Source organism: Embleya scabrispora DSM 41855, from assembly GCF_000372745.1.
GTDB lineage: Bacteria > Actinomycetota > Actinomycetes > Streptomycetales > Streptomycetaceae > Embleya > Embleya scabrispora.
On the sequence record NZ_KB889713.1, the window covers coordinates 1 to 44,907 of the forward strand.

Sequence of the window (44,907 nt, forward strand, 5' to 3'; positions counted from 1 at the left end):
CGCCCCCGGCCGGCTCCGGAGGAAGGAACGTGACGCCCACCGTTCGCGGCCACGGCGAGGCCGACCCGGCCGGGCCGGGTCGGGTCGGGTCGGGTCGGGTCGGCCGGGTCGGTCGGGTCGGCCGGGTCGGTCGGGTCGGGTCGGGTCGGGTCGGCCGGGTCGGTCGGGTCGGGTCGGGTCGGCCGGGTCGGTCGGGTCGGTCGGGTCGGGTCGGGAACCCGGGGTCTCAAAATGGCGGGTCGTCGGCGAACCCCTTGGGGCCTCCCCACAAATCGGGGAACGTGGGGGGTTCGACGAGGTCGAACATCTGGTTCAGGGTGTGCGCCAGTCCGGCGCCGAAGTAGGGATCGATCTGCTGCAGCCAGGGCACCTCGGCCATCACGCGGACGAGTTCGTCCGTAACCAGCTCGTCCAGGACGGCGCGCAGGTCCTCGGGGGCGGGGTCGTCGACCAGGCACAGCCATCCCAGCGCGGCGGCGACCCTGACCTCGGGCGGGCGTGTGGGGTCGGACCAGCACGCGCGGGTGAAGCCGGCGGCGTCCTCGTGGCGGTGTTCCCTCGCCAGTTGCGCGATCGCCAGGACCAGCCCGGCGCGGAGGCGGGGAACCTCCTCGACGCGGAACCGCTCGTGGAACGCGGCGGAGATCTCCCACGCGCGGCCGGACGACGCCGCCAGGACGCACGCCGCCTCCTCCCGCACAGCCGGGTCCGGGTCGTCCAGAAGGGCGATCGGGACGTGCGCGTCCGCCGCGATCGCGTCCCGCGCTGCCCGCACCGACCAGTTCTGCGGATAACCGCCCACGTCGAAGCGCACGTCGTCGTCGGCATCGGCGACCCGCAACAAGGCGGCGCGCGACCCGTCGCCCCAGTGGTTGCGACACGCCACCGCGGCGACCAGGCCCAGCGCATCGACACGCTCGTGCACGGCCGGGTCCGCGGCGATCCGCAGCAGGAACGGCACCGTCAACGGCGCCACCGAACCCGTCGTGCCCTGATGACAGACGGAGTTGCCCAACGACGAGCACGCCGCCCGCGCCGCGGCCGCGTCCGCGGAACGCATCCGCTCCAGGTAGCCGGGAACGTCCTCGCCCGAGCCGTACGCGTGGGAAAACCGGCCCCAGGGCACCTGATCGAGAAGAAACCCGTCCCTGACGCGCCTCGACATCCCCGCCGTCACCACACGCACATCCAGCGCGGTCCCCTCGTACACCTCGACCCCGTGCACACGCACCCGCTCGAAGTCGAACACGAGATCCTCGGACGTCACGGTCGCCTCCTGTGGCTGTCACCGGCCGAAAGACCCCTGCCTACCACCGGACACCGACACCACTTGAACGAACAGCCGAACACGGGATCGTCGTCCGGCGCCCGTAGCCTCCCCGAGGGCGTGCGCCGATCAACAGCGCGGCCGGGAATCGTCGCACGAACACAGCGGGGGTCGGCGTGGGGGCGGGCGTGTGGGGCGTGGTGGAGGAGTCGCAGCGCGCGGTGTGGTCGTTCGCGCCGTTCGAGCAGGTGGGCCCGTTGAGGTTCGGCATGACCCACGATCGGGCGATGGCCGCGGTCGACGGCGTTGTGGCGGGGTGATGGGAGGAGGGCCGGGGGTCGGCGTGAGTCGCGCCGCCGTATGCCACGCGACCGGTTCGGCGGGCACACGGGGATCGGCGTCGACGCGGACCTCGACCGCGCACTCCGGGGTGCCGTACCTACGCCGCAGGAAACACCCGACACCGTCCGAGGTGATCGACGGGAGTTCGTCCACGACGCCCGGGAATCGCCGCGGACGCGCAACCCGCCTTCGCCTCCCACCTGTTGTCTATTCAAACTAGCCATGATTGACTAGCTCGGATAGACAAGAATGAGGGCCGCCCCTTCGCGCTCGCCGGCGCGCCCCGCGTTCCCGAGAGGATCGATCGCATGTCCACGGACGCCCTGTTCGACCGGCCCGACGTCACCGACGCCGACCCCGACGGCCCGGCCCCCCTGCCCTCGTACACCGGATACGCCACCCGCGTCGGCAACACGTGGGTCGTCGAGATCCGGGATCTCCCCGACGACCGAACCGCCACCGCCCAGGGCCGAACCTGGCGCGAGGCGAAAACGGCGACCGGAAACGCCATCGGCGAACACCTGCCGGCCGGGCACGACGGGTTCGGCATCCAACTCGCCCCCGCCGACCCCGACGCCGACGCCGCGATCACCGCCCTGATCGAGGCCCGCATCGCACTCGTGTACGCCGAACAGGCCGTACGCGACGCCGCACGCCACGCCGCACGCACCCTCATCGACCAGGGATGGAACAACCGCGACACCGGCGCCGCCCTCGGCCTGTCCCACCAACGCGTCTCCCAGATCGCCCCCCGCGGCGCGTGACCCCCCACCCTCCGATACTCGAACGGCCCGATCGCCCCACGCGAAGACCCCGATGCGCCATCCCACCCGCCCCTCGATCCGCCCCACTCGCACCGGCGTCGCCGCGCTGCGCCCGCACCAACGCGACGCGCTCGCCGCGATCGTCCGCGAACTGGAGAACCCCGACCCCGAGGCGGTCGGCAGCGCGCCCCACGGAGGGCGCCGGGCCACCGCGGTAATGGCCTGCGGGACCGGGAAGACGTGGGTGGCGGCCGGGGCGGCCGCGACGCTGGCCGCGCGCGGGCGGGTGCTGGTCCTGGTGCCGACCCTCGACCTCCTCGAGCAGACCGTAACCGCCTGGCAACGCGCCGGGCGCACCGGCGGCGTCCAGGTGGCGGTGTGCTCGCTCGGCGGCGACGCGGCGTTGGCCGCCGCAGGGGTGCGGGCGACCACCAGCACCCCGCGACTCGCCCTGTGGACGGGGGCGGTCGAGGGGCCGGTGACGGTGTACGCCACCTACCAGTCGCTGGAGACGATCCTCGCCGCCCACCGGGGCATGGTCGGGCTGCGCCTTCCCCCATGGCGGCTGGTGGTCGTGGACGAGGGGCACCGTTCCAGCGGACGGCTCGGCCGCCCCTGGACCGCCGTGCACGACGACCGGGTCCTGCCCGCGCTGGGGCGCCTGTATCTGACCGCGACCCCGCGGGTGTGGGAACCGGCCGACGTCAGCGCCTACGGCGAGGGCACCGGCCGCGGCGACACCGGCAGCCTGCCCCTCGACGCCGACGACGACGTCTGGGACGACCCCGACACCACCGCAACCGACGGCCTCGAGAACGACGGGGCCGACCGGGACGACGAGGACGAGGACTTCGACAACCGGAACGACCCGGCGAGCGTCGACGAGTTGGCCCGCGCGGTGCGGTGCGCCGCCGACGCGTTCGCCGGAGGCTGACGCCGGAGAGAGGACGGAACGCTCTCTCGTCGTCGCGCGCCACCCCACCGTCACCCGGCATCGCGGACGGGCGACCCGCCGCGGACGCCTCGCTCCCCGTCGTGACCACCACACCGAATCATCCGTGGCCCGCGACCACCGCACGATCCTTTCGAGTTCACACACCTCGCCTGGATCACGTGGCGGCCGCTCCGGTTCCCGCAAGCTCGGACCAGGATCGGCGAGTGCGTCCGGAGTTCTAGCCCCGGAAAGTGTCGGCGACCGTGCGGTTCGGGTTGCGGGTGACCCATTCCAGCACTCTGGAACCGTCCAGACGTTCGAGGACGAACCTGTCGTCGCGGTACCAGATCGCCTCGGCGACCCGGCGCCCCGCGGGGTAGGTCCGCGTGATCTCCACTTCGCGGGAGGACTCGTGGGACACGGTTTTCGTCGTTTCGACCCTCAACTGCTGGCTCATGGTCGTGCTCAACGACGCGCCGAAACCCCTGAACCCGAAGCTGGCCTCGGCCGAGACGGATATGCCGGTGGTGTGCTCGACCGTCGTGGAGTTGGTCGTGGTCAGACCCACCCGGGTGGTCTCCCGATGCGTGTACTCCGAGGCCCCGCCGTGATCGTAGAAGAACACCTTCGTCCAGAACCCGAACTTGCGCAGGATGTAGTAGGGATTCTCCCGAGCCTGACGCTCGCGGGAGTACGCGGGGTCGCGGACCAGCGGGAACGGGTAGGCCATCGATCCGGCCAGGACAGGGGTCGTGCTCGCGGGCTTGGGGTCGGCGAAGCTGGTCATCCGGTTGACGTCACCGATGCTGTCGTTCCCCGGCTGCAGGTCGAGGACGGGCCTGTACTCGCGTTCGACCAGGAACGCCCACCTTTGGGAGAGGAAATCCGAGCCGCTTGCCCTGGTGAACTGCTCGACGCGCGCCGACGCCTGCCGGCTGAACCCGACGACGTTGAGGTTCAATTGGCTCTCGGCGTTGATGACCTCGTACTCGTCGAAGCTTCCGGCGACATGGCGTAACACCCACTCCTGGGTGGGCCGGTCCTGAGGCGCCTGAAGGTGGAACTGCTCGGCGGGGGCGGACGGACGTGTGCTGTTCGAGACGATGTTGACGACGAAACCGCTGGACATGTTCACCAGGAGGTAGCGCCCGAAGTCCAGGGGGAAGACGTGCCATGTGTAGCTCATCCGGTTGGCCTGAGACACTGGGAACTGCTCCAGCCTGGCCGACTCCGCGTTGCTGTGGGCAACGACGTTCAGGAGCAGGTGGCTCTGAACGTTCAAAAGGCGGTAGGCCCTGCCTGCCGGGATGGGTCTCAAGGGACGCCTCGTTTCCTGGAAGGTGACCGGGCGCGCCACGGGCCGGGCAGCCGATGACTACGGCACTCGCTCGGTCCCGTCCAGTACAGCCGACCCGAGCAGGGACCGGCCGGTCATCGCGGATCGATGGACGAAAATCACGCACGAATGGCGCAAACGGCCACCACGCCCGGGCCGATCGGGGCAGCCGTCGACACCGCGTCGAAACACCCACGAACCCGTGACAGCGGCGCCGTGCGATGCCGGCGAGCCGCCTCGGCAGATCGAGGCGACCTCGATCAACTCCCCGGGACGTGTGGGACGAAAGGGATCCGACCCACGATGAGCGGCAACGAGGCCGAGGTCAACGACATGGTGTTTTCACGGCTCGTACTCCGCGGCCCACGTCATGGGGCGCTTCGTGCGCAGGTGGCACGAACTACCGGTGGAGATGGCCGGACAACGCGACGTCTGCGACCTGGCGGGCACGTACGAGGACGCGACCGGTGTCCCGCTCGCCGACCTCACCCTGGTCGGCACGGGACTGTGGGCATCCGCCTATCAGGGCAGATGGGTCGTCCCCCCGGAGTACTTCACGACCACCGACATCACCCGCGAGCACCTGGAGCGCGTGCTCGCACTGATCGCGACGGACGTTTCCCCGTCTGCGGGCCGACGTACGGGCGGAGACGAGCCCGACGGAGTGGTCGTTCGAGATGTTCCGCCGCTCCCCGGTGGTCCGCCTCGCAGACGGCAGGCTCCTCGTCCTCGACCAAGAGCTGCTGATCGACAGGGTCTTCGGGTGGTGGCCGATGCTCGACATCAAGAAGCCACCGAACGGGCGCCCTGCGGACAAGGCGCGGTCGGACGCGGCGGAGGGCTGTCTGCGTCACCTGACGGAGGTGGCCGTCACCGAGGTGCTGTCCTCGATCGCCGGCGCCGGCACGGCGCGCCGCATGTACGGGGACGCCGAACTGCGCGCGGCCTTTCCCGGCCAGGGCCAGAAGATCACGGACGCCGTCATCGACTACGGGGACGCCTGGGTCCTCGTCGAGGTGACCGCGGTGCGTCTGCGGCAGAACTCCGTGAACGCCGCATCGGAGCAGGCCCAGATCGACGACATGGACAAACTCGTCAAAAAGGCCCGCCAGATCGACGCCACGATTCGCGCACTGAAGAAACGCGAGCATCAGCTCACGGGATTAAGGCCTGCCCACCGGAAAACCTTCTATCCCGTGTTGGTGATGGCGGAGGGTTTTCCCGCGAATCCGGTGACGTTGACGGTGCTGCGGGAGCGCGTGAGGAAGGCCGGCCTTCTCACCGGCGCGGGAATCACGCCGCTGGAAATCCTCGACGCGGAAGAGGTCGAGATGATCGAGGCACTTCAGGGAACGGGCGGGCCGGGACTGCGCGAGATCCTCGAGGGGAAGAGAAACGCCGACCTCTACCGGGCCAGCGTCCGCGACTACATCATCCGCGAACGCGGACTGAACCCCCGGCGGCCCCGTCGGCTGGAACCGCTGTGGGAAAGCATCCTCGACGCAGCTGCCCGACGGCACCAGGCGATCGCATCCCAGGATGAGACGGACGCCTGAGAAAACTCGTGGCACCACGGCAACCGTCGGAGCCCTTGCCGCCACCCCAAGTCCGACGGCCCCGTTCGGCCCGCGGGCCACAATGGTCGATCGTGGCGGACTGTCCCAATGCCGCACCGTGCCTGCTGTGCGGGTGGCCCGAATCACGACTCCGCTCAAGCGTGTCGTCGAGCGACCGGCGCCAAGTGAGTGCGGTCGGGGCGCGTCGGAGGGAACGCGGTGGCCGGACTGCCCCGCCCGGCATTCAGTGCCCGTTCGGCCCATTTCCTTCGTATCTCCCGGTGGCGGGCTCGACTCAGGGTGCCACGGGCGTGTTCATCGTCTTCGAAACCAGGCGAGTACGCCTCGGCGGGTGGGGCGCTGGGGCACTTCGGGCACTGTCGGCGCCGCAGGTGCCGATCGGGGAGGTGGTGAATCCGGGCGCGGTGGGGGTGTCGACGGTCGCGGTGGGGTCGGTGGAGCGGACGCCCCGCTCGGTGCCGGTTCGACGTGCGGCCCGCTCGTGGACGCGTGCGCGGCCGCACTGTCGTCGCCCGCGGGTGTCGAAGGCGGCTCCTGTCGAGGTGGGGTCCGGCGGGCGCGGGCGCCGGCGTCCGGGGCGGAGCGCGGGCGGGGCGGGGCGGCCCGTGGCGGTGGGAGGGGGTCGGGGCAGGAAGGTTCGGTGGGGAGGCCGAACTCGTCCACGCTCCAGTAGGCAACCTGCCAGTGGACGCTCGGCCACAGGCGAATCTGGGCGGCGCCGCGCTCGGGCCGCCACATGGCCCACGGCACGTCCGGGGCGCCCAGGCCTAGGACGTGGATTCCGGGAATGAGGGGTTCGAGCAGTCGCGGGTCTCGGCTGCGCAGATAGACGGCCGCGTTCGCGCGCGTGCTGCCGGTCGCGCCGGTGGGTGTCCGGGCGGCGAGACGACACCAGGCCTTGCCGGCCTTGACGCCGGCGTCCTCGACGATGCCGAGCACAGCCTTGGGGTGGCGTCGGGCGGTGGAATCGTCCAGGCTCCGGTGCAGACGGGCCATGTCTGCGGGGTTCGCGGCGTCGTGGCAGACGTCGGTCCACGGCACGATCCGGGTTCCGAACGGGTCGGGGACGCGGACAGTGAAGCGGGCGACGGTGTCGCGGTCGTGGTCGTGCAGGGCCAGGAATCGCGCGATGCGCACCGCGGTGGTGACCACCGGCGGCAGAAGGGGCCCCACGGTGTGCACGCGATGGGCGACCCGCTCGGCCGGTGGCGTCCGGACCGGCGCACCGACGGGAGGTTGCGATTCGTGGCCGGTGTCGGTGGTGGCGGGAACGACCAGGCGCAGCGTCAGAATCTCGTCCCAGACTTCGGCAAGCCCCGGCGCACCACGGGCGATCGACTCGATTACCTCGTCCGTGCGCAGGGCACAACCGGGCAGGTGTGCGGCGGGGCCCGCGCCCTTGTGGTGAGCAAGCCGAAAATGGGCGGCGACGGTGAACACCGTGCCCTTGGAGGAGGTACTCGGGTAGGACCTCGTCGCGTGGACCTCGTGGTCGCAGTAGGCGCAGCGCAGCGGCCGCACGAACTGTTCGACGGCGTCGTCGATTTCCCGCGCGGACACCACGCGCGCGGTAGCGTCACGGGCCTGTCGCATCGAGGGGGCCCTCTTGTCGGCCATCGCACCGCCTCCCATCTCACGTAGTCGCAAACATACTGTCCGTCGTCGTTCGGTTTCCCCGGAGCGCCGTCGGGGCCGTCGGATGGCGGCTGGCAATCCGCGTCCTGCACGACGAGACTCACCGCGGAGCCAATCGCACGAAGCCTGTACCCGTGACGAGGAAGGCCTGGCCAACGGGCGGCCGTTCGTCGTGATCGGCCCGAGTGGGCTGAGGCTCGCGGCGGCAGGGCATGGGATGCCGCGCCTGTCGCGATCGTTGCTCCTCTGCCGGGCTCGGTGCTGTCGTTGCACGCCTCACCTCTGCCGGTCAGCCCGGATCGTCGACCACTTCGGTGCCACGGACTCCGCTCGGGGCATGCCGTTCGACAAGCCGTCCACGCACGTGTTCCGGAGAGTCGTCCAACGGGGGAACCGGCCGTCGCACCGGCGGCAATCGCTGGATCGGCGCTCGAACAAGCAACGAAGGGCGGCGCCTGTATCACGCTCGCCGGCGGCGAGAGTTCGCCCTCGCACTGCGGATGCCGGCAATACCCCGGAACGTAGGGCCCTGTCTGTTCTCCTCTGGAATCATCGAGGTATGGCCTTGACCGCCCCGCTCTTCATCCCGCGTGTCCCGCCGTTCTTCCCTCCGCCCGCACCGCGTCGCCGCTTCGTGCACATCGACCGAACCCGCGCGCGGAACCTGATGAGGGACGTCGGAAACGGACCGCTGCCCGAACATGTGCAACTCGTGCAGGCCCAGACACGGGAGCGACTGAGGGTATTCCTGGCCGAAGCGGGGTTTCGTCATCACCGGCTCTATGTCCTCGAAGTCGCCAGCCGGCACCCCCGCGTCAAGATCGGCGTCAGTAAGGAGCCGTACGATCGAATCGCCCGCCACATCTCCGAGTACAACCGGTGGCAGCACGCACTCATCCGAGTCCACGTGACCGATCCGCTTCCCGACCGACTCACAGCCCGGAGAGCGGAGGTCCAGGCCCACACCTGGATGGACAAGCACTTCACTGCGCCACACTCTCGCGAGGAATTCATGGACGGCGACTACGTTTTCGGCAAGATCTGCGCCGACACGGCCGTGTCGGTCCTCACCCAGGATTCAGACGTTCGCTGCTGACGCCGCAGCGCCGTTCGGGCACACCGGCAAACCATGGGTCGCAGGTGCACACCCTCGCCACGAATCGGTCCTGTTGCCGTCACCGTCGTCGTTCGGGTTACACGGAGGCCGTAGCGCCGACGTGTTGTCGCAACCCTGCGAAGCGACTGGTGGGCGGAGGTAGGCGGTCAACGGCCCGGTGCCGGCCGCGTGAAGGGTCCATCCCTTCGAGTACCGCAAGGCGCCACGACCGCATCGGCCCCGGCGCCCTCCCGCCCGCCGTTCGGACCTGTTCCCCGTGGGTCGATGCTCGGCCGCCGAGACCGCGTTCGTTGGGAGAGGAGCGCCCGGCGGCCGTGCAACGCGGGTGTGCCGCCCCGGGTGTGGCGGCACACTGCGGTTCACGCGTCCAGGTCTCCGCTGTCGAGGAGCGCGTTCCGCAACAGCGCGCGGTCGGTTTCCGACACGTGGGGGGTGTCTGCGGCGAGGAGTGCGCGGGCGTGGTCGCGGACGCGTTCGGTGTGCCAGTGGGTGGGGTGCACGCGCTGGAGGAGTGCGGTGAGCAGGGTGAACGCGGCGGGGCTGTCGGGGTGTTCGGCGGCGCGGGCGTGCGCGAACGCCCCGGCGCCGGCGACGCTTTCGGCGGGCAGGTCGGTGTCGAGGGCGGTGCGCCACAGGTCCAGGGCGACGTCGACGAGTTGGTCGTTCGCGTCGTCGGGCAGGGCCCGGGCGGTCTCCTCCAGTAGATCGGACACGGCCCTGGGACCGCCCGGCCCGGCGGCGAGAGTCGTGAGGAAGACGTCGAGGGGCGCAAGGACACCGGGGTCGTACAGGTGGGCGACGGCGACGTGTCGGGCGACGTGTTCCAGGGGTACGCGCACTGCCGCAGCGAGTTCGTCGCCGTCGACGCGCGCGAGCAGGGCCGGCACGGGCGGGCCCCATTGCAGGTGGGTGCGCACGGGGTGCGGGCCGCGGGGGTCGGGGAGGGTCAACAGGACGTCGGCGTGCTCGTCGACCCACTGCGGGGCGCGCTCGTGCAGGACGGCCAGGTACGCGCCGATCAGCGCGTGGAGGGCGGCGCGGGCCTGCGGCTGTTGCCGGGGTTCGCGCAGATGGGCGTGCAGAACGTCGGTGAGGCGCGTGGGCGGTGCGGGGTCCGCGTCGCCGTGGGGCAGGCGCAGTCCCCACTCAAGGAGCGCGCGCAGGGCGCGGGCGGCGGGGTGGTTGAGCGCGTGGAAGTACGCGTCGTCTCCCCAGGGCGCGTCCGTCACGGAGTCGGGGTCGGGGTCGGCGTGCGGGTCGGTGGGGTCGAGCGGGTCGGCCTCGGCGGCGTCCAGGGTGGTGTGTGTGGTCTCGGTCAGGCGGGTGAGGATCGTGTCCGACCAGCCGGTGGTGTCGATGTCGTCGCGGTCGAGGGCGACCAGCGCGAGTTCCGCGAGCGGGTCGCGGCCGGTCGCGGGGGTCGGGAGCGCGGCGGCCGCGGTGAGGGCGGCGCTCAGGGTGTCGGGGCGGTGTGGTCGGCGAGGGCGAGCAGGTAGGCGCGGCGGGTCGTGTCGTCGGGCAACGCGTCGACGACGGCGGCCGGCTCCTGGGCCCAGGGTCCGGGCTCGGTCAGCACGAGCCGGTGGATCAGGCTTTCGCGTTCGTCCCACGGGGTGGCCGCGACGGCCCGCGCGCACTCGGGCGCGCCGCGGGTCGTGGCGAGGTCGGTCGGTTCGCGCAGCTCGGGGCCGAGGACGGCCGGGGTGAAGGGTGTGGGGTCGAACGGTACGCGGGGATCGGGGGCGGGTCGTCCGACGCGTTCCTCCATGACGGTCAGTACCTTGCGCCAGGGGGCGAGGACGGGGTCGGGCAGGACGGCGGACCAGTCCCAGGCGAGCAGCCACGCGGACGGCGGACGCCCGGAGGCGTCCCACTGGCCTGCTCGGCGGTCGGCTGCCCGAACAGGGCGAGGGCGCGGATCTGCGGGGCGCGGTGCGGCAACGCAACGAACACCTGGCGGATGGCGGCGACCGACGCGTCGAACATCCGCACGGCCTCGGCGTGGGTGCAGGAGCCGCCGTGCACGACGGCGGAGGCATCGCTGTAGAGCTTCGACCACACTCGCACGGCCGCACGTTCGGCGTCCCCCGGCGCCATCCGCGCCGTCTTCTCGACCAGCAGCAGCACCTTGCGGTCGCGATACCCCCGGGCACGGCGCGCTCGGCGCACAACCGCGCGAACGCCGCCTCAAGATCCCGTAGATCGTCACCCGGGAGCGCAGCCGTCGGCACGCTGGAATTCGCCGGCGTGTCCCGGGCAGCCAGGAATTTCGCGACGGCCGTCTCGAGTCCGGTCCGTGCCGCCTCCAGGCCCTCCGTCTTGGTCCGTCAGGATCTCCAGCGCCGCCCGGCAGCACGCCAGCGCCGCCACGTCGGGGCGTTCCAGGACACCGCCGTCGGTCAGCAGCCGCGCGGCGTCGCGCAACAACGCCAACGTACTCGCGCCCTTGGGGCCCAGGACGTCAACCCTTCGGCGAACTCCTCGTCCAACAGCACCGGTTCGCTCCGCGCGTCACCCGATTCCGTTTCCACGGCGCCCACCGTAGCCCCGTTTCCGGGCCCGTACGTCGTCGGCGGCCCGGGCCGGGCGGCGGGGCTACCCGGTCGGCAGGCGGGTGGCCCGCTCACACGCCCGACACCTGCGGCGGCCCCGGGAGAGACGACACAGGCGCAAAGACCCGTGCTCTCGGATCGAGGATTCCCCCGCGGGGCGCCTCGGCCGTACCGTGAGTCCGTGTCCGTGTCCGTGTCCGCACGGACCGTGACGGCCCGTGAAGCGGGTCGCCGAGGAGCAACCGGGAGGAGACACGCATGGGCGAGCACCGCGATCCCAGTACCGACGACGGGAACCATCCCGGCTGGCCGATCCCGCCGGACAAGCCACCGAACCCCGGCACTCCCACTAAGAATCGGGACGCCTCGGTCGATTGCCTGCACCGGGGCCGTGCACCCACCCCGGCCGCCTGCGGTCGGTCGGGGTGCACGCCTGTCGGCCTGCGGCCCGGTACGCGGCCACCGCGGTCGCGTCCCGGGCCGAGACGGTGTACCCGACCCGGTGCGCCGCTTGCGGTGGGCCGGCCGAGGTGGCCCGGGGGCGAGGAGCCTCGGGGCTGCGGCGGTCACCGTGGCGTTCCACGAATCGTTCGCGTGGATGTGCCAGGGAAGCAGCGGATCAGGTCCGGGACTTATCAGTGCCGAGGGTGGTCGCGGCCTCGCGGAGGGCCTCGCGGACGATCCCGGTCGGGGTGAGGTGGTCGCCGGCCGCGGGCGGCTGCAGCCACGTCACCATGGTGTTCTGGTCGCCGGTGGGCAGCACGACCCACGCGCCGACCCCGACCTGACGCGGGCCGCGGCGCAGTTCGACCTCGGGGACGGGTTCGTCGCGCTGAGGCGGCACCAGGAAGCCGATACGGCGCCACCGGTGGTCGAGGATCACCGGGCCGAGCGGCACGTCCCGCCCGCGCAGCAGCCGCAACGCCGCCTGGCCCAGGGGCACGTCGACCGCGATCACGTCGAACGTGACGCCGGTGGCGGCCAGGCGCGGACCCCACCCGAAGGCGTTGTGCAGACCGGCTTGCCCCGATGACGTGCTCGCCGCGGTCGTCTCGTCGCCCGTGGCGCGGGAGGGGTTGACGAGACCGCGGGTGGCGCTGGCGGTGGTCATGGCGGAAACCTCGCGATCCACGTCCGGGTGAGGAGATCTATATCAACCCCACGATGCTCATAAGATAATTATGAACCTTCGCACCCCGAAGCGCCAGCCCCCTCCAGGATGGATCCGACGGGAGTCCGCATGGCGACCGGGACCACTGCTCGCGGGATCCCGTGCGATGGCACCTCGGCCGTTCGGCTCCGGCGTTTCCGCCGGCCTCCGAGTCCCGGTCCGTGTGTCGATCCGGGTGGTCGCACTCGGCGAGGGCATCCCCACGTGGACACCGTTCCGGCCGGCCGACGCAGGCACGGAACGCGGTCGGCGGTCGGCCCGTGTGCGGGCCGACCGCCGACTTCGGCCGCGGGCGGTCAACGGGCCGCGTGGATGCAGGCGGTGCGGGGCGATCCACTCCCGATGCGAGGCGGCGGGGCCGATGAGAAGGCGCTCTCGGCCTCGGGGCATCCGGACCGGAAGGCACAATCGGTGTTCATGTCGAGGGTCCGGCGGGGTCGCCTCCCAGCGCCGGTGCATCTCGCCCCGCGTCCGGTCGGTACAGATCCGGCGCGGCCCGTAGCAAAGCCCGGGTGTATGGATGCCGGGCTGCGGTGAAGATCGTCTCGGCCGCGCCTTCTTCCACCACACGGCCCGCATACATCACCGCGACCCGGTCACAGAGCGTTCGGACGATGCCCAGGTCGTGCGAGATGAAGACGATCGTGAGCCCGAGTTCGGCGCGCAGGTCGGCCAGCAGGTTGACCACGGTGGCCTGGGCCGAGACGTCCAGAGCCGATACCGCCTCGTCTGCGACCAGCACTTCGGGTTGCACCGCGAGGGCGCGTGCGATGGCGACTCGTTGGCGTTGTCCCCCCGACAGTTCGCGCGGCCGTGCCTCCAGGACGCGCGGGGGCAGGTTGACCATCTCCATGAGCGAGTTGAGGGCGGAGGTCATCCCGGCCTCCGGGACGAGACCGTGATAGTCGATGAGTTCGGCCAGCACGGAGCGGACCCGTCGACGGGGGTTGAGCGAGGCGACCGGGTCCTGGAAGACCATCTGGATACTGCGGCGCACGTCCTTGGAACGCCGGGTGTCGACGTCCCTTCCGTCGTAGCGGACCCGTCCGGCCGTCGGTTCCGTCAGCCCGATGAGTACGCCGGCCAGCGTCGACTTGCCGCAGCCGGATTCGCCGACCACGCCCAGGCACTGGGACCGCTCGACGGCGAGGCTGACACCGTCGACGGCCCGCAACGTCACCGGTGCCGCGGATCGCCGGGCCCGGACCTTGAAGTGGACCTCGATGTCGTCCAGTTCGATGAGCGCACTCATGACTGCCCTCCATCATTCAATTCGGCCTGCCGCAGACACGCGCTGGCTCGGTGCGGGCCGATGCTCAACAGGGGCGGGTCCACTTCCCTGCAGGCATCGACGACGAACGGGCAGCGTGGGGCGAAGCGACAACCCGAGGGGAGTCGACCGGCGGTCGGCGGGGATCCGCTGATGGCCTTCAGCCGTACCGGCGGCCCGTGCAACTGCGGCATCGACTCGATGAGCCCGCGGGTGTACGGGTGTCGGGGATTCTCGATCAGAGCGCGCGTCGGCCCCTGTTCGATGATGCGGCCGGCGTACATCACGGCCGTGCGGCCGGCGACGCGTGCGATGACCGACAGGTCGTGGCTGACGAAGATCAGGGCCAGACCCCGCTCGGCCCGCAGCCGTTCGACGAGAGTCAGGATCTGGTCCTGGACGGTGGCGTCCAGCGCGGTCGTCGGTTCGTCGCAGAGGAGAAGCCGAGGCTCCACCGACAGCGCCATCGCGATCATCACCCGTTGGCGCAAGCCTCCCGAGAGTTGGTGGGGCCATGCCCGGACCCGTTGCTCCGGGTCGGGCACGCCGACTTCGCGCAGCAGGCTCAGGGCCTGGTCGGCCGCGGCGCGGCGCGACACGCCTTGGGCGCGGGGGCCGGCGGCGACCAGGTCGCCGATGCGCATTGTCGGGTTCAACGAGCTCATCGGTTCCTGGAAGATCATCGAGACGCCGTGGCCGCGCAGGTCGCGCGGGTCGACGGGCCGTGGTTCCTCGTCCTCTCGGCCGCGGAAGCGCATGGTCCCCCGGGTCCGGATCAGCGTGGGCGGCAGCAGCCCCAGTACGGAGCGCAGCGTGAGACTTTTGCCCGATCCGGACTCGCCCACGATTCCCAGGCATTCACCGGCGTCGACGTGCAGGGACACGTCGTCCACCAGGGTGACGCCGTCGCGCCCGGCGGCGATCACCAGGTTCGCGATCTCGATGACGGGTTCGGTGCCGGTCATGATTTGATCCGATCGTCCAGGCCGTCCCCGATCAGCGCCAGGCCCATTCCGGCCAGTGCGATCGCGGCTCCAGGCGCGGCGATCAACCACCAGTTGGTTTGCATGACGGTGCGGGCGGACTGGATCATTGCGCCCCATTCGGGGGTTCCGACGGGTATGCCGACGCCCAGGAAGGACAGCGTGGAGATCGCCACGACGGCCAGTCCGATGTCGACGAAGAAGTAGACGATGCTCTGGCCGATCGCGTTCGGCACGATGTGCCCGACGATCACCCGCCATCGGGGCAAGCCTCCCGACTGTGCGGCGCGGACGTAGTCCATGGAGCGGACCCGCCGTACCTCTGCGCGCATCAGGCGCGCGTAGACGACCCAGGAGATGAGGGTGAAACCGATGATGAGCGGCAACTCGCCGGGCCCGAGGAAGAGGAATCCGTTGCCGGGGCCGAGCAGCCCGACCAGTGCGATGAAGAAGATGAACAGCGGGAGCGAGACGACGACATCGGAGATGCGCATGATCGCGGTGTCCAGCCACTTGGCGCCGAGACCCGCGATGATCCCGATGAGGCTGCCGAGGATCGCCGGAATGAGTGAGGCGAGTATTGCCACGCGCAGGTCGACCCGAATCGCGTAGACCAGCCGGGTCCATTCGTCACGGCCGAGTTGATCGGTGCCCAGCAGATGCGCGGACGAGGGATCGGCGAGCCGGTTCAACAGATCCTGTTCGGCCGGGTCTCCCGTGGTGATGAGCGGTGCGAAGAGCGCGGCCAGGATGAACAATCCGAAGATGACGGCCCCGGCGGCCATCTTGCCGTTGCCACGCCGGAGTGACCGGGGCGTGTGTTCCTTGTCGTCCTTGATCAGGGACAGGTCGCTCATGCGCTCACCGTTCTCGGATCGAGCAGCGAGACGACGGTCTCGCCGAGGACGTTGGCGACCACGACTCCCGTGGCGAAGACCAGCGTGATGCCTTGGACCACGTAGACGTCGCGTTTGGCGGATGCGTCGACCAGCGCGCTGCCCAGGCCCGGGATGTCGAAGGTGGCCTCCAGGATGACGACGCCGAAGAAGAGGTAGCCGACGTTGAGCGCGAGCAGCGTGAGGACCGGGCCGAGGGCGTTGCGCAGCACGTGCCGGACGATCAGGGCGCTTCCCCCCACCCCGAGTGACCGGGCGACCGCGACGTACTCGGAGTCGAGCACGTCGACCAGGCTCGACCGCAGACTTCGCACGAGGACGGGAGCGAGGATGATCGCTCCGGTGACGGAGGGCAGCACCAGCGACCTGACCAGTTCCGCCGGGCCCGACCCCAGTCCCGAGACCGGGAACCACCCGGTGGGGATGGCTATCAGCCTGATGAGCAGGAACCCCACCCAGAACGCGGGCAGGAAAAGCGCGAGCAGAATGCCCAGCCGTATCGCGTGGTCGATGAATCGGTCCCGGAACCAGGCGGCGGTCGACGCCAGGACCAGTGCCGCCGACATCGCGAGCACCAAGGTGCCGAGCAGCAGCCACAGCGTGTCGCCGATGCCTTGGCCGATGATGTCGCCGACGCGCCGGCCGTCGATCGATGTGCCGAAGTCACCGTGCAGGACCCGATTCAAATAGTCCAGGTACTGCTGCGGCAGACTGCGATCGAGCCCCAGTTGATGGCGCAGCTCGCGCACCGCCTCGTCCGAGGCCCGTGGACCCAACCGGAGCCGGGCCGCGTCGCCCGGCGCGATCTGGGTCAGCACGAATACCACCAGCGTGACCGAGAGCAGAACGAGCACCAACTGGAGCAGCCGGGCGAACAGGATTCTTGTCGCGGTCACAAAGCCGCCTCCTTGCCGTTGACGGTGCCGGATACGTCCCGTCAACTCTTGACGCTCAATTCGTCGGCGCAGTAGGCCAGGTAGGGCGTCGGAACGAATCCCTCCACTCGGCCGGCGACCGCGTAGAGCGCGTTGGGCACCGCCAGTGGGATCACGGCGCCACTGGCGTTGGCGGCCTTCTCGAAGGTCTGCACGGCGGTGGTCACGTCGTAGGGAGTGCTCGCCGCGTGAACCGCGGTCAAAGCCGCGTTCGCCGGCCCGGGGTCGGACTGGGAGAACACGACGCCGGTCGATTCGAGAAAGCCGAGAGGGTCGATCGGGCTGGGCGCGAGCGCACTGTAGGTGGTCATCGCGAGCTGGAAGTTGCCGTTGGTCAGCTTGTCGATCAGCGAGCTGGTCGGGAGCGGGACGACGGTGACCTTGATGCCCGCCTGGGCCAGCATCGGTGCCAGGGCCTGTGCCGCGAGTTCCTCCGCGTCGCCGCTGGGCACGATCAACTCGAGATTCTGACCGGCATAGCCCGACTTGGCAACCAGGCTTTTCGCGGCAGCCGCATCGGTCGTGGACCAGGTGCACGTGGAGCACGGGGAGATGCCGGGGACGTTCTGCGGCAGCAGTGACGTCGCCACGGTCGCCTGGCCGGCGTAGCCACCCGCCACGAGTTTGCGGTAGTCGACGGCCGATGCCATCGCCTTCCTGAGATCGACGTTGGCCAGGGGCCCCGACTTCGTGTTGATGGTCAGGACGCTGACCCCCGACGACGGCACGCCGACGATCTTGCCCTTCGGGTACTGGCCGGCCACACCCAGCTCGACGCCGTTGACGATGTCCAGGGAACCGTCTTGGAACTGCAGGAGTCGCTGGCTACTGTCCGTGACGACCTTGTATTCGACCTTGTCCAGGTGGGGCAGGCCGGCCCGGTAGTAGTAGGGGTTGCGGGTGAGGGAGATGGACCGTCCCACGGTCTGGTTGCCGATGCCGAACGGCCCGGCTCCCGTGGGCTTCTTCCAGAAGTCGGCTTCTGTTTGACCGCCGTAGTTGTCGGGGAAGATCGCGGCGTTGCTGGTCGACAGGATCGCGAGCAGGGTCTCGTCGGGCTGGGTCAGCGTGAAGACCACGCTCTGCGGCGAGGGCGTCTCCACGGACTTGATGGAGGAGAAGTAGCCGCCGTACAACTTGCCCTTGCTCCAGAGTCCTTCCGAGAATTTCACGTCGGCGGACGTGACCTGTCTGCCGTTGCTGAATTTCGCGCCCGGATCCAGGGTGAACGTCAGCGTCTTGGCTACCGGATCCGCCTTGTAGGACGAGGCCAGGGCCGGCAGCAGACCTTTGCCGTCCGGGGTGGAGCGCAGGAGCGACGCATACACCTGAGGAAAGACGCTGAAGCTGTGGGTCGACAGCGCCTCCTGCGGGTTCCACGTGTCGATCGCGCTGCCGAGGGACATCGTGGCTGAGCCGCCCTGCTTGGGGGGCTCCGACGAGGCGGGTTTGACCGAGGTCGATCCACCGGAGCACCCGCTGAGGAGGCCCGCGGCGACCGTCAACGATGCGACATACGCCATGACCTTGGCTAGGGTCATAAGTTCCCTCGCAGTTTCATAAATTTTCTAGCAACTGGGGTTTCTGGATTTTACGGCGGGCGCATAGCGGCTGTCTAGAGGTGCACAAAGCAGTCATCTCTAGTGTTTTCGTACCCTGCTGCATGTCCACCGCACTCGGCCGTCTCCGGCGAGACGGCCGGCGGCACGGCCGAGGGGGCGGCATGGGGGGAACGGAAATCCCGGAAGACCGGGAGAACACCGATGAACCGGATTTCGCGGCCGCTTGGTTCGTTGCGGGCCGAGCGGCGGCTACCGAAGATCCGGACCGGGCCGCGCCGTCGGGCGAGCGACGATCGTCGGTCGCTGCGACGCGCCGCGCAACCTCTTATGGCCTCGTCTTACCACCTCGTCGCACGACCCCCGCCGCCGATCCCTGCATCGTTGCGATGGCCCGGGAGCCGGTTGCGGGGACGGGGCGCGCCCTCGGCCGCTCAGCCGAAGTCGCCGGGACGACCGTCGCCCTCGTCCCGGAACGGGTCGGCGAAGGGCAGTCGGGGACGGCCGTCTTCAGCTATCCGATATGTCTGCGGATCCTTCGCCCGAACGTGCCCGGACGCTGGCGCCGAGGGCCGGGAGAGGCATTGCCTGGTCACGGAGAAGGTGGTGGCCCCGTCCGAAGGGTCCGTGCGAACGCTGTGTCTCCCGGCTGGTGCTCCGCCTCGGCGCCGACGCCGTCAGGCTCCGTCGCCGGGTGCGCCCGTAGCGTCGGGCCGAGCGGGGTTGCTCTCCTTGACGTGACGCACCATCCAGTCGACCAGCGCCTCGTTCTGTGCTCGTCGCGCCGGCACCGGGCCCGAGATCGATCCTTCGTGGGAGGCGTCCGGCAGCATCAGCATCTCGGCGACGCACCCGGCGCGCCGCAGCACCGAGTAGAACTGCTTGCTCTGCTCGGGCGGGCAGCGATGGTCGCGTTCGCCCTGGATCAACAACGTCGGAGTGGTGCAGGTGTGGGCCGTGGTGATCGGTGAGAGTTTCCGGTAGCGGTCGAAGTCCGTCTCGGGTAGTGCGCCCAGTACATCGGGCAGAAAACCCAGCCCGACGTCGCTCGTTCCGTACATGCTGGAGAAATTGGTCACCGGATTCTCGATGACGGCGGCCTTGAACCGGTCGGTGTGGCTGACGATCCAGCTCGACATGTACCCGCCGTACGACAGGCCGGCGACCCCGAGGCGGGCGGGGTCGGCCCAGCCCTCGTCCACCGCGAAGTCCACCGCCGCCATCAGGTCGTCCAGGTCGTCGTGGCCCCAGGCGCCGTTGATGGCGTCGGCGAATTCCACGCCGTAGCCGCGCGAGCCGCGGGGGTTGACCATGAGCACCCCGAAGCCCACGCCACACAGGATGTGGGCGTCGGTGACGAAGACCTCCCCGTAGGCCGCCTTGGGGCCGCCGTGAATGAGCAGCACGGTCGGCAGCGCTCCGACGGCGTCGGCGGGTCGCAGGAGCTTGGCCTGCACCAGCGGCCCGTTCTTCGCACGGACTCGGAATTCGGTGGCCGTGCACGGGATGGTGCAGGCCCGATTGCGGGTCGCGGTGTCGCTGATCCGCGAGTCCTCGCCCGTGTCCATGTCGCGGACCCAGAGGTCGGGCGGGCTGGTGAGAGTGCCGGTGGCGTACAGCAGGCGCTGCCCGGCCACCGCCAGCGGATAGAAGCAGCCCGGGCCTGCCAGCACCGGCGTCGTACGAGGTTCGCCCTCGAGCGCGACGCGGTGCACCTCCAGGCGGTCCTCGACGTGCACCCGCAGGAGAGCGTCGCCCCCGTGCAGAAGCAGTCTCGGGTCGGGGTCCACGAACGGGATGGCCACGTCGCCCAGCACATCGCCGTTGAGATCCACGTTCAGGCCGGCGCCGCGATCGGTCAGGCGCCACGACTCGGCTGCCGCCGCGGAGTCGTCGGCCGGGTCCACGACGAACAATTGACCCGGCGAGTGCGATGTGGCGCCGGAGGAGGTCACCGCGATCCGGCCGTCGCCCGATGCCACGAGGGAGAAGAGGTCGAGATCCCGTATGTGCTCGGTGACCGTGCCGGACCCGTCGGCTGCGACGGAGCGAACGGCGGCGGTGTCGTGTTGCCATTCGTCCGGCCCGCATCCGGCGAGGAAGGCGATGCGTGCGGTTCCGGCCCGCCCCGATTCCGCTTCCGTCCCGCCGGGGCCCGGCCGCCCGGGCGACGCCAGCCACGTCGGTTGGCTGTTGACCCAGGCGTCATCGGTGAGCCGCGCGTGCGTCCGGGTGCCGAGGTCGTAGACGAAGATGTCGGCGGTGACGTCGTCGACGAGGTCCAGCCCGTCCACCCAACCGATCGCCCGGGTGATCCGATACGGCGCTTCCGGCACGCGCGTCCGCAGCGTCGCGGCGTAGGCGATTCGGCGGCCGTCGGGGCCCCAGACCGGTTTCCCCGAGACCGAACGGTTCGGTTCCGCCGGGTCAACGAGCACCTCGAACCCGAAGTCGGGCGCATCCGCGAGCCGGACGAGGACGATGTGCGTGACCGGGCCGTCGTCGGAAAGGAACGCCAGCCGGCTGCCGTCCGGCGAGAAGGAGGGGGTGTGGGCGCCGTCGCCGAACGCCACGGCGACAGCAGCCGCAGCAGGCTCGCCCACACGGCTCAGGCACAGGCTGTGGCGCTCGACATCCCCCTCGATGCGGGAGACGGACCAGGCGACGAGTGCGCCGTCCGGGCTCAGGTCGGCGCTGTGGAGCAGTTCCATCGCATCGACACGTTCGGTGACCGTTGGGTCGTACTCGATGTCAGGCGTGGGCATGGGAACTCCTTCGCTCGGATCCGTAAGTCGTTTGCCGGATACGTAAGTCATGAGGTGGGCTGTTCGCGGCGCCCCGATGCTTCGGACCCCTTGCCCGTTGTGCTGGGGTTCGACCACGGCACGGGTTCCCGACGACCGGATCGAGCCGGTCGTGCGACCGGGAGATTCCTCCCATCGAACGCGCCCCGAGCGGGTGGGATCGGGTCGTCCGCATCCCCCCGGGGCGGACGACCCTCGATGCCCCCGCATCCTGCCCACCCGCTGCGGACCCTCAAGGCGCCGGGCATCACGTGTCGCGGGCGAAGAGGTCCGCGAGCGTCTCGCGGCGAACGACCTCGCGCGCCTTCCCGTCGGCACAGAAGACGACCGATGCCTTGAGCGCTCCGTTCCGGCGTGCACACCCGCCCAGGTGGAGCTATGCGCTCGCGCTGATCCGCTTGATCGCCCGGGGGACCCGAGCCGACGGCAATCCGGCCCTCCTCGACCGTCGTCCCCTCGGGAGGCAACCCCAGGATGTCGGGGCTCACGTCCACGAGAGCATCACGTGCTTGATCCGGGTGTACGCCTCCAGACCGTAGAGGGACAGGTCCTTGCCCTCACCGGTCTGCTTGAAGCCCCCGTGCGGCATCTCGGCCGCCGTCGTGACGTGGGTGTTGACCCAGGTGATGCCGAAGTCGAGCGCAGCGGTGACGCGCATGGCGCGACCGACGTCACGCGTCCACACGCTGGACGCCAGCCCGTGGCGGACGTCGTTGGCCATCTCGATCGCCTCCTCCTCGTCGGTGAAGGTCTGCACGGTCAGCACCGGGCCGAAGATCTCCTCCTGGACGAGTTCGTCGCTCTGGCCGACTCCGGTGACGATCGTCGGCGGAAAGAAGAAGCCGGGACCCTCCTCCGCCTTTCCGCCGGTCACGATCCGGGCGGTCCCGCTGCGGCGCTCGACGAGTCCCGACACGCGTTGCAACTGGGATCGGCTAATCAGTGGGCTCCGGCCGTCCCTGGCATCGGCAGGGTCGATCAGGGCGAACGATCGGGCGTGTTCCACCAGTTCCCGTACCAGGTCGTCGTGGACGTCCGCATGCGCCAGGATGCGCGACGGCGCGGTGCAGTCCTGGCCGGCGTTGTAGAAGGCGGCGTCGGCGATCAGCTTCGCGCAGCCGGCCACGTCCGCGTCGGCGAACACCAGGACCGGGCCGTTGCCGCCCAGTTCGAGGTGGGTCCGGCGCACGTCGTCGGCGGCGGCCCGAACCACTTCGGTGCCGGCCCTGGTCGATCCGGTGATGGCCACCATGTCCGCGTGCCGGTGACCGGCCACCAGCTTGCCGGTCTCCCGGTCCCCGCAGACCAGGTTCACGCAGCCGGGCGGCAGATGCCGTCCGCAGATCTCGGCAAGCAGCAGCGCACTGGAGGGAGTGGCCGCGTCCGGTTTGAAGACCACCGTGTTGCCGGCCGCGACGGCCGGCGCCAGCTTCCAGACCGCGGTCATCAGCGGGTAGTTCCACGGCGCGATCGAGGCGATCACGCCGACGGGCTCGCGGCGGATCATGGATGTGTGACCGGGCACGTACTCCGCCGCCGCGCGCCCCTCCAACATGCGAGCCGCGCCGGCGAAGAACCGGAGCTGGTCGATGATCGGCAACAATTCCTCGGACCGGAAGAGTTCGGTCGGCTTACCGGTGTCCCCGCATTCGGCGGCCACGAATTCGTCCGCCCGCGCCTCCATCTCGGCCGCGATCGCCAGCAGCGCGGCCTGACGCTCCCCCGGCGCCGTGCGCCGCCACGACGCGAAGGCCGTGCGCGCCGCATCGAACGCGGCGTCCACCTCGGCGTCGCGCGAGAGCACGCTGGAGCCGTGGATCCCACCGGTGCGGGGGTCGACCAGAGACAGTCGGCCGGGGGCGGCGCTGCGGACCCCGTTGATGAAGTTGGCGACGTGCCCGGTCATGCGGGAACTCCGGTCGTCCGCCGGGCGATGGGCGCCCCGTGCCGTCGGAACGCCACAGCCGCAGAGTTATGTAGCAATCTCACGAGCATCATAGAATTATTATGAACCTTGGGCTTCCGGAGCGCCAGCCCTTCGCGAGCTATTCGACGGAAGTCCGCGCGGCGCCAGGAGCGAACGCCCGCGCGCCCCGGCGCGCAGGTCGTGACCCTGGATCGTAAGTAACTTACGATCTCCGAATGCAGGGTACGATTACCGCATGGTGGACACCCCTGAAGACGACGCGACGGAGCCGACGCGCACGCGCTCGACCAACCCCCCGGCCGCTCAACGCCGGCATCGACCCCGCGAGGAGACCCGCGCCCTGCTGCTGGCCGCAGCGGCGAACCTCGCCATCGAGCGAACCCGTCCCACGGCATCGAGTCCGCACAACCCGCTGGCGGACATTCGCATGGCGGACGTTCTCGTCGAGGTGAATCGACGCAACCCCGACGGGAGGAAACTGACGACCGGGGCCTTCTACCAGATCTGGTCGGACCAGGCCGCTTTCCAACTGGAACTGATGCGCCATGTGATGGACAAGATCGCCACCCCGGGAGCACGGCAGATCGAAGCTCTCGCCTTCGGACTGGTCGCCGACGGAGAGGCGGCCGAGGAGATCTTCCGTCAGATCAGCGAGGCCGACTTCCGGTGGACGAGCGCGTCCCCGGAGCTGTACCTGGCTCTCGGCCTGGGAGCTCTGGCGCCAGTCGACATGGTGCGTGATGCCCAAGCCGGAGCCAATGAGCGCTACGTCGACGAGACCGATCACCTGTTGAGCGTCCTACTGCGCTACGCCCGCCGCCGGCTCCGACCCGACCGCACCATGGAGGACCTCATCTGGGCCGTCGAGGCGTTGTCCGTGGGCTACCTCCTGCGCTCACGCACCCATCCCGCCATTCCCGAACGCACGGATCGCAACGGCTGGAGCGCCCAGGCGAGCGCCTACCTCGGTGTCGTCCATGCGTTCACCGAACCGCTCCCCAACGACGCGGAAGCATCCGAGGAGACTTCGTGAACTCGGTCGCACACAGCGGAGCAGGTGCAGCAGCCGACCCGAGGAAGTGAATCGAGCACACATCGGGGCGGGGCACGGCCTTCCCCGACGAGAGGGCACGCCTCGCAGGGGGGCGAAACGATGGGCCGTCGACCGGCAACGCCTTTTCGCGCGCGTACGCATCGACCTCGAGGCCGAACGAAGCCCGGCCGAGTTCACGCCCGACCACACCATCGTCGGCGAACCCACCGAACGGTGGCCAAAGCGGCGGAAGACGAGCCGGGCCGGATCCACTCCGGTCGGCGGAAGGCGTTGACCGGGTTCGGAGTTCGACGGGCCGCAGAACGAAGGCGTTCGAGGGGCCTGCCGCGGACGACCGTGTCGAACTCCTCGCGCCGGTCTGCGGGAAAAGACCTGCGGATACCGCCCAACGTCGCGGGCGGGGTCCCGACTTCCCCCGCACGACGTGCGTCCGATCCGGGCACCGGTTGGGCAAGCCGTGACTGCGTTCGACTTTCGCCGGCCCGCAGTACGCGTCCCGCGCCCGACCCCTCCGCGCGATGATCGAAGCCGCCCGACCATGGATTTCATCATCCACGATCGGGCGGCTTCGGTGTGTCGCGGGCGCGATGGGCGATGTTCCCCGCCGAGGGCGGCAGTTCGCGCAGCATCCGGGTGAGGGGCCGCGGTCGGAGCGGGCGAGATCGCCTTCCGCGTCCCGCAGAGCGGGCATCAGCATCATCCCGGCGTTACGTCGGACGTAGGGCATCTCCTTCGTCTCGTCCGTGCCGCCGAGTCCGCTCCCGAACGCAGGACTCGACGCGTTCGAAAGGAAGCCGAACCGATCGCGGTCCTCGGGACGGATCGTCACGACGAGCCGTCGCCTCGCCGATCGAGCACCCGTGGCCGGTGCGGCTCGGGGAGTTCCGCCGCGCATGGTGGCACGGATCGGCACGACGCGAACGGCGCCGGCACGTTGTCCACGGCTCCCGGAACCCGGCACGGTTCGATCGCATTCGCCGCCGACACCCCACCGGTCGTGCTGGTTACCCAAACGAAACCTCGGCGTCGCTAGATTCCGAGCCGTCCGAAACCGTCCAACTCATCTGAATGGAGCGTGACTTCGTGAGTGTCGGAGATTGGTTGGTGAGAACGCGCCGCAGCGTCGTGCCGGCGGTCTGTGTGTCCGTCGCCTTGGGATTAACGGTGGTTCCCGCCGCGGCGGAGGATTCGGGGCTTGCCTCCTTCCTGGGGCAGCGGGTGTCCTGGGCGCCGTGCGTTCCCGGCCCGCCTCCGGACGACGTGCCGCAGGAGGAATGGAACAGGCGGTGGGCCAAGATGGACTGCGCCACACTCACCGTCCCGATGAACTACCGCCGTCCCGGAGACGGCCGGCTCGACATCGCGGTGAGCCGTCGCAAGGCCAACAATCCGGACAAGCGGAAGGGTGTCCTGCTGCTGAATCCGGGTGGGCCCGGCGGCGAGGGGCTGAGGTTGCCGACCGAACTGGCCGGCGAGGCGATCGCCGACCGTTTCGACCTGATCGGCTTCGATCCGCGTGGGGTGGGCCGGTCCACCCCGCTGCACTGCGACGCCGTGGAACAGGATCCACCGCACCCGACCCGCCCGACGGACGCGCAGTTCGCCGCGCTGGCGGCCGCCGCGCGCGAACGCGAACAGGCCTGTCGACGAGCGGGCGGCTTCATGCGGCCGTTCGTGAGCACCGCGAACACCGCGCGGGACATGGACGTGATCCGGGCCGCGCTGGGCGAGAAGAAGATCAACTACCTCGGCTTCTCCTACGGAACCTACCTCGGCGCCGTCTACGGCACGCTGTTCCCCGGAAGGCTCGACCGCAGCGTGCTCGACTCGTCGATGCACCCGGACTGGCTCTACTACGAGCAGTTCAAGCAACAGGCGGTCGCATCCCGACAGAACGTCGAAGCCTGGGCCGCCTGGGTCGCCGAACGCAACAACACCTACCACCTGGGCGACTCGCTCGCGCAGGTGATGGCCACCCTCGACGCGATCGGCGAGCAACTGGCCCTCAAGCCGGTGCCATCGCCCGGGCATCCCGAAGACCCGAAGATAGACCGCAACTACTTCGACGCCATGCTGGGCTACGAGACCGTTGCCCGCTCCGTCTGGGCGTTGGAGGCCGAACTGGTCGTCGAGATCAGGAAGGCGATCGGTGGAACATTGTCCGTCGACGCGGGCAATGCCCTGGCGGCGCTCGCCAAACGGTCCAACCCGGCCACGGTCAACGGCACCTACCAGGCGGTGACCTGCGAGGCCGACTGGCCCACCGACCTGGACGAGTACTACGAGCAGATGCACATATTCCGCGACCGGTACCCCTACGGGAGGGGCGCGTCGGCGACCGAGCCGACCGAGTGCACCTTCCGCTCGTTCACACCCCCGGAGCGGATCACCGACCTGAAACGCAAGGGATACCCGACCGGAGTCGTGGTGCAGGCCGAGTTCGACCCGGCCACCCAATACGAGGGCGGGCCCGCGATGGCGAACAGGCTGAACAACAACCTGATTTCCGTCACCGACGAGGGCACACACAGCCTGTACGGCCGCAACGACTGCGTCACCGGGAAGATCAACGACTATCTCATCAACGGCGTACTGCCCGGCTCACGCGCGAGCTGTTCCGGCCCTCCGCGGCCAGACGTACCCACCGACGCGGCCACCGCCCGGTCCACACCCCCGCCGAACCGATCGCTGGAGGAACGCGCCCTCGAACTGATCAAGGCCAACAAGCTGAACCGCCGATTCTGAACCCCTGTCCGCCGACGAACAGACGCCACTGACCAAGGGCAATCGGCAACGGAGGCTCCGCCCTCGGCCCGGCCACCACCCATGGGCCGAGGGCGAACTCTCTCCGGGACGTGCGTGGTGGGCACCCCGTGCGGCGAAAATCGACGGGCGGGACGCGCCCACGGCCACGGCGCCGGAAGCGGCTGAACCGACCGAGCACTGCACCTGTTCCATCCCGAACAGGTGCAGGTTCGGTTCGATGTACAGACCCTCAGCGGCTGACGCCTCGGAGTGCGGCGTGGCTGGCGGTGGTGCAGATGGCGAGGGCCTTGGTGCTGATGTTGGTGATGCTGTCGCCGGAGGCGTGGTAATTGGGGTCGAAGGGTTGGCCGACGGTGCCGCCGAACAGTGCGGCATCACGGGCGTTCTTGAGGGCGGCGGGTGCGCTGCGGACGGTGTCGATCCCGGCGACGGGGATCCCGGCGTCGAGGAAGGGGACTTGGTCGGACATCCCGTCGACGGGTCCTTCGAGCCAGGGTTGGCCGATGGCGGTGAGGTGGTCGGTGAAATGGCGTTGCGGCCCGTTGCCGTAGACGCCGATGACGTAGTTGGGCGCGGCGACCATGTCCATGTTGAAGTAGCCGCGGATCAGCTGGAGTGCTTCGGTCTTGACGAACTGGCGGGAGCCGCGCATGCCGTCCTCCTCACCGCCCCACCAGCAGAACTGCACGGAATTGCCAGCGGGCTTGGCGGCGAAGGATTGGGCGAGGTGGAGGAGCAACGCGGAGCACATGATCACGGACTTACAGTCCGTCACCACCGGATATGAGGCAGACCCGTTAGTTTTTACAGTCCCGACCGCAAGCCACGAGGCCGGTCCGACTCGCGCTGATGTGCTGGGGCTTGTCCTGGCCGCGTCCGGGCATGTTATGGCCACATGACGGGGACTTCGGCGCGTCCGGCTCGTGTTTCGGGACGTCGACGCGGGAGCCGTCCTTGACTGTGTCCAGTCCTCTGGCGATTTTGCGGATCTGGCTCAGGGCTTTGCCGAGACACGCCCAGGAGTGACAGGGCGGTGTCCCCGCAGTCCATGGAGAAGTCGAAATCCTTCGGGCTGCGGCCGGCCGAGGTTGGGCCGTGAGTCGTCGGATGTCCCGGCAACGGGCCTCTTGCATCGGGGTGGCGGCCGGGGAGGTGCTCGGGTGAGTCTTCTTGACGATGTGGCCGAGCGCGACGGCCGGCGGTGCTGGGTGTGCAACGAGCCGGTCGACCCCGACGAGTCGCTGAACGACCCGCGGGGGCCCAGTGTCGACACCCGGACTGCCGACCGGAAGGCCAAGGTCGCCGAGCGGCTCGCGCACCGCGGGTGCAACACCCGCAAGGGCGCGGTCAAGGTGGTCATCGCCTGGCCGGACCGCCTGTACGTGGTCGAACCCGCGCCGTTGATCACCGTTGCCGGGAGGCTGGAGCGCAAGGGCGGCCGCGAGATGGTGGGCCGTTGTCCGACCAGGAAAGACGCCCAGAAGGCGGCGGATTGGTTGGTGGACCGGTTCTCCCGACTGGTACGGGGGCTGCCGGTGACCGCCGACATCGAGGCGGGCGGCGGTCGGTTCCTCGTCGTCCCGGCACGCGTACCACTCGCCCGTCTACACGGCGATAACCCCGGCGGCCTACGCCGCGTGGGACGAGGTGGAGGCGGCGAGCGGTGAGCGGCTGGTCATCCGGACCGGAGGGCTCGACCTCGCTCGCGAAGGGACCGGGGGACACGAGATCCTGAGCGCCTACCACCGCTCGCTCGACGCGGCGGCGATCGCGTACGACGTCCTCGACGTCGCGCAACTACGGGCGGGCTGGCCGCAGTGGAACGTTCCGAACGACACCGTGGCCTTGCACCAGGCCGATGCCGGCCTGGTCGACATCCGCCGGGCGACCGCGGCGCACACCCGGTTGGCCCGGCAGCACGGGGTGGACGTCCTGTCCGACTGCACGGTCCTCGGCATCGATTCGACCGCCGGCGGCGTCCGCGTCAAGACCGGACGGGGCGAGTTCTCGGCGGGGTCGCTCGTGGTCTGCGCGGGTTCGTGGCTCGGCGGCCTGCTGGACAAACTCGGCGATCCCTTCCGGATCGAGCTCACCCAGGAGCAGGTGCAGTACTTCCACTGCACGGACCCGGACGCCTTTACCCCCGACCGCTTCCCGGTGTGGATCTGGCACGGCGACAGCGACTTCTACGGTCTTCCGGTGTACGGCGAACGCGCGGTCAAGGTCGCACGTGACATGACCGGCCGGTTCGTGACCTCCCAGACGCGCAGTTTCGACGCCGATCCGGCCGAGACGGAACTCGTTCGCTCGTTCCTGCGTTTGCGGCTCCCCGCCTGGGCGGGCCCGACCGCACTCGCCAAGACCTGCGTCTACGATCTGCCGCGCGACCGGGAACTTGTGATCGGCGACCTGCCCGGCCATCCTCGGGTGTTCGTGGCCGTCGGCGCGGGGCACGCGGGCAAGTTCGCCGCGCTCATCGGCCGCGTTCTCGCGGACCTGGTGCTCGACGGCAGGACGCCGTTCCCGATCGACGCGTTCCGCGCGGACCGGCCCTCACTGCGCGCCGACGCACCGGCTCTTTATCGCCTCGGAACCGGATCCGACCATTCCGTTGGTCCCCTTTGAGCGGAGGGGAACCGGAATGGACGAGAAATCGCCCATGGCACCGATCCGATTCCTCCGGCCCGCCGGACCACGCTCCGCCCGGAGCCCGAGGACGCACTCGACCGGTGAACGCGCCCTGACCTCTACCCAGTGACATCTCGTACGGAGGCAGCAATGCATGCGCATCCTCAGCACGCCCGGGCCTCCGGGCCCTCGCGGCGGTCCGTACTCCGCGGGGCCGGGGCGGCCGGGCTCCTGCTCGGCGTCGGTGGGCTCACCGCGTGTGATCGTCGGGAATCGACGGCCGCCGCGCAGGCAGGGCCACCACGGCGCGGTGGGCGGCTGCGCATCGGAATGGTCGGCGCGGGCAAGTCGGAGTCGTTCAATCCCTCCGGGGCGGCGAGCGCGTTGATCAACGTGGCCCAGGTCACGGCGGTGTTCGACTCGCTCGTGGCGATCGGGCCCGACCTGAGCCTGCGACCCATGCTGGCGCTCTCCTGGTCTTCCGACGACACGGCGACCACCTGGACGTTCCGGCTGCGGCCCGGCGTTCGGTGGCACGACGGGAAGCCGTTCACGGCCGACGACGTCCTCTACTCGCTGAACTGGATGTCGGATCCGACCAACCTGCTGTCGGTCGCGGTCGCCAATGTCGACCTGCCGCAGTCGGCCGCTCCCGACCCCGAGACGGTCGTCGTGCGGCTGCTCCGGCCGGACCTGCTGTTCCCACAGGCGATCGCCGGGACGTGGATCGTGCAAAACCGTGCCACGGACTTCTCCCGTCCGGTGGGCACCGGGCCGTTCGTCTTCGACTCGCTCATGCCGGGTCAGGTCAGTGTCTGCCGCCGCAACCCGCACTACTGGGACACCGGCAAGCCGTACGTCGACAGCCTCGTCATCCAGTCCATCAGCGACGACAACGCACGGGTCAACGCCCTGCTGGGCAGCCAGATCGACGTGGTGGCGCAGATACCGTACGCCCAGGCCAAGGCGTACGACGGAGCCGGGCTCCGGCTCCTGGACAGTCCGTCCATCGCGGCCCAGGGGTTCTACATGGCCGTCGACCACAAGCCGTTCGACGACGCGCGGGTCCGTCAGGCGATGCGGCTGCTCGTGGACCGGCAACAGCTGGTCGACGTGGCGCTCTACGGCTACGGCACGGTGGGCAACGACCTCTTCGGCCGAGGGCTGACGTACTACGCCGACGACATCCCGCAGCGCAAGCGCAACGTCGCCCAGGCGAAGGCGCTGCTGGCCCAGGCCAGCCACGAGCACGGTCTCACCATCGACCTGGAGACCGCTCCGGCCGCGCCCGGTGAGTAGGTGCGGGCGACCGGTACGACCAGGATGCCTTCGCCGGCGAGCCGGGCGAACTCGTCCATCCGGTCATAGCGGATCTCGGTGGTGATCCGGACGCCCAACTCGGCCGCGGCGGCGAAGTCCGAGACGGTGAGGACACGGTCGGGATCCCCGGTCAGCTCGATCAGGGTCGGTAGCGAGCCGCCGGCCGGGCTGGGCCGGTCGGCGCGGTCGATCCGCCCCCCGGTCGGCGTCGTGTCCAGGGCGCGGTCGACGCGGCCTTCGGCCCGTGCGCCGACGCGTTCGGCCATGCCCTCGCCGTAGGCGGTCACCCGGGCGCCGATCTCTTCCAGGGCGGCGGCCCGAGTCGGCCCGGCGGTGGCGATCACCCGAATACCCCGGTGCAGCGCGAGGCGCACCGCCGCCTCACCCACGGTGGTACCCGCGCCGTGGACGAGCAGCAGCTCACCCGGCCGGACGCCGAGGTCGTCGAGCGCGCGCCACGCCGTCTCGGCCGCCATCGGCAGCGCGGCGGCCTGCTCGGCGGTGACGCCTTCGGGAATGCGTGCCCAGGCCAGCATCAGCGCGTACTCGGCGGCGCCGGCCGTCGGGCCGTGGAAGGTGGCCGGGCCGAACACGCGGTCGCCGATCCGGACGCCGGTCACACCCTCACACAGGGCGCGCGCCTCGTCGAGAAGCGCCGAGGAATTTTCGGCGGCGAGTACACCGATCCTGGGCCTGCGTGCACGCACCGGTCACCAGGACCGCGCTTCCCGCGACGACAACGGCCACGATGCGTCCGGTCACGGCACCGGCACCGATACGGCCGATGCGTCGCGCGCGTTCGTGATGTGACTCCCTCGCTGGATGAACTCGGAGTGTCCGCCGGGGAGACCATGCCGGGAACGAGCACAGGAAGCTCCTTCGGCCACGCCAATTGCGAGGCAACCGGTGGCTGCGCGCCGGGTTCGGCACGGCGGGTCAGGCTTGTAGCCCGCATCCCCACTCGCGCGCCCGAGCAAGTTCCCCGTCGGCCAGAGGGCCCGGTGTGCCCGTGACGGTGAAGTCCGTGCCACGTTCGGCCCGGATCTTGTGGCGCTTGAACGCCTTGACGATCGCCTTGCTCGCTGAACCGGCGAACAGACCACCGGTCGTGGTGGAAAAGGCGACGACCCTGCCGAGTCGACCCGGTCGATCCACTCGCGGACGCCGGAGGACGGGGCGCTACCGCCCTTCTGCGCCGCCTGACCGCGCGAAGCGCTGCTGGGCAAGCCCATGTTGTGCGTCGGCGCACCGACAAGGACCAGATCGGCGGACAGGGATGACGGCACGGAGTCGGCTGATACCGCCTCCACGGCGGCACCATCCGAGCGCAACCCTTCGATGATGGCCTCGGCCACCTGTGAGGTGTTACCGAAGCAGGACTCGGTCACGACGAGTACACGCATTTTTTCCTCCGACAGTGGTGAGGATCGAGGACCGGAGCCCTGCCGGGTCACGGTTCGCCATCGGACTTCGCCGGCCCGCCGGCCCACCAGGCCCGGCATCAGGGGTCAGATCGCTGCCGCGTCCGTGGCGATGAAGTCCCGGACCGCTCGCATGACTTCGGTGCTCCGTTCGTCGTGCGGATTGTGTCCGGCACGCCCGATGATCTCAAGGCGGGCGTCGGGAATGCCCGCCGCCAACTCGCGTTGACACTCCGGCGGAAACACGAAGTCGTCACGCCCCGCCAGAACCAGTGTCGGCACCGTGATCTCGCCGATGCGGTCCATGACCGTCCAGTCCTTGAGCAGGTGGCGACCGGCGAAGATCAACGCCTCCGGCCGAACCTTCGCGCGCCACCCGCCGCGCAGCATGGTGCCGACCGCCCCCAGGACGGGGTGATGGTTGTACGCGCCCCCAATCCGCATGAAGATCCGGAAGTACTCCTCCGGTGCGAAGTCGCCGCTGAACCAGCGCCGAACCAGCTCCACCTTCTCGGTGTCGTAGCCGCGCTCGGCAAGCAGGCGCGGTGCGTTCTGCCGCGCCCAGCGGCTGTCGCCACCCGTGTCGAGCAGCACGAGGTGTGACAGCCGGTCGGGGTAGCGCAGTGCGTACTCGAGCGCCACGTGCCCCCCGAAGGAATGGCCGAGCACGGCCCACCGCTCGAAGCCGAGCGCTTCTCGCAGGGCGTCGGCGTCCGCCGTCAGGTTCTCCCAGGTCATGGACGAGACGGGAGCGCCGTACGAACGTCCGTTGCAGCGGTGGTCGTAGAAGACCAGGGTGAACTCCTCCGCGAGCCGCCGGAACGACGCCGGCGTCCAGTGATCCGCCGACGGCCCGCCGTGCATGAGCAGCAGTGGATCGCCGTGTCCGACGACGTCGACGCACAGGGACACATCCCGAACCGGCATTATCCCCGGCTTGGCCCTTCGCGCCCAAGATGGTGTCATCCGGCATCGTCCTCCCTCAGTGATGGCGCCGAGCCCGGAACGACAGCGGCGCGAAGTCGAGGTGGAACGCCGTCACGCCGCCACCGGACTCCCGAGTGAAGACGACGCGGCTGGTTCCCCCGATTCCCAGCCGGGAGAGGTCGAGGCGGAAGACGTAGGGATCCTTGTCGTCGTCCGGGTACAGGGGAAAGCCCCAGGCCAGCGCAGGTATCGGGGTCAACGGTCGCAGGACGAGCCGGCCTCGGCGGACGAGGACCTCCGCCCCTGCGATGAACCACTTCTGCACATCACGCAGCGAGCCGGGGAACGAGTACCACCCGCACAGATCGCCCCACACTTCCGGGTGGTGCGGGACATCGGTCCGGACCACGTCGTCCGGCGCACCGAGGATCTGCCTGAGCAGCTGCGACACCTCGGCCTCGAGCCAGGCCGTGGCGCTCCTCGCCCCGTTGGTGAATGCCACGACACCGACACCGTCGTGCGGAGCCACCGAGAGCTGGGAGTTGAAGCCGGGCAGCACCCCTTGGTGCGCGACGACGAGATGCCCGTCGATGTCGTGGCGGAAGAACGACAGCCCGACACCGGGCACGCGTGAATCGGGCTGGTAGTGAGGCGCGAACATGTCCGCCAGAGTGCCGGGTTCGAGCACCGAGCCGAGCTTGCCGGCGCCACCGTCGAGGAGCGCGGCGACATAGCGTGCCATGTCCCGGGTGGTGGAGTAGGCCGAACCGGCTCCGACCGTCACCAGATCACGGTCGCCGACCGGACGGAGCGCGCGGGTACGCAATGTGTACCCGGTCGCGAGACGCGGCTCGACGCGATCGGACCGGAGAAGGTCGGTGTCTGCCATGCCCAGCGGCTCGAAGAGGTGCTCGCGGAGGTAGCGGTCGAGAGGCTGCCCGCTGACGTCCTCGACGATCTGGCCCAGCGTGGCAAACCCGTGATTGCTGTACGTGTGCCGGGTACCCGGCTCTGCCACCAGACGCAGGCCGCCCCGGTAGAAGTCCGCCGGCGTCGGCAGGGGCTGCCCGTACGTCACGGTCTCGCCCAGGACCGGCGTGAAGACACGCAGGGGGTACACCATCTCCGGCAGACCGGCCGTGTGGGTCAGCAACTGCCGCACCGTCGCAGGCCGGTGCGTGGCCTTGGCCGGGATCAGTTCATAGGCGCGCAGGTAGGTGCCGGCGGGCGCGTCGAGGTCCACGAGCCCCTGCTCGCACAGTTGCGTCACGGCGATCGCGGTGAACGTCTTGGTAAGGGAGCCGATCCGGAAGACCGTGTCTTCGGTGACGGGGGTCTTCGACACGACATCGGCGAACCCGTGCCCGTGGAACCATTCCAGGGACCCGTGACGCACCACCCCGACCGCCAGACCGACGGCGGGATGGCGGTTGAGGAGCTTGCGGATCATGTCTTGAAGCACCGGCCCGTGGACTTCGGTCACGACGGCTCCTTTCGCTGCGCCCGACCGGACGGGCATCGTCTCCGCCGGGCCGGGTCCTTCCGTAACCAACGCTGCTCGGATCCCGGCGGGGGCGAAAGAGCCGAGCGACCTCCCTCGGGGGGCGAACGGCCCTGGCCGGCCCGGGTCACCGGACGGCTCGGATGAGAGGCCCGACCGCCATCCGGCCGAGCGCAACGCCCGGCCGTCCAAGGAATGTGCATTCGCGTCGTGTCGCCCAACCGACCGGGAAGCCGCGCGGAACCTGGCGGACACTCTTGCGCGGAAGCACACCGAAACCGGATGCCTCGTCCGCGCGCCTGGATCGACGACGGGAGAGGCGCCGCCATGGCGTACCGCTACTGGTGCGGTGAGCGCGGTTTCAAGACGCCCTGACGCCTTGGGTCCCAGAGGAACAGCAGCAGATCGAGCACTACCCCAGGCACCCTGGAGACCCCCGACGGCCAGGTGGAGGCCAACGGGAAGAACCCGAACCGCACCGGGCGCGCTCAAGTACAGGGCCCGCCGCGAGAACGCGGACACCGTCGCCGGGGAGCCGCGACGTTCCACTTCCTGCCGGCCCCGCGCCCCTGCGCCAGGACGCCGTACTGCGACGCCACGACATCGTCACGGCGGCCTGACGCCAAGACTCCCGGACCCCGTCTCGGGACCCCGGGCCGTGCACCATCGACCACCTGCCCCAAGGAGGCACGCATGACCGTTCAGACGAAGCACCTGGTTGCGCCCGCGCCGCCGGCCGACGAGCAACACGACCTCACCGGCTTCGACTTGGACATCACCCATCGTCCTGGCCGGCCCCGCCGCGGACCAGTTCATCGGCGTGTCGGAGCCCATGTGCAACCCGGGCCCCGACGTCGGGCCAGCTCATCCGCCGACGAACCACGGCTGCAACTCCACGTGCGCGACGGCGTGCCTGGACTGCTCGTAAGCAGTACGACCGCGTTCATCGCAGTGCCCTGCCGCGCCCGGCCCATGGGCGCGGCAGGGCACCGCGCGGCCACAGGAGCGCCATATGTATCGCCACGTTGATGCGGCACTGGTCCGGGCGGCTGCCTGGCACCCCGATTGCCGAACGCTCTGGCCGGATCTCGTCAGCGCGTCCGCGAATACGACGTCGTGGCGGGCGTGGCTGCAACAGACCGGCAAATCGACGATTTCGCGGTGCCCGTCACGGCAGCCAGTCCGGTCCTGTCGAGCCGAGTGGAGCAGATCTGCGCTGGCCGGTCGCTACCGACCCCCGCCGTACGGCGCACGATGCTCGCCGTTCTGCGCCATCTGCTGCGCGCCCGTACGCGCGCCACCCCGTTCGGTCTGTTCGCCGGGGTCGCAGCCACGCGAACAGGCACCACGGCAGCGCTGCGCGTGGGCATCGAGCACCGCCCAAGTGGAACCGCCGACGGGGGACCGCAGCACGTGCGCGTTCGCGTAACCGCGCCGATCCGCGAAGCTCTGGACCGCGCGCAGACCCCGATCCTGTGGAGCGACCTCGCCGCGACCGCCGTGCCGCCTTGTTTCGGTCTCGGTGGTCCCGCCAAATTTTCAGAGGGCGGCTTCGCGTTCGATGGGGCAGCTCATGCAGCGTGGTCCGCCGCGGCCTCGGCCGAGTTCGCTGCCGCGGATGGTGACGACCTCGATGCCGTTCTTGCGCAAAAATGTGTTGCTGGTGACGTTGCGCTCGTAGGCGAAGACCACGCCGGGCTCGACCGCGAGCACGTTACACCCGTCGTCCCATTGCTCTCGCTCGGCGGAGCGGACGTCCTGGGTCGCGGTGAGCACGTTGATGCGGTCCAAGCCGAGCGCCCCGGCGATCGCGGTGTGCATGTCGTCGGCCGGGTGGTCGGTGACCTTGAGTTCCTCGTCGGAGTCGCCCGGTTCGATGGTGTACGAGGGGAGCATGCCCATGCCGGCGTACTTGGTGAACGTGTCGCCGCTGAGCATGGTCATGACGGTGTCAAGGTGCATGAACGCACGAGCCTTGGGCATCGCCAGGGCGACGACTCTGCGCGCCGAGCCCTTGGCGAACAACGAGCGGGCCAGGGACTCCACACCCATCGGCGTGGTGCGCTCGCTCATCCCCACCAGGACCGCGCCGTTGCCGATGACCAGGACGTCGCCGCCCTCCATCGTCGCGGGGTACTCGGACTGGCCGGGGGTCCACACGTTGAAGTCGTCCTTGGCAAATATCGGGTGGTGGTTGTAGATCGCCTCGAAGTGCACCGTCTCGCGGCGGCGGGCGGACATCCGCATCGCGTTGATGGCGACGCCGTCGTACACCCACGCCGACGTGTCGCGGGTGAACAGGTGGTTGGGCAGCGGGGTGACGACGAAGTCGTCCGGGCCCATCGTGTGCAACGCGACGCTCTGCGGCTCCCGGATGTACTCCAGCATCTCCCGTTTGGTGATCCCGCCGATCAGGTGCCGTACCAGCGTCTCCGAGTCGAAGCCCTCGAACAGGGCGCGTAGTTCGTCGACCGCGAGCAGCCCGTACGCACGCTCGTCGAACACTCGCTCCATGATCAGCTCCCGGGCGGCCGGTTCGCCGTCGACGGTCTCCCTGAGCAGGTCCGCGAACAAGTGGACGATCACTCCGCGGTCGCGCAGCGCGTCGGCGAAAGCGTCGTGTTCCTCGCGTGCCCGCTTGACCCACAGGACGTCGTCGAAGAGGAGTTCGTCCTTGTTGGTCGGAGTCAGCCGCTTCAGCTCCAGGTCCGGTCGGTGCAGGATGACCTGCCTGAGCCGCCCGGTCTCCGACTGCACGTTGAACGCCATCGAACCTCCTTGATCGCGCGGGAGTTTCCTACGGATTTCCGCAGTACCCGTGCCGTGCGGACCGTCCCGCAGGCATCTGCTCTGATCTTCGCGCCGGAGCCGAATCGCCGAGCAGAGGCACCCGGCCCGCCTCGGTGACCATCCGGCCCTGCGGATGTGGGCCGTTCGGCCTGTGCGACGAGGCTCGCCGGCAGCCCCGGCAGGGTCTCGGGGAACAACGGCGGCGAGCACGCACGATCCACGACCCACCCCCGTCGGCTCATGACATGCCAGGCGAGGATGAGCGACAGGATCTCCGTCGAACACACCGACGCCGGCCGGCTTGCCGTGGTCCGGGAGGCCGACGAGGCGGTGCGCCGCGGGCTGCCCATGCGCCTGATCCACGCGCTCGACTGGCCGGTCGGCGCGGATCGCGACCCCGAAGCCAATCCGCACCGACAGACCCGGAGCGGACGCTTCCGCGACGCGGGACTGCGCGCCGTGGCCGAGGCGGCCGTCCTGGCCTCGGGCCGGCACGCCGAACCGGCGGCCGACACCGCCCTGTTCGACGGGGAGCCGACCGCTGTCATGCGCGCGCGGGCGTCCCACGCGGCGATGATCGTCCTGGCTCACGCACGTTGTCGTCGGCGACCGAACTGCTGACCGCCGGCGGCATCGCGGTACCGGTCACCGCGCACGCTCCCTGCCCCGTCGTGATCGTCCGCGAACCCGAACACGCCACCTCGATCCCGCCCACGGTCGGGCGTGGACGGCTCGCAGCGCTCGGAGGCCGCCGCGCTTTCGACGAGGCCGCACGGCGCGGCGCGGCGGTCGTCGCCGTGCACGTCCGACAACCGGGCTCGGGCCTGATGAGCGCCTGGCCAGGCCCGAGGAGATCGAGGAGGGCCGGATTCGGCTCGCCGAGACGCTCACCGGCTGGGCCGAGAGATGCCCTGATGTTCCCGTGCGTCGCGAGGTGGCGGTCGGACATCCCGTGCGGACATTGGTGAAAGCCGCGGAGCACGCGTTGTGTCCGGGGGTGGGGACGCGGAGGGGTCGGCGGCTTCCGCAGCATGCTCGTGGGCTCGGTGAGTCGGGGACTGAGCCACCACGCGCGCTGTCCGCTGGTCGTCGTACCCACCGCCGCGGAAACGGATGCCTCGACACACGACTGACGGCCGGCCACGGCGCCCCTGTAGGGGTATCGACCCCGTGCGGCCCCGTCCCGTAGGGCCGTTCGGCCCTTCACCCGACATGTGGTCAAGGACGAGCGTGGGCACGAGCGGAGCCTGGGCGACAGTCGAGAGGCAGACCGATGACGATGGCGATTCCCGAGGCACCGGACCTGACGATGGTCGATGCCTGGTGGCGGGCGGCGAACTGTCTCGCGGTGGGGCAGATCTACCTACGGGAGAACCCGTTGCTCGCCGAGCCGCTGCGGCCCGGCCACATCAAGCCGCGGCTGCTCGGACACTGGGGCACCTCCCCCGGCCTGAACCTGATCTACGCACACCTGAACAGGGTGATCCGCGAACGCGGTACACACGCGCTGCACGTCACCGGCCCCGGACACGGCGGCCCCTCCGCCCTCGCCGCCTCCTGGCTGGACGGCACCTACAGCGAGCGCCACCCCAACGTCTCCCGGGACGCGGCCGGCATGGCCGCGCTGTTCCGGCAGTTCTCCTATCCGGGTGGCGTGCCCAGCCACATTGCGCCCGGCGTACCCGGCTCGATCCATGAGGGCGGCGAACTCGGCTACAGCCTCGCCCACGCCTTCGGCGCCGCCTTCGACAACCCCGGCCTGGTCGTGGCGTGCGTGATCGGCGACGGCGAGGCCGAGACCGGACCGCTCGCCGCGTCCTGGCACGGCAACAAGTTCCTCAGCTCCCGCACCGACGGCGCCGTCCTGCCGATCCTGCACCTCAACGGCTGGAAGATCGCCGACCCCACCCTCCTCGCCCGCATGCCACGCGAAGAACCGGACGCGCTGCTCACCGGATACGGCTGGCGCCCCATCCACGTCGAGGGAGACGAACCCGCCCACGTACACGCCGCGTTCGCCACCGCGCTGGTGGAAGCCCTCGACGGGATCGCCCACCTGAAGGCGACCGTCCGAACCCGCCCCCGTTGGCCGATGATCGTGTGCGCACCCCCCAGGGCTGGACCGGCCCGCACACCGTGGACAACGCACCCGTCGAGGGCAGCCGGCGCTCGCACCAAGTCCCGTTGGCTGGGTCCGCGAGAACCCGGAGCACCTGGCCCTCCTCGATGCGTGGATGCGGTTCTACCGCCCCGACGAACTCTTCGACGCGGACGGGCGGCCCACCCCGATCGTGCTCGCCAACGTGCCCGGCGGCGACACCCGCCTGGGCGCGGTACCCGAAGCCAACGGCGGCACCCTGCTGCGGGAGTTGCCGCTGCCCGATCCGCACGACTTCGTCGTCAAGGTCACCGAGCCCGGCGCCTCCTCCTCCGAACCCACCCGAGCCCTGGGCGAATACACACCCGCGATCCGCGCTGAGCCGAACCGGGCCCGCGAAGGAGCACACGGCCGGCCCGGGATCGCGCCGCCGGGCACTTCGCGGGGCCTTGGAGCCCACCGACCTGAAGGAGAAGCACCACCATGAGCAGCCGAACCGGCACCGTCCTACCCGTCCCGGACCCGGGACCGGTCGACATCGACGCCGCAGTGGACTCCCTCGTCTCCGACGCCACCAAGGCACTGGCCGCCTACGAAGCGTTCACCCAGGAGCAGATCGACCACATCGTCAAGAAGGCATCCGTTGCCGCTCTGGACCAGCACACTCGGCTGGCCCGCGAGGCGGTGGACGAGACCGGCCGGGGCGTCTTCGAGGACAAGGCGGCGAAGAACATGTTCGCCTGCGAGTACACCACCGACAGCATGCGCGACCTCAAGACGGTCGGCATCGTGGCCCGGGACGAGATCGCGGGCATGGTCGAGGTCGCCGAGCCCGTAGGAGTCGTGTGCGCGGTCACTCCGGTGACCAACCCCACGGCCACCGTGATCTTCAAGGCGTTGATCGCCCTCAAGACCCGCAATCCGATCGTCTTCGCCTTCCACCCTTCGGCCCAGCGGTGCAGCGCCTCGGCGGCACGGGTGGTGCGCGACGCGGCCGTGGCCGCCGGGGCGCCCGAGCACTGTGTGCAGTGGATCGAGGACCCCTCGATCGAGGCGACCACCGCGCTGATGCGTCAACCCGGCGTCGCGTTGATCCTGGCGACCGGCGGGGAGGGCATGGTCAAGGCAGCCTATTCGGCGGGCAAGCCGGCCCTGGGCGTGGGTGCCGGCAACGTGCCCGCCTACATCGACCGCGACGCGGATCTACGTCGCGCGGTCAACGACGTCGTGTTGTCCAAGTCGTTCGACAACGGCATGATCTGCGCCTCCGAGCAGGCCGTCGTGCTGCACACCGACATCCACGACGCGGCCCTGTCCGAATTCGGCGCCCTGGGCGCCCACTTGGCGACCGACGAAGAGAAACGCAAGCTGGAGACCTACCTCTTCGGCGCGAGCACGACCCGGGTCAATCCCGCGGCAGTGGGGCAAAGCCCGGCCTGGATCGCCGCCCAAGCGGGATTCACCGTGCCCCCGAACACCACCGTGATCCTGGCCCACGCCGACCGGGTCGGCCCGCCGGAACCCCTGACCCGCGAGAAGTTGTGCCCGGTCCTGGCCCTCCTGCGCGCCGACTCGCGCGAACACGGCTTCGCGCTCGCCGCCGACATGGTCGCCTTCCACGGCATGGGACACAGCGCCGTCATCCACACGAGTGATCCCGCCGTGGCCGAGGACTACGGGCGGCGCATGAAGACGGCCCGCATCATCGTCAACGCGCCCTCGTCCCAGGGAGCCATCGGCGGTATCTACACGGGTCTGTTGCCCTCGCTGACGCTGGGTTGTGGATCCTGGGGCGGCACCTCGACATCCAACAACGTCTCCGCCGTCAACCTGTTGAACGTGAAACGGGTGAGCACCCGCCGCAACAACATGCAGTGGTTCAAGATCCCGCCCAAGATCTACTTCGAACCGCACGCGATCCGCTATCTGGCCGAGATGCCGCATGTGCATCGGGTGACCATCGTCACCGACACGACCATGACACGCCTGGGCTACGTCGACCGGATCCGCCGGGTGCTGCACTCGCGTGAACTCCCGGTGACGATACAGATCATCGACGACGTGCTGCCCGAGCCGAGCATCGACTCGGTACGGCGCGGCGCGGACCTGATGCGGACCTTCCGCCCGGACACCATCGTCGCCCTGGGCGGCGGCTCCCCCATGGACGCCGCCAAGGTCATGTGGCTGCTGTACGAACAGCCGAACGTCGACTTCTCCGACATGCGGCAGAAGTTCCTCGACATCCGCAAGCGCGCCTTCCGCTTCCCCGTCCCGGGCAAGCAGGCTCGACTCGTATGCGTGCCGACCACGTCCGGTACCGGCGCCGAGGTCACCCCGTTCGCCGTGATCACCGACTCGGTGACCGGCAAGAAGTACCCACTGGCCGACTACGCCCTCACCCCGAGCGTGGCCATCGTGGACCCGCTGCTGGCCGCGGAACTCCCGCCCGCCCTGGCCGCCGACAGCGGCATGGACACCCTCACCCACGCGATCGAGGCGTACGTCTCCATCTACGCCAACGACTTCACCGACGGCCTCGCCCTGCACGCCATCCGGCTCGTCTTCGACAACCTCGAACGCGCGGTCAACGACCGGCAGGCCAACCCCGAGGCGCGCGAGAAGATGCACAACGCCGGCACCATCGCGGGCATGGCCTTCGGCAACGCCTTCCTCGGCATCGTCCACGCCATGTCCCACACCCTCGGCGCCACGTTCCACGTGGCCCACGGCCGCACCAACGCCGTCCTACTGCCGCACGTCATCCGCTACAACGGCAGCGCGCCCGGCAAGCTCGCCGGCTGGCCCAAGTACGAGCACTATCGGGCGCCCGAACGCTTCGCGGACATCGCCCGAACTCTCGGCCTTCCCGCCGGGACCCCGGCCGAAGGAGTGCGGTCCTTGGCCACCGCGGTCGAGCAACTCAGGGAACGCGTCGGCATCGAGCCGTCGTTCCAGGCCCTGGGCATCGACGAGAAGGCGTTCCAGGCCGCACTGCCCCGCCAAGCGCTCAACGCCTACGAGGACCAATGCGCCCCGGCGAACCCGCGCATGGCGATGCTCGACGACATGATCGCCATCATGCGCGACGCCTACTACGGCACGGTACCGGTGTCGGCCCCTGCGTCTTGAGTGTTCTCGGCGTCCGGGTTCATGAGCGCCCACCGCTGCTGTGACCTGCCTCGACGGTAGTCGAGGCAGGTACGGGGGTAGGCCCGTTCACCTACTCCCGTGCGTTGCCCAAGATCTCGGTCGGCGAATGGGATGTATGCCTGATTCCGCACACCGGCCGATCGCCCGAGCCTGATCTCCAGGATCGGGCGATCGGCCGTTCGGCCGGTTCGTCACGACGTCTTCGTCACGGCGGCGCGGTTTCGCACCGGCCGACCGTCGCCCCCGAGGGTCGACCGGCTGTCACCCCGTGGTTCGCCATTCGGCCGGCGGTGTTCACCGCCGCACGGGGCCGGGGCGCAGCCGGCGCCCGGTCACGCGGCCGGGACGGATACGGAACCACAGTTCGCCATTGCGGGCGGGCCAGGCGCCGCCGCCGGCTTGGGCGAGCTCGGCGATCTCGACGGGGGGTCGGCGATTTCTCCCGTGCCGGCGAATCCGTATCTGCACTACGCGTTCGATGTGTGGCTGGCTCGGGAGTTCCCGCAGGTCACCTTCGAACGGTACTGCGACGATGCGGTGATCCACTGCGGCAGCGAAGCAGGCCCGTCATGTGCGGGACGCTCTCGCGCAGCGATTGGCGCAGGTCGGTCTTGAATTGCATCCGGACAAGACGCGCATCGTCGAGCCGAGAGTTTCCCGCACGGTTCTGCGAGCGGCGGCGGGTGCGATTCCCGCCGCCGACTCTCCTCGATGTCGGCTTCGGCGCCGAGCAGGTCGGCCAGGCCGCGGCGGACGACCTCGTGGTCGTCGAGGAGGAACACTCTGATGGTGGCGAGCGATGACGTGCTCGGCGTCGGTGTCGCAAGCGTGCGTGTGGCGCCGGTGACGCGAGGCAGGCGGGCTCCGGCGACGGCTTCGGTTGTGATCGCGCTTTCCACGGTGTGCTCCTCGAGGGTGAGGGTCGCGCTCACCCGGTCGGGTCGGCGCGACGATCAGTCTCGGGGCGTCAGGGAGCACGGAACAGGGCCGGTGGTCCCGGGACCCTCAGGGGCGAGTGGCCCCCACCCACATCGACCCGGCGCAGGGTCCGGACATGTCGGCGGGATCGACCGGAGCGGGCCGGGGAGCGGGAGGGGGCGCGAAGCGGCAGGCGATCGTGCGGTCGAAGCGCACCAGTCGGATGACGCGGGCCGGTTGGCCGCGGACGCCGGTCAGCACGAGCGTGATGTGAGCGCGGGCGCATCGGTGCCGCAGCCACAGGAACAGGTTGATGCCGGAGGTGTCGCAGAAGGCGAGCGCGCCCAGGTCGAGCCGAAGTTCGGCGGGGCCGGTCCGGACCAGGGCGGTCTGGGTCGGTTCGATACTCGCCGTGCTGTCCAGGTCCAGTTCCCCGCGTAACTCGACGGTGAGGGACGTGCCGGGCGACGTCGCGCTGCGGCGTCCGGTCGGGGTCGTCGCGATGGTGATCACAAGGGGCCTCGCTTCCTGGGAGCGGGTTCCGCCGGGGCGGCTGCGCGACCAGTCCAACGGGAGCGGCGGCGGGTACCCCGGGTACCCAGAGGGCGAACGGCTCCCGGACGGAGCCGAAGGTCCCGTCCGGGCTTGTAGACGTGTGGGCGCGTTCACGTCCGCCGGGGTGGTCAAGCGGCATGCCCTTTGGGTTTCGGGGGGACCTGCGGGGAGGCGGGCTGCTCCAGAGGCACGATCGGGGCGGGGGTCGCCTGCTCGCCGTATTCGCCGCGGTCGCGCTTGAGGTAGATGTAGACCGGGATGCCGAGGAGCACGGTGAACAGCCCGTAGTAGACGGTCTGGTAGCCGCTGCCCTGGATCGACCAGTAGGAGAACGCCAGGGCGGTACCGGCAACCGCCACGTCGCGGACGAACCGGCCTCGACTGGCCTGGGGCGCGTGGGTGAGCAGCCAGTACAACTGCGCGGCGGCGGAGAACAGGTAGGGGATGGCCGCCGTCAGGACGCTGAGCAGCACGATGGTGGTGAAGACGTGGTCGAAGCTGCTGTAGGCGGCCACCGTGATCAGTGAGGCCAGGACGGTGGCGGCGAGGATGCCGAAGACGGGGGTGTCGCCGCGCTTGCGGGCGAACGCCTTGGGGAACAGGCCCTCGCGGGCGGCGGCGTAGGGCATCTCGGCGCAGATCATCGTCCAGCCGCCCAGCGCGCCGATCCCGGAGACGATCGCGGCGACCGCGACCGCGTTCCCGGCCCA

The 44,907-nt window shown here is 69.9% G+C and carries 33 protein-coding genes and 4 pseudogenes; 15 read left to right on the forward strand and 22 right to left on the reverse strand.

The features are described 5' to 3' along the window. Nucleotides 1-226: 226 nt before the first annotated feature. Nucleotides 227-1,267, reverse strand: a complete 1,041-nt coding sequence (locus tag A3IC_RS63410; RefSeq protein WP_020556270.1) for a hypothetical protein — start codon at nucleotides 1,265-1,267, stop codon at nucleotides 227-229. Nucleotides 1,268-1,443: 176 nt separating this feature from the next. Here A3IC_RS63410 and A3IC_RS69375 point away from each other — a divergent pair, with 176 nt between their 5' ends. The 3 genes from A3IC_RS69375 to A3IC_RS0143070 all read left to right on the forward strand — a co-directional run bounded on the left by A3IC_RS69375 (nucleotide 1,444) and on the right by A3IC_RS0143070 (nucleotide 3,307). Further along, nucleotides 1,444-1,587, forward strand: coding sequence for a hypothetical protein (locus A3IC_RS69375; protein ID WP_020556271.1), 144 nt, complete (start codon nucleotides 1,444-1,446; stop codon nucleotides 1,585-1,587). A 330-nt stretch (nucleotides 1,588-1,917) separates the two neighbouring features. Further along, nucleotides 1,918-2,373 carry a hypothetical protein gene (locus A3IC_RS0143065; protein ID WP_020556272.1) on the forward strand — a complete coding sequence of 152 codons (456 nt, stop codon included), beginning with the start codon at nucleotides 1,918-1,920 and terminating at the stop codon, nucleotides 2,371-2,373. 52 nt (nucleotides 2,374-2,425) lie between these two features. Beyond that, nucleotides 2,426-3,307 carry a DEAD/DEAH box helicase family protein gene (locus A3IC_RS0143070; RefSeq protein ID WP_026219400.1) on the forward strand — a complete coding sequence of 294 codons (882 nt, stop codon included), beginning with the start codon at nucleotides 2,426-2,428 and terminating at the stop codon, nucleotides 3,305-3,307. A gap of 238 nt (nucleotides 3,308-3,545) precedes the next feature. Here the strand turns inward: A3IC_RS0143070 and A3IC_RS0143075 are convergent, their stop codons facing one another. After that, nucleotides 3,546-4,664: an RICIN domain-containing protein gene (locus A3IC_RS0143075; protein WP_020556273.1), complete on the reverse strand. Its 1,119-nt coding sequence runs from the start codon at nucleotides 4,662-4,664 to the stop codon at nucleotides 3,546-3,548. 656 nt (nucleotides 4,665-5,320) lie between these two features. On the opposite strand from A3IC_RS0143075, the gene A3IC_RS0143080 reads away from it, so the two are divergent. Next, a complete protein-coding gene (locus A3IC_RS0143080; protein WP_020556274.1) occupies nucleotides 5,321-6,199 on the forward strand; it encodes a hypothetical protein in 879 nt (292 codons plus the stop codon). Between the two features lie 315 nt (nucleotides 6,200-6,514). Here A3IC_RS0143080 and A3IC_RS0143085 read toward each other — a convergent pair whose 3' ends face one another. Next, nucleotides 6,515-7,837, reverse strand: a complete 1,323-nt coding sequence (locus A3IC_RS0143085; RefSeq protein WP_158696332.1) for a hypothetical protein — start codon at nucleotides 7,835-7,837, stop codon at nucleotides 6,515-6,517. Nucleotides 7,838-8,414: 577 nt separating this feature from the next. Here A3IC_RS0143085 and A3IC_RS0143090 point away from each other — a divergent pair. Continuing rightward, nucleotides 8,415-8,951: a hypothetical protein gene (locus tag A3IC_RS0143090; RefSeq protein ID WP_020556275.1), complete on the forward strand. Its 537-nt coding sequence runs from the start codon at nucleotides 8,415-8,417 to the stop codon at nucleotides 8,949-8,951. Nucleotides 8,952-9,331: 380 nt separating this feature from the next. On the opposite strand, the gene A3IC_RS0143095 is transcribed toward A3IC_RS0143090, so the two are convergent. The 10 genes from A3IC_RS0143095 to A3IC_RS0143145 form a co-directional block, all read right to left on the reverse strand. Next, nucleotides 9,332-10,582, reverse strand: coding sequence for a hypothetical protein (locus A3IC_RS0143095; protein WP_158696333.1), 1,251 nt, complete (start codon nucleotides 10,580-10,582; stop codon nucleotides 9,332-9,334). A 163-nt stretch (nucleotides 10,583-10,745) separates the two neighbouring features. Continuing rightward, nucleotides 10,746-11,141 (reverse strand): hypothetical protein, encoded by a 396-nt coding sequence (locus A3IC_RS0143105; RefSeq protein WP_158696334.1) that lies wholly within the window; start codon nucleotides 11,139-11,141, stop codon nucleotides 10,746-10,748. Nucleotides 11,142-12,143: 1,002 nt separating this feature from the next. Beyond that, on the reverse strand, nucleotides 12,144-12,635 hold the full coding sequence (locus A3IC_RS63415; protein ID WP_052174059.1) for a hypothetical protein: 492 nt from the start codon (nucleotides 12,633-12,635) through the stop codon (nucleotides 12,144-12,146). A gap of 475 nt (nucleotides 12,636-13,110) precedes the next feature. Continuing rightward, entirely contained in the window at nucleotides 13,111-13,947 is an 837-nt protein-coding gene (locus tag A3IC_RS59860; RefSeq protein ID WP_020556280.1) for an ATP-binding cassette domain-containing protein, read from the reverse strand. Beyond that, complete coding sequence (locus A3IC_RS0143120) at nucleotides 13,944-14,930, reverse strand: ABC transporter ATP-binding protein (RefSeq protein WP_020556281.1); 987 nt, start codon at nucleotides 14,928-14,930, stop codon at nucleotides 13,944-13,946. The genes A3IC_RS59860 and A3IC_RS0143120 overlap by 4 nt, the downstream gene beginning before the upstream one ends. Continuing rightward, a complete protein-coding gene (locus A3IC_RS0143125) occupies nucleotides 14,927-15,805 on the reverse strand; it encodes an ABC transporter permease (RefSeq protein ID WP_020556282.1) in 879 nt (292 codons plus the stop codon). The genes A3IC_RS0143120 and A3IC_RS0143125 overlap by 4 nt, the downstream gene beginning before the upstream one ends. Beyond that, on the reverse strand, nucleotides 15,802-16,740 hold the full coding sequence (locus A3IC_RS0143130; protein ID WP_020556283.1) for an ABC transporter permease: 939 nt from the start codon (nucleotides 16,738-16,740) through the stop codon (nucleotides 15,802-15,804). The genes A3IC_RS0143125 and A3IC_RS0143130 overlap by 4 nt, the downstream gene beginning before the upstream one ends. A 41-nt stretch (nucleotides 16,741-16,781) precedes the next feature. Further along, nucleotides 16,782-18,302: an ABC transporter substrate-binding protein gene (locus tag A3IC_RS0143135; RefSeq protein ID WP_040878222.1), complete on the reverse strand. Its 1,521-nt coding sequence runs from the start codon at nucleotides 18,300-18,302 to the stop codon at nucleotides 16,782-16,784. Nucleotides 18,303-19,015: 713 nt separating this feature from the next. Further along, on the reverse strand, nucleotides 19,016-21,103 hold the full coding sequence (locus A3IC_RS0143140) for a S9 family peptidase (protein ID WP_020556285.1): 2,088 nt from the start codon (nucleotides 21,101-21,103) through the stop codon (nucleotides 19,016-19,018). Between the two features lie 523 nt (nucleotides 21,104-21,626). Beyond that, nucleotides 21,627-23,048: an aminobutyraldehyde dehydrogenase gene (locus tag A3IC_RS0143145; RefSeq protein WP_020556286.1), complete on the reverse strand. Its 1,422-nt coding sequence runs from the start codon at nucleotides 23,046-23,048 to the stop codon at nucleotides 21,627-21,629. A gap of 256 nt (nucleotides 23,049-23,304) precedes the next feature. Between A3IC_RS0143145 and A3IC_RS0143150 the strand changes: the two genes are divergently transcribed. Further along, the gene (locus A3IC_RS0143150; protein WP_020556287.1) at nucleotides 23,305-24,102 is read left to right on the forward strand and encodes a hypothetical protein; all 798 of its coding nucleotides are present in this window, start codon (nucleotides 23,305-23,307) and stop codon (nucleotides 24,100-24,102) included. A 1,185-nt stretch (nucleotides 24,103-25,287) separates the two neighbouring features. Then, nucleotides 25,288-26,868: an alpha/beta fold hydrolase gene (locus A3IC_RS0143155; RefSeq protein ID WP_245599821.1), complete on the forward strand. Its 1,581-nt coding sequence runs from the start codon at nucleotides 25,288-25,290 to the stop codon at nucleotides 26,866-26,868. 250 nt (nucleotides 26,869-27,118) lie between these two features. On the opposite strand, the gene A3IC_RS0143160 is transcribed toward A3IC_RS0143155, so the two are convergent. Next, nucleotides 27,119-27,640 carry a M28 family peptidase gene (locus A3IC_RS0143160; protein ID WP_245599824.1) on the reverse strand — a complete coding sequence of 174 codons (522 nt, stop codon included), beginning with the start codon at nucleotides 27,638-27,640 and terminating at the stop codon, nucleotides 27,119-27,121. 409 nt (nucleotides 27,641-28,049) lie between these two features. On the opposite strand from A3IC_RS0143160, the gene A3IC_RS59865 reads away from it, so the two are divergent. The 3 genes and pseudogenes from A3IC_RS59865 to A3IC_RS71915 form a co-directional block, all read left to right on the forward strand. Then, nucleotides 28,050-28,556 carry a hypothetical protein gene (locus A3IC_RS59865; protein WP_425387392.1) on the forward strand — a complete coding sequence of 169 codons (507 nt, stop codon included), beginning with the start codon at nucleotides 28,050-28,052 and terminating at the stop codon, nucleotides 28,554-28,556. After that, the gene (locus tag A3IC_RS59870) at nucleotides 28,537-29,514 is read left to right on the forward strand and encodes an FAD-dependent oxidoreductase (RefSeq protein WP_020556291.1); all 978 of its coding nucleotides are present in this window, start codon (nucleotides 28,537-28,539) and stop codon (nucleotides 29,512-29,514) included. The genes A3IC_RS59865 and A3IC_RS59870 overlap by 20 nt, the downstream gene beginning before the upstream one ends. A 462-nt stretch (nucleotides 29,515-29,976) precedes the next feature. Then, a pseudogene (locus A3IC_RS71915) lies at nucleotides 29,977-30,714 on the forward strand (ABC transporter substrate-binding protein); the annotation flags it as partial. Here the strand turns inward: A3IC_RS71915 and A3IC_RS66115 are convergent. The 4 genes from A3IC_RS66115 to A3IC_RS0143195 all read right to left on the reverse strand — a co-directional run bounded on the left by A3IC_RS66115 (nucleotide 30,690) and on the right by A3IC_RS0143195 (nucleotide 34,668). Beyond that, nucleotides 30,690-31,544 (reverse strand): MDR/zinc-dependent alcohol dehydrogenase-like family protein, encoded by an 855-nt coding sequence (locus tag A3IC_RS66115; RefSeq protein WP_245599822.1) that lies wholly within the window; start codon nucleotides 31,542-31,544, stop codon nucleotides 30,690-30,692. The pseudogene A3IC_RS71915 and the gene A3IC_RS66115 overlap by 25 nt on opposite strands. Before the next feature lie 51 nt (nucleotides 31,545-31,595). Beyond that, the gene (locus tag A3IC_RS73855) at nucleotides 31,596-32,339 is read right to left on the reverse strand and encodes a flavodoxin family protein (protein ID WP_425387393.1); all 744 of its coding nucleotides are present in this window, start codon (nucleotides 32,337-32,339) and stop codon (nucleotides 31,596-31,598) included. A 6-nt stretch (nucleotides 32,340-32,345) separates the two neighbouring features. Further along, a complete protein-coding gene (locus A3IC_RS59885; protein ID WP_020556295.1) occupies nucleotides 32,346-33,170 on the reverse strand; it encodes an alpha/beta fold hydrolase in 825 nt (274 codons plus the stop codon). A 70-nt stretch (nucleotides 33,171-33,240) separates the two neighbouring features. After that, nucleotides 33,241-34,668, reverse strand: a complete 1,428-nt coding sequence (locus A3IC_RS0143195) for a serine hydrolase domain-containing protein (protein WP_106669189.1) — start codon at nucleotides 34,666-34,668, stop codon at nucleotides 33,241-33,243. Nucleotides 34,669-35,886: 1,218 nt separating this feature from the next. Between A3IC_RS0143195 and A3IC_RS68010 the strand changes: the two are divergent. Continuing rightward, a pseudogene (locus A3IC_RS68010) lies at nucleotides 35,887-36,024 on the forward strand (lantibiotic dehydratase); the annotation flags it as partial. A 201-nt stretch (nucleotides 36,025-36,225) separates the two neighbouring features. Here A3IC_RS68010 and A3IC_RS0143200 read toward each other — a convergent pair. Continuing rightward, nucleotides 36,226-37,455 carry an arginine deiminase gene (locus A3IC_RS0143200; protein WP_020556297.1) on the reverse strand — a complete coding sequence of 410 codons (1,230 nt, stop codon included), beginning with the start codon at nucleotides 37,453-37,455 and terminating at the stop codon, nucleotides 36,226-36,228. A gap of 279 nt (nucleotides 37,456-37,734) precedes the next feature. On the opposite strand from A3IC_RS0143200, the gene A3IC_RS71920 reads away from it, so the two are divergent. The 4 genes and pseudogenes from A3IC_RS71920 to adhE all read left to right on the forward strand — a co-directional run bounded on the left by A3IC_RS71920 (nucleotide 37,735) and on the right by adhE (nucleotide 42,703). Continuing rightward, nucleotides 37,735-38,097: a hypothetical protein gene (locus A3IC_RS71920; protein ID WP_020556298.1), complete on the forward strand. Its 363-nt coding sequence runs from the start codon at nucleotides 37,735-37,737 to the stop codon at nucleotides 38,095-38,097. A 410-nt stretch (nucleotides 38,098-38,507) separates the two neighbouring features. Then, nucleotides 38,508-38,609 (forward strand): hypothetical protein, encoded by a 102-nt coding sequence (locus A3IC_RS71925; protein WP_245599823.1) that lies wholly within the window; start codon nucleotides 38,508-38,510, stop codon nucleotides 38,607-38,609. Between the two features lie 140 nt (nucleotides 38,610-38,749). After that, nucleotides 38,750-39,953: pseudogene (locus A3IC_RS59895) on the forward strand (phosphoketolase family protein); the annotation flags it as partial. A 104-nt stretch (nucleotides 39,954-40,057) separates the two neighbouring features. Further along, complete coding sequence (gene adhE / locus A3IC_RS0143215; protein WP_020556299.1) at nucleotides 40,058-42,703, forward strand: bifunctional acetaldehyde-CoA/alcohol dehydrogenase; 2,646 nt, start codon at nucleotides 40,058-40,060, stop codon at nucleotides 42,701-42,703. Nucleotides 42,704-43,431: 728 nt separating this feature from the next. Here adhE and A3IC_RS71930 read toward each other — a convergent pair. From A3IC_RS71930 to A3IC_RS59905, 3 genes and pseudogenes are all read right to left on the reverse strand, one after another. Beyond that, nucleotides 43,432-43,581 (reverse strand): annotated as a pseudogene (locus tag A3IC_RS71930) (DNA-binding response regulator); the annotation flags it as partial. Between the two features lie 148 nt (nucleotides 43,582-43,729). Further along, nucleotides 43,730-44,155, reverse strand: a complete 426-nt coding sequence (locus tag A3IC_RS63430) for an STAS domain-containing protein (RefSeq protein WP_020556301.1) — start codon at nucleotides 44,153-44,155, stop codon at nucleotides 43,730-43,732. A 170-nt stretch (nucleotides 44,156-44,325) separates the two neighbouring features. After that, nucleotides 44,326-44,907: amino acid permease (locus A3IC_RS59905; RefSeq protein ID WP_020556302.1), on the reverse strand; the 582-nt coding region annotated here is incomplete at its 5' end.

Excerpts from the sequence above, each read along its gene's own strand:
- A3IC_RS73855 (WP_425387393.1), bottom strand. The coding sequence starts at position 32,339 with ATGCCGGGCCTGGTGGGCCGGCGGGCCGGCGAAGTCCGATGGCGAACC.
- A3IC_RS0143160 (WP_245599824.1), bottom strand. The coding sequence starts at position 27,640 with ATGTGCTCCGCGTTGCTCCTCCACCTCGCCCAATCCTTCGCCGCCAAG.
- A3IC_RS0143085 (WP_158696332.1), bottom strand. The coding sequence starts at position 7,837 with ATGGCCGACAAGAGGGCCCCCTCGATGCGACAGGCCCGTGACGCTACC.
- A3IC_RS59860 (WP_020556280.1), bottom strand. The coding sequence starts at position 13,947 with ATGAGTGCGCTCATCGAACTGGACGACATCGAGGTCCACTTCAAGGTC.
- A3IC_RS0143140 (WP_020556285.1), bottom strand. The coding sequence starts at position 21,103 with ATGCCCACGCCTGACATCGAGTACGACCCAACGGTCACCGAACGTGTC.
- A3IC_RS0143145 (WP_020556286.1), bottom strand. The coding sequence starts at position 23,048 with ATGACCGGGCACGTCGCCAACTTCATCAACGGGGTCCGCAGCGCCGCC.
- A3IC_RS0143200 (WP_020556297.1), bottom strand. The coding sequence starts at position 37,455 with ATGGCGTTCAACGTGCAGTCGGAGACCGGGCGGCTCAGGCAGGTCATC.
- A3IC_RS0143125 (WP_020556282.1), bottom strand. The coding sequence starts at position 15,805 with ATGAGCGACCTGTCCCTGATCAAGGACGACAAGGAACACACGCCCCGG.
- A3IC_RS0143090 (WP_020556275.1), top strand. The coding sequence starts at position 8,415 with ATGGCCTTGACCGCCCCGCTCTTCATCCCGCGTGTCCCGCCGTTCTTC.
- A3IC_RS71925 (WP_245599823.1), top strand. The coding sequence starts at position 38,508 with ATGCTCGTGGGCTCGGTGAGTCGGGGACTGAGCCACCACGCGCGCTGT.
- A3IC_RS0143120 (WP_020556281.1), bottom strand. The coding sequence starts at position 14,930 with ATGACCGGCACCGAACCCGTCATCGAGATCGCGAACCTGGTGATCGCC.
- A3IC_RS0143080 (WP_020556274.1), top strand. The coding sequence starts at position 5,321 with ATGTTCCGCCGCTCCCCGGTGGTCCGCCTCGCAGACGGCAGGCTCCTC.
- A3IC_RS0143070 (WP_026219400.1), top strand. The coding sequence starts at position 2,426 with ATGCGCCATCCCACCCGCCCCTCGATCCGCCCCACTCGCACCGGCGTC.
- adhE (WP_020556299.1), top strand. The coding sequence starts at position 40,058 with ATGAGCAGCCGAACCGGCACCGTCCTACCCGTCCCGGACCCGGGACCG.
- A3IC_RS63415 (WP_052174059.1), bottom strand. The coding sequence starts at position 12,635 with ATGACCACCGCCAGCGCCACCCGCGGTCTCGTCAACCCCTCCCGCGCC.
- A3IC_RS0143135 (WP_040878222.1), bottom strand. The coding sequence starts at position 18,302 with ATGGCGTATGTCGCATCGTTGACGGTCGCCGCGGGCCTCCTCAGCGGG.
- A3IC_RS0143150 (WP_020556287.1), top strand. The coding sequence starts at position 23,305 with ATGGTGGACACCCCTGAAGACGACGCGACGGAGCCGACGCGCACGCGC.
- A3IC_RS71920 (WP_020556298.1), top strand. The coding sequence starts at position 37,735 with ATGAGCGACAGGATCTCCGTCGAACACACCGACGCCGGCCGGCTTGCC.
- A3IC_RS0143065 (WP_020556272.1), top strand. The coding sequence starts at position 1,918 with ATGTCCACGGACGCCCTGTTCGACCGGCCCGACGTCACCGACGCCGAC.